Origin of the sequence: Phenylobacterium sp., assembly GCF_044358365.1 — a bacterium.
GTDB lineage: Bacteria > Pseudomonadota > Alphaproteobacteria > Caulobacterales > Caulobacteraceae > Phenylobacterium.
On the sequence record NZ_JBIKNZ010000009.1, the window covers coordinates 1 to 57,671 of the forward strand.

41 protein-coding genes and 1 tRNA gene (1 of these 42 running past the window's edge) are annotated in these 57,671 nt (G+C 63.0%); 26 read left to right on the forward strand and 16 right to left on the reverse strand.

Annotated elements, in window-relative coordinates; translation table 11 throughout:
* Window positions 1-393: 393 nt before the first annotated feature.
* The 6 genes from ACIQ3B_RS04275 (at window position 394) to tgt (ending at window position 5,640) form a co-directional block, all read left to right on the forward strand.
* On the forward strand, window positions 394-999 hold the full coding sequence (locus ACIQ3B_RS04275; protein ID WP_397400088.1) for a hypothetical protein: 606 nt from the start codon (window positions 394-396) through the stop codon (window positions 997-999).
* A 358-nt stretch (window positions 1,000-1,357) separates the two neighbouring features.
* Window positions 1,358-1,852, forward strand: a complete 495-nt coding sequence (gene coaD, locus ACIQ3B_RS04280; protein WP_397400089.1) for a pantetheine-phosphate adenylyltransferase — start codon at window positions 1,358-1,360, stop codon at window positions 1,850-1,852.
* 50 nt (window positions 1,853-1,902) lie between these two features.
* On the forward strand, window positions 1,903-2,790 hold the full coding sequence (locus ACIQ3B_RS04285; protein WP_397400090.1) for a peptidylprolyl isomerase: 888 nt from the start codon (window positions 1,903-1,905) through the stop codon (window positions 2,788-2,790).
* Window positions 2,787-3,251: a peptidylprolyl isomerase gene (locus ACIQ3B_RS04290; protein WP_397400091.1), complete on the forward strand. Its 465-nt coding sequence runs from the start codon at window positions 2,787-2,789 to the stop codon at window positions 3,249-3,251. Before ACIQ3B_RS04285 ends, ACIQ3B_RS04290 begins: the two co-directional genes overlap by 4 nt.
* A gap of 212 nt (window positions 3,252-3,463) precedes the next feature.
* Window positions 3,464-4,513, forward strand: a complete 1,050-nt coding sequence (gene queA, locus ACIQ3B_RS04295; RefSeq protein ID WP_397400092.1) for a tRNA preQ1(34) S-adenosylmethionine ribosyltransferase-isomerase QueA — start codon at window positions 3,464-3,466, stop codon at window positions 4,511-4,513.
* Window positions 4,513-5,640, forward strand: a complete 1,128-nt coding sequence (gene tgt / locus ACIQ3B_RS04300) for a tRNA guanosine(34) transglycosylase Tgt (protein WP_397400093.1) — start codon at window positions 4,513-4,515, stop codon at window positions 5,638-5,640. Before queA ends, tgt begins: the two co-directional genes overlap by 1 nt.
* On the opposite strand, the gene ACIQ3B_RS04305 is transcribed toward tgt, so the two are convergent.
* Window positions 5,555-6,250, reverse strand: coding sequence for a hypothetical protein (locus ACIQ3B_RS04305; protein ID WP_397400094.1), 696 nt, complete (start codon window positions 6,248-6,250; stop codon window positions 5,555-5,557). The two genes, tgt and ACIQ3B_RS04305, sit on opposite strands and share 86 nt — an antisense overlap.
* A gap of 130 nt (window positions 6,251-6,380) precedes the next feature.
* Here ACIQ3B_RS04305 and ACIQ3B_RS04310 point away from each other — a divergent pair.
* Window positions 6,381-6,455, forward strand: a tRNA-Lys gene (locus ACIQ3B_RS04310).
* Window positions 6,456-6,542: 87 nt separating this feature from the next.
* Here ACIQ3B_RS04310 and ACIQ3B_RS04315 read toward each other — a convergent pair.
* From ACIQ3B_RS04315 to ACIQ3B_RS04330, 4 genes are all read right to left on the reverse strand, one after another.
* Window positions 6,543-7,004, reverse strand: coding sequence for a hypothetical protein (locus tag ACIQ3B_RS04315; RefSeq protein ID WP_397400095.1), 462 nt, complete (start codon window positions 7,002-7,004; stop codon window positions 6,543-6,545).
* Between the two features lie 428 nt (window positions 7,005-7,432).
* On the reverse strand, window positions 7,433-10,591 hold the full coding sequence (locus ACIQ3B_RS04320; RefSeq protein ID WP_397400096.1) for a CHAT domain-containing protein: 3,159 nt from the start codon (window positions 10,589-10,591) through the stop codon (window positions 7,433-7,435).
* Window positions 10,592-10,602: 11 nt separating this feature from the next.
* The gene (locus ACIQ3B_RS04325; RefSeq protein WP_397400097.1) at window positions 10,603-14,427 is read right to left on the reverse strand and encodes a filamentous hemagglutinin N-terminal domain-containing protein; all 3,825 of its coding nucleotides are present in this window, start codon (window positions 14,425-14,427) and stop codon (window positions 10,603-10,605) included.
* Between the two features lie 17 nt (window positions 14,428-14,444).
* Window positions 14,445-15,929, reverse strand: coding sequence for a ShlB/FhaC/HecB family hemolysin secretion/activation protein (locus ACIQ3B_RS04330; RefSeq protein WP_397400098.1), 1,485 nt, complete (start codon window positions 15,927-15,929; stop codon window positions 14,445-14,447).
* Between the two features lie 464 nt (window positions 15,930-16,393).
* Here ACIQ3B_RS04330 and ACIQ3B_RS04335 point away from each other — a divergent pair, with 464 nt between their 5' ends.
* The 4 genes from ACIQ3B_RS04335 to ACIQ3B_RS04350 are packed head-to-tail and all read left to right on the forward strand — an operon-like array spanning window position 16,394 to window position 25,548.
* Window positions 16,394-17,782: a multiheme c-type cytochrome gene (locus ACIQ3B_RS04335; protein ID WP_397400099.1), complete on the forward strand. Its 1,389-nt coding sequence runs from the start codon at window positions 16,394-16,396 to the stop codon at window positions 17,780-17,782.
* Complete coding sequence (locus ACIQ3B_RS04340) at window positions 17,779-19,725, forward strand: heme-binding protein (RefSeq protein ID WP_397400100.1); 1,947 nt, start codon at window positions 17,779-17,781, stop codon at window positions 19,723-19,725. The genes ACIQ3B_RS04335 and ACIQ3B_RS04340 overlap by 4 nt, the downstream gene beginning before the upstream one ends.
* A gap of 2 nt (window positions 19,726-19,727) precedes the next feature.
* Complete coding sequence (locus tag ACIQ3B_RS04345; protein WP_397400101.1) at window positions 19,728-21,566, forward strand: hypothetical protein; 1,839 nt, start codon at window positions 19,728-19,730, stop codon at window positions 21,564-21,566.
* A gap of 4 nt (window positions 21,567-21,570) precedes the next feature.
* Window positions 21,571-25,548 (forward strand): hypothetical protein, encoded by a 3,978-nt coding sequence (locus tag ACIQ3B_RS04350; RefSeq protein WP_397400102.1) that lies wholly within the window; start codon window positions 21,571-21,573, stop codon window positions 25,546-25,548.
* A 37-nt stretch (window positions 25,549-25,585) separates the two neighbouring features.
* Here the strand turns inward: ACIQ3B_RS04350 and ACIQ3B_RS04355 are convergent, their stop codons facing one another.
* The 4 genes from ACIQ3B_RS04355 to ACIQ3B_RS04370 are packed head-to-tail and all read right to left on the reverse strand — an operon-like array spanning window position 25,586 to window position 31,440.
* Window positions 25,586-27,451, reverse strand: coding sequence for a CHASE2 domain-containing protein (locus ACIQ3B_RS04355; RefSeq protein ID WP_397400103.1), 1,866 nt, complete (start codon window positions 27,449-27,451; stop codon window positions 25,586-25,588).
* A gap of 3 nt (window positions 27,452-27,454) precedes the next feature.
* A complete protein-coding gene (locus ACIQ3B_RS04360) occupies window positions 27,455-28,288 on the reverse strand; it encodes a phosphodiesterase (RefSeq protein WP_397400104.1) in 834 nt (277 codons plus the stop codon).
* Window positions 28,289-28,337: 49 nt separating this feature from the next.
* Window positions 28,338-29,771: an aldehyde dehydrogenase family protein gene (locus ACIQ3B_RS04365; protein WP_397400105.1), complete on the reverse strand. Its 1,434-nt coding sequence runs from the start codon at window positions 29,769-29,771 to the stop codon at window positions 28,338-28,340.
* Between the two features lie 22 nt (window positions 29,772-29,793).
* On the reverse strand, window positions 29,794-31,440 hold the full coding sequence (locus tag ACIQ3B_RS04370) for an acetolactate synthase large subunit (RefSeq protein WP_397400106.1): 1,647 nt from the start codon (window positions 31,438-31,440) through the stop codon (window positions 29,794-29,796).
* 179 nt (window positions 31,441-31,619) lie between these two features.
* Here ACIQ3B_RS04370 and gdhA point away from each other — a divergent pair, with 179 nt between their 5' ends.
* Window positions 31,620-32,978: an NADP-specific glutamate dehydrogenase gene (gene gdhA, locus ACIQ3B_RS04375; RefSeq protein WP_397400107.1), complete on the forward strand. Its 1,359-nt coding sequence runs from the start codon at window positions 31,620-31,622 to the stop codon at window positions 32,976-32,978.
* A gap of 98 nt (window positions 32,979-33,076) precedes the next feature.
* Here gdhA and ACIQ3B_RS04380 read toward each other — a convergent pair whose 3' ends face one another.
* The 3 genes from ACIQ3B_RS04380 to ACIQ3B_RS04390 form a co-directional block, all read right to left on the reverse strand.
* Window positions 33,077-34,954 carry a cytochrome c3 family protein gene (locus ACIQ3B_RS04380; protein ID WP_397400108.1) on the reverse strand — a complete coding sequence of 626 codons (1,878 nt, stop codon included), beginning with the start codon at window positions 34,952-34,954 and terminating at the stop codon, window positions 33,077-33,079.
* A gap of 1 nt (window position 34,955) precedes the next feature.
* Complete coding sequence (locus tag ACIQ3B_RS04385) at window positions 34,956-35,681, reverse strand: hypothetical protein (RefSeq protein ID WP_397400109.1); 726 nt, start codon at window positions 35,679-35,681, stop codon at window positions 34,956-34,958.
* Window positions 35,682-35,831: 150 nt separating this feature from the next.
* Window positions 35,832-38,288: an NAD(P)-binding domain-containing protein gene (locus tag ACIQ3B_RS04390; RefSeq protein WP_397400110.1), complete on the reverse strand. Its 2,457-nt coding sequence runs from the start codon at window positions 38,286-38,288 to the stop codon at window positions 35,832-35,834.
* 140 nt (window positions 38,289-38,428) lie between these two features.
* On the opposite strand from ACIQ3B_RS04390, the gene ACIQ3B_RS04395 reads away from it, so the two are divergent.
* The 8 genes from ACIQ3B_RS04395 to ACIQ3B_RS04430 all read left to right on the forward strand — a co-directional run bounded on the left by ACIQ3B_RS04395 (window position 38,429) and on the right by ACIQ3B_RS04430 (window position 46,022).
* Window positions 38,429-40,399, forward strand: a complete 1,971-nt coding sequence (locus ACIQ3B_RS04395; RefSeq protein WP_397400111.1) for a heme lyase CcmF/NrfE family subunit — start codon at window positions 38,429-38,431, stop codon at window positions 40,397-40,399.
* Window positions 40,396-40,929 (forward strand): DsbE family thiol:disulfide interchange protein, encoded by a 534-nt coding sequence (locus ACIQ3B_RS04400; RefSeq protein WP_397400112.1) that lies wholly within the window; start codon window positions 40,396-40,398, stop codon window positions 40,927-40,929. Before ACIQ3B_RS04395 ends, ACIQ3B_RS04400 begins: the two co-directional genes overlap by 4 nt.
* Window positions 40,930-40,940: 11 nt before the next feature.
* A complete protein-coding gene (locus tag ACIQ3B_RS04405; RefSeq protein WP_397400142.1) occupies window positions 40,941-41,390 on the forward strand; it encodes a cytochrome c-type biogenesis protein in 450 nt (149 codons plus the stop codon).
* Complete coding sequence (ccmI, locus tag ACIQ3B_RS04410; RefSeq protein ID WP_397400113.1) at window positions 41,391-42,572, forward strand: c-type cytochrome biogenesis protein CcmI; 1,182 nt, start codon at window positions 41,391-41,393, stop codon at window positions 42,570-42,572.
* The gene (locus ACIQ3B_RS04415) at window positions 42,573-43,706 is read left to right on the forward strand and encodes an ATP-binding protein (RefSeq protein ID WP_397400114.1); all 1,134 of its coding nucleotides are present in this window, start codon (window positions 42,573-42,575) and stop codon (window positions 43,704-43,706) included.
* Between the two features lie 64 nt (window positions 43,707-43,770).
* Complete coding sequence (phoU, locus tag ACIQ3B_RS04420) at window positions 43,771-44,472, forward strand: phosphate signaling complex protein PhoU (RefSeq protein ID WP_397400115.1); 702 nt, start codon at window positions 43,771-43,773, stop codon at window positions 44,470-44,472.
* Window positions 44,469-45,158, forward strand: coding sequence for a phosphate regulon transcriptional regulator PhoB (phoB, locus tag ACIQ3B_RS04425; protein WP_397400116.1), 690 nt, complete (start codon window positions 44,469-44,471; stop codon window positions 45,156-45,158). Before phoU (ACIQ3B_RS04420) ends, phoB begins: the two co-directional genes overlap by 4 nt.
* A gap of 60 nt (window positions 45,159-45,218) precedes the next feature.
* A complete protein-coding gene (locus tag ACIQ3B_RS04430) occupies window positions 45,219-46,022 on the forward strand; it encodes a UDP-2,3-diacylglucosamine diphosphatase (protein WP_397400117.1) in 804 nt (267 codons plus the stop codon).
* A gap of 155 nt (window positions 46,023-46,177) precedes the next feature.
* Here ACIQ3B_RS04430 and ACIQ3B_RS04435 read toward each other — a convergent pair whose 3' ends face one another.
* Window positions 46,178-47,797, reverse strand: coding sequence for a porin (locus ACIQ3B_RS04435; protein ID WP_397400118.1), 1,620 nt, complete (start codon window positions 47,795-47,797; stop codon window positions 46,178-46,180).
* A gap of 280 nt (window positions 47,798-48,077) precedes the next feature.
* Here ACIQ3B_RS04435 and ACIQ3B_RS04440 point away from each other — a divergent pair, with 280 nt between their 5' ends.
* The 5 genes from ACIQ3B_RS04440 (at window position 48,078) to phoU (ACIQ3B_RS04460) (ending at window position 52,558) form a co-directional block, all read left to right on the forward strand.
* On the forward strand, window positions 48,078-49,124 hold the full coding sequence (locus tag ACIQ3B_RS04440; RefSeq protein WP_397400119.1) for a phosphate ABC transporter substrate-binding protein PstS family protein: 1,047 nt from the start codon (window positions 48,078-48,080) through the stop codon (window positions 49,122-49,124).
* 78 nt (window positions 49,125-49,202) lie between these two features.
* Window positions 49,203-50,120, forward strand: coding sequence for a phosphate ABC transporter permease subunit PstC (pstC, locus tag ACIQ3B_RS04445; protein WP_397400120.1), 918 nt, complete (start codon window positions 49,203-49,205; stop codon window positions 50,118-50,120).
* Window positions 50,120-51,052 carry a phosphate ABC transporter permease PstA gene (gene pstA, locus ACIQ3B_RS04450; RefSeq protein ID WP_397400121.1) on the forward strand — a complete coding sequence of 311 codons (933 nt, stop codon included), beginning with the start codon at window positions 50,120-50,122 and terminating at the stop codon, window positions 51,050-51,052. Before pstC ends, pstA begins: the two co-directional genes overlap by 1 nt.
* Window positions 51,053-51,054: 2 nt before the next feature.
* The gene (gene pstB / locus ACIQ3B_RS04455) at window positions 51,055-51,879 is read left to right on the forward strand and encodes a phosphate ABC transporter ATP-binding protein PstB (RefSeq protein WP_397400122.1); all 825 of its coding nucleotides are present in this window, start codon (window positions 51,055-51,057) and stop codon (window positions 51,877-51,879) included.
* Between the two features lie 10 nt (window positions 51,880-51,889).
* Complete coding sequence (gene phoU, locus ACIQ3B_RS04460; RefSeq protein WP_397400123.1) at window positions 51,890-52,558, forward strand: phosphate signaling complex protein PhoU; 669 nt, start codon at window positions 51,890-51,892, stop codon at window positions 52,556-52,558.
* A gap of 516 nt (window positions 52,559-53,074) precedes the next feature.
* Here phoU (ACIQ3B_RS04460) and ACIQ3B_RS04465 read toward each other — a convergent pair.
* The 3 genes from ACIQ3B_RS04465 to ACIQ3B_RS04475 are packed head-to-tail and all read right to left on the reverse strand — an operon-like array spanning window position 53,075 to window position 56,420.
* Window positions 53,075-54,058 carry a transglutaminase domain-containing protein gene (locus ACIQ3B_RS04465; RefSeq protein ID WP_397400124.1) on the reverse strand — a complete coding sequence of 328 codons (984 nt, stop codon included), beginning with the start codon at window positions 54,056-54,058 and terminating at the stop codon, window positions 53,075-53,077.
* A gap of 11 nt (window positions 54,059-54,069) precedes the next feature.
* Window positions 54,070-55,014 carry an alpha-E domain-containing protein gene (locus ACIQ3B_RS04470; RefSeq protein WP_397400125.1) on the reverse strand — a complete coding sequence of 315 codons (945 nt, stop codon included), beginning with the start codon at window positions 55,012-55,014 and terminating at the stop codon, window positions 54,070-54,072.
* The gene (locus ACIQ3B_RS04475) at window positions 55,011-56,420 is read right to left on the reverse strand and encodes a circularly permuted type 2 ATP-grasp protein (RefSeq protein ID WP_397400143.1); all 1,410 of its coding nucleotides are present in this window, start codon (window positions 56,418-56,420) and stop codon (window positions 55,011-55,013) included. Before ACIQ3B_RS04475 ends, ACIQ3B_RS04470 begins: the two co-directional genes overlap by 4 nt.
* Before the next feature lie 264 nt (window positions 56,421-56,684).
* Between ACIQ3B_RS04475 and ACIQ3B_RS04480 the strand changes: the two genes are divergently transcribed.
* A protein-coding gene (locus ACIQ3B_RS04480; RefSeq protein ID WP_397400126.1) for an autotransporter assembly complex family protein crosses the window boundary here: on the forward strand, window positions 56,685-57,671 show its 5' portion. Its footprint extends 789 nt past the window's final position; 987 of the gene's 1,776 nt are visible here — the first part of the coding sequence; it begins with the start codon at window positions 56,685-56,687; its stop codon lies off the right edge, out of view.

Here is a 57,671-nt window from a genome sequence, read left to right on the forward strand (position 1 = left end):
TCGCCTGACCGCGATCTTGCGGCACGGCCATCAAGGCTCCCCAGCCAGGCCATGACCCCGTAGACAACCATAGACCAAGGTCAGTCCAACAACGAACCTGAGGCAACCGTGAAACCAATTAGACAACGCTTTACTTAACCCCTAATCGAGACGCCGGGCCTCGGGTGCCTGGCGCGAGGGAGCGGCCGCGACCTGTTCGCGTCCCTCTGCGTGGGTTCGCGGTCAATGGACACAGGTCGCAGAACCGTCCCGCTGCCGGAAAAACACCCGGGCCCCCGAGCCTCACCGACGCCTTCTGCGCCCCTCTGCGTTTTCTGCGGTTCCGCTCCCTTTCGTAAGCCTGCCCAAATGCTACGTCCGATCCTGACGTACCTCCGTGTTCCACTGCGCAACATGACCGCGACCACCCCTGATCGAGGCGCCGACATGCTGGCCGAGCTGGCTGAGATGGATCTCAGCGCGGCGAAGCACGTCCACGCCCAGCTTCTGGCCGCCACCGAGGCTGCCGAGGTGGCCGATCTCAGCCGGTCCTACCAGCGCGCGTCGCGCTGCGTGCGCCAGACCCTCGCGCTGAAGGCGAAGCTGGCCCAGGACGCCGTCGTCCACCGGATCCGCAACATGCCGTCGCCCGCCACTGACTGGGCCGCTATGCAGCGGGACCTGATCCATTGCGACGAACTGGGCGAGCGCATCAGCGTGTTGCAGGACGCCGTTGGCCGGCTGCTCTACACCGAGGTTTCCGACGCCGGGACCCGTCGAGATCTGACAGAACGGCTCGATATCGAGCTCGACGACTGGATCGAGGAACCGGACTTCACCACCGCCGACGTGGATGCGCAGGTCCGCCGCGCCTGTCGCAGTCTGGGCCTGACCGAAGACCACGTCGCCGAATGGCGCACCTTGCCCCGTCCGCCGACTGACGCTGATCCCGACCTGGGGGATGACGACGTCAACGCCGGCCAACCCGCCGCCGCGCCGCCGGCAGCCGACACCGGCTGATCTCGCCATCCCACCCACACGTGTCATCCCGGTTTTCGTGGAACACGAAAGACCGGGACCCAACCCGCCGCCCGCGCCTGATCTGCCAGGTGCTGCCACGACTTCCACGCCTCACCCACCCTGCGCCGCCGCGTCTATGGGTCCCGGTCTTTCGCTTGCGCGAAAACCGGGATGACACCGCGTGGTTGGAGATCATCGGCCCCGCCTTTCGGCGTATTTCTGCGGTTTCTGCGGTTCAACCAGCGCCGGCCGCAGCGTTCCCAACCTTCGTATCCCGGCGAAACCGAACAATTCCGCTTGCCAGAACCGCCTTTGGCGGCGAAAGGCGTTTTGGAGCAAGTTGGGGGATCCAGGCCTTATGACGCGCGTCGGCTTCTATCCGGGAACGTTCGATCCGATCCACATCGGCCACACCGATATCATTGGCCGTGCCGTCAAGCTGGTGGACAAGCTGATCATCGGCGTGGCGATCAATGTCGGCAAGGGTCCGCTGTTCTCTCTGGATGAGCGGGTGGCCATGGTGGAGGAAACCATCGCGCCTCTGCGCGGCCGGGCCGAGATCGTGGTGCAGCCCTATGAGGGCCTGACCATGCACTTCGCGCGCAGCGTCGGCGCTTCGGTGCTCGTCCGGGGCCTGCGTCGGATCTCCGACTTCGAGTTCGAATTCCAGATGACCGCCATGAACCAGCAACTGGATCGCGAGATCGAGACCGTGTTCTTCATGGCCGATCCGCGCCACCTGGCGATCGCCTCGGTGCTGGTGAAGGAGATCGCTCAACTGGGCGGTGAGGTGGACAATTTCGTCAGCCCGTCGGTGAAGACCCGGTTGATGGCGAAGCTGGGCCGCGCCTGAGCCGATACGACACTGGCTTTGCGGCGCATCGCCCGCTACGAGAGGCGCCGATGAGAAAGACCCTGCTTCTGTTCGCCGCCGGTGCGTTCGCGTTGTCCGCTGGTGCGACCTTCGCCCAGGCGCGCAAGCCCGCCGCGCAGGCCCCGGCGGCCGCCGTGACCCCCGCGGTCCCGAAGCCCACGGCCGCCGACTGGCGTACGCCAAAGCCCGAAGACGTGCTGGTGATCGACACCAACAAGGGCCGCATCATCGTCGAGATGGTTCCGGAGGTCGCGCCGCTCTACACCGAGCGCATGCGCACCCTGGCGCTGCAGCACTTCTTCGACGGGCTGACGTTCTTCCGCGTCATCGACGACTTCATGGCCCAGACCGGCGACCCGGAAAATCGGGGCACGGGCAGTTCAAGCCTGCCGGACGTCAAGGCCGAGTTCATGTTCCGGCGGGGCCCCGAGACGCCCTTCGTGCTCGTCGTTGACCAGAGTGTGGCCGAGGTGGGATTCATCAAATCCCTGCCGGTAGTCACCCAGTCCATGATGCTGGCCCCCATGACCCGTGACGGCAAGATCGCCGGTTACGGCCTCTACTGCCCCGGCGTCGCCGGGGCCGCGCGGGGCAGCGAGGAAGATTCGGCCAACAGCCAGTTCTACCTGATGCGTGAAGCCTATCCGGCGCTGGAGCGCCGCTACACCGCCTGGGGCCGTGTGATTTCGGGCCAGTCTGTGGTCAAGGCCATCAAGACGGGCGAGCCGGTGGCCGATCCGCAGGATCGGATGGACCGCGTACGCCTGCTGACGGATATCCCTGAGAAAGAGCGACCCAAGGTTCGCGTGATCGATCCGGCCGGCCCCTGGTTCAAGGCGGAGATTGCCCGGACCCAGGCCGCTCGAAGCGCCGAATTCACGGCGTGTGATGTGACAATTCCTGTTGAGGTGAAATGATGGACGCTGAAAACACCCTGATCCTGGAGCTGGAGACCGGCGCCGTAACCATCGAACTGCGGCCCGATCTGGCGCCCAAGCACGTGGAGCGGATCAAGTCGCTGGCGCGCAAGGGCTTCTACGACGGTGTGGTCTTCCACCGCGTGATTCCCGGCTTCATGGCCCAGGGCGGCGACCCCACCGGCACCGGTTCAGGCGGCTCGAAGGAACCTGATCTGCCGGCCGAGTTCTCCAAGGAACCGCATGTGCGCGGCGTCTGCTCGATGGCCCGCACCGCCAATCCCAACTCGGCCAACAGCCAGTTCTTCATCTGCTTTGATGACGCCCGCTTCCTGGACAGCCAGTACACGGTCTGGGGTGTGGTCACCGACGGCATGGACCACGTCGACGCCCTGCCCAAGGGCGAGCCGCCGCGCAGCCCAGGCAAGATCATTTCGGCCAAGGTCGCTGCCGACGCCTAACGCACCGGCGCCAGGGTGACGATCAGGGGATAGTGGTCCGAGCCCAACCAGGGCCCGCGCTCCACCTTGACCGTCGCTCGGCCCGGACCGGCGCGGCCAGCGCAGCTCCGGTCGCGAGGCCAGTCACGGGGATCGAGCTCCCCTACCAGGCCAACTGCATTCGCTCCCGGCCTTGACGCGGTGCGTTCCGCATGTGCTTCACCTCGCATTCCATGAAACTAGCTGACTTTGATTTCCATCTTCCTGACGCGTTGATCGCATTGCGCCCGACCAGTCCGCGCGATTCCGCGCGGCTGCTTGTGGTGAACCCTGGCGCGCCGCTCGAGGATCTAAGGGTCCATGACCTGCCGGCGCTGTTGCGTGCCGGTGATGTGCTGGTGGTCAACGATACCCGTGTGATCCCGGCCCGGCTGAAGGGCGTGCGGATGCGGGGCGACAGCCGGATTGCGGTGGAGGCGACGCTGCATCGCCAGCTGGATGAGCAGACCTGGGCCGCTTTCATGCGCCCGGGCAAGAAGCTGGCTCCCCATGATCGCATCACCTTCGGCGCCGATCTGGCTGCGACTGTGCGGGAGAAGGGTGAGGGCGGTGAGATTGTGCTGGCCTTCGATCTGGCCGGCGGCGACCTCATGGCGGCCATCGCGGCCCATGGCATGATGCCTCTGCCGCCCTACATCGCCGCCAAGCGCGGCGAGGATGCCCGGGACCGGGCGGACTATCAGACGGTCTACGCTGCCGAAGAGGGCTCGGTCGCGGCGCCGACGGCGGGGCTCCATTTCACGCCGGAGCTTCTGGCAAGGCTGGCGGCGGCCGGCGTTGGTCTGGAGAAGCTCACCTTGCACGTGGGCGCCGGCACCTTTCTGCCGGTGAAGACGGAAGACCTGTCGATGCACAAGATGCATGCCGAATGGGGCGAGATCGATCCCGCAACCGCAGACAGGCTGAACGCGGCGCGAGCCGCAGGCGGTCGCATCATATGTGTCGGCACCACCTCGCTGCGCCTGATCGAGAGTGCGGCGGATCCGGACGGCGCGATCCGACCGTTCCGCGCGGAAACCGCCATCTTCATCACGCCGGGCTACCGTTTCCGTGCAGCAGAAGGGCTGATGACCAACTTCCACCTGCCGAAATCGACATTGTTCATGCTGGTCTCGGCGTTCGCCGGCCAGGCGACGATGCGGGCTGCCTATGATCACGCCATTGCCTCAGGGTATCGCTTTTATTCCTACGGCGACGCCAGCCTGTTGTGGCGCGCCGAGTGATGGCGGCGTTTCCGTTCCACATCGCCGCCACCGACGGTCGCGCCCGGACCGGCGTGCTGTCGACGCCGCGCGGCGACATCCGTACGCCGGCCTTCATGCCCGTGGGTACGGCAGGCACCGTCAAGGCGTTGACGGTGGAACAGGTGGTGGCCACCGGCGCCGATATCCTGCTGGGCAACACCTATCACCTGATGCTGCGCCCTACGGCGGAGCGGGTAAGTCGGCTGGGCGGCCTGCACCGCTTCATGCGTTGGGAGAAGCCGATCCTGACCGACTCCGGCGGCTTCCAGGTGATGTCGCTATCCAACATAGCCAAGGTGACCGAGGAGTCGGTGACCTTTCAGAGCCATCTGGACGGTAGTCGACATGTGCTGACGCCCGAACGCTCCATCAAGATCCAGGCCGATCTGCTGGGCGCAGACATCGTGATGCAACTGGACGAACTCGTGGCCCTTCCCGCTACAGATGATCGCGCCGCCGAGGCCATGCGGCGGTCGGCGCGATGGGGGGAGCGGTCGAAGGCGGCCTTCGGTCATCGCGACGCTCAGGCGCTGTTCGGCATCCAGCAGGGCGGCGTCGACGAGGCGCTGCGCAGCGAGTCGGCCCGGCGTCTCATCGAGACCGGTTACGATGGCTATGCCATCGGCGGCCTGGCCGTGGGCGAGGGGCACCAGGCCATGGTCGAGGTGCTGGATTTCGCCCCCGCCCAACTGCCGGCAGATCGGCCGCGTTACCTTATGGGGGTGGGCAAGCCGATCGATCTTGTCGAGGCGGTCTATCGAGGTGTCGACATGTTCGACTGCGTGTTGCCGACCCGGTCCGGTCGCCACGGTCAGGCCTGGACCTGGGATGGCGCGATCAACCTGAAGAACGCGCGGTTCGCCGAAGACGACAGTCCGCTTGACGCCTCCAGTGACGTTTCGGCCAGTCGAGATTACTCGAAGGCCTATCTGCACCACCTCGTGAAGTCCCAGGAGATCCTGGGCCAGGTGCTGCTGTCCTGGCACAATCTGGCGTTCTTCCAGGCGCTGATGTCGGAACTCAGGGCCGCGATTTCGGAGGGACGGCTGGAGGCTTTCCGTCGGGCGTTCTCGGCGCGTCATTTCGCGTCGGATACTTCGGCCTAGGCTCTGTCTTGGCCGTGACCGCAGGCGACCTTGTCACTGTGTGTGTCGGGGTGGCGGGCGCTGGGCAACCGCGAGCCTCGCCAAGGCCCTTGAGGTATGCGCGGCGCACTGATCCCGCCAGGATAGCGCTCTGCACCAGCTTGTCATGGCTGGCGGCGCCGGAGACACGTCGCACGACGCCACGGAACGGAATGGCGCCCCCCGCCAGATCACCGGCAACGCTCAGCGCCGTTTGCTTGCCGCGATCCGCAAGATCCACCTCGTCGGATGGGAACTGATCAAGGTCAGGCCCGAGCGCGGCCTCAAGCGGCCGAAGCAGACTGACCAATGTTGAGCATTTCCAGTTGCGCGGCGGCCGCTGGTAAGGGGCCTTGAGCGACTCCAGCAGGACCTCCGGAATCTCGACCTTCAAGACGTTCAGGTCGCGAAGCGGGGTGGCGGCGGCGCCCTGGACGCTGCCCTGCTTTACCTGATCCGATGTTCGGACTTGATCGCGCGGATCCGGCGGCGGTTGGGGCACGGTCCGGCCCGTACGGGTCTGCGCGGCCGCAGACGACACCAGCCCGGCGACAGCAAGGGACAACACGGCAAGGCGGAAGGGTGCATTCATGAGCTCACCAGAGGTCGACAATGCTCCAGGCAATGTACCCTGTAACGAATGTCGCTTCCACTTTCGGTCTCAGCCCTCTAGGTTCCGCGCCGCTTCATCCGGGCTGCCGTCAAAGGACGCCTTGAGTCGCGGGCCGGTAGCTCAGTGGTAGAGCATTCGACTTTTAATCGAATGGTCGTGAGTTCGAACCTCACCCGGCCTACCAATTTTTCGGCGGTGCTCTGGTTCCCAAAATGAAAGGAGCCGGTGCGAGAGTTCGACCGGCTCCAGAACAGGATCAATTTGTCAGGGGCTATTTCGGCGCGGCTTCGCTGGTGTTCGCGAGGTAGGCCTCAAGCGCCTGGCGCGCCACCGTCTTGCAGCCGCTGGTTTCAGCGACCCGGACAATGTCGTCCAGGGTTGTCAGGCTTTCGAGCGCGGGACAGATGCCGCCACGGCGGGCTCCGAAGGTCCGACCCTCGGGCGGAGGCTGGACCAGGGCGCGGAGCGTTTCGAAACGTGCTGCATCCGCCGAAGCCAGACGTGCGCCGGGCAGGGCCACGCCGCCGGCCGCGCCGCGCAGTGTGGTGACTTCGCCGGAGGCGCGCATCAAGGTTACAGTCTGGCCAGCGCCAAGCGCCAGTCGGGCGCCCGCGTCATAGGCTTGGCCGCGCTTGATCGCCGGATCCGAAGAGTTGACGACAATATAGTCGCTGGCCATCGCCACGCCGCCGAATGCAACGGAAAGGGCGACGCCGAGAAGTATCTTTCGCATCAATATTTCCCCGTAGTGCTGCTTTTCAAGTTCAGGAGCAGGTCGAGCGAATAACACACTGGAGCCCTGAACGGTATCTGAACAAGTAGTGTGTCGTCATGATATACGAGGCGGCCCAACGCCAAGACGCAGAACACCGAACTTGGCGAGCCAGACTAGTCCGCGCTCGACGAAGGGGCGACGATCAGCAGGAATTTCGGTCACCAAAGCCATCACTGAACGTGGCCCGTTGGTGAGGCGGGACACCAGGGCGGCAACCTCTCCGTCCGTTGGCAAGCGCGCGGCTTCGCTTCGGACGTCGGGTCTGTTCAGCCATGCCGTCAAGTTATCCTCCGGGAATGGCCGCGTTGAACGGCTCGGAGTTGAACTGTATCGCCGCGTTGGTCATGGCATCCCGGGGCAGACGCCGACACGGGGTCGGCTGTCAGTTAGTTGCTCGCCATTTTCGTAGTGGCGCTGGGCAGCGCTCCGGAGGCGTCGCCGACGATGGTGAAGGGCGCCCAGAAGTAGGGATGACTGAACTGTTCGCTCTGTTGCAGCGTCGATTGCGCCAGCAGCATTGCGTCGCCCTTGGTGGGGGCTTTAGCTGAGAACATCCCCGTCATGAGGCGGACCGTCGCAACCGAGTCCACGGACCAGTGGGAGACGATCAATGAACGCCCACCGGCATAGATAACAGCTCGGGTCAGGCCGCCCAGAGCCTCGCCGCCGCCTTGCATCCCTGTGGTCGTGGCGTCGCCGCCGGATCCGCCTGTGTCGCAGGCCGACAGCACCACGAGATCGGCATCCAGCTTCAAGTCGAGAATCTCGCTGGTGTCCAGCAGTCCGTCACTGTCGCCCAGACCCACTGAGGTCATCAGGGCCGGTTCGGGCAGGCAGGCCGAGGGCTGCGGAAGCAGGCCGTGGGTCGCGAAGTAGAGAACCTTGTAGTCCGACAGGTCGGTTCGTGCGCGGAGCCCGTCATCCGTAAAGGCCGTGCCTACAATGACCTGGTCGGCTGAAACGCCACCGATGCTGGCGCCGACGTTGCGGACTTCGTCGGCTGTGTCGGGAAGGGCCGGCATCTGTAGCAACGCCAGCCGCGTGTTCTCGCAGATACTGGAGACAGCTCTTCCGGTGGAAACAATGCTCACCGATCGCTTCACCACGGACGAGTAGGCCTGTTGATTGCTGCGAGCCGGCGTCGAGGGATCGGCAAACCCCAGAAAGCTGCGCGTGGCCTTACTTGGCGCGAAAGCCCGCGACTGCATGAAGCTGGCGGCCGATAGCACCAGCGCGCTTTCGACCTTGGCCCCCAACCACGCGACCTTGCGATAGTCGGGGTCATTGCCCTCGGGCGTCGCCGCCAGCAGAGGGGCCGGATCCTGCGTCACCAGCGTGGCCACCGGCAGGGAGATCAAACCGCCGTCCGGTTCATAGATCAGGTGCTTTGCGGCCATGACCTGCGAGGCCACCGGGCCCAGCAGTTTCTGGAACAGGTCATAAGATAGCGCGACGTCGAAGGGCGGCAGAGAGTCTTCTTGCTCAAACGGAGAGCGCAACCGAACGACCGCAGCTCCTGCGGTTCCGCGATTGAGGTCGATGGCATAGGGCGTCGCCATTGTCGGCGACACCAGCAAGCCGTAGCCACGATTGCTGAGCAACAGGATCTTTACGTAGACTTCGTCCCTGCGCAGCACCTTTTGCAGGTCAGCCAGTGAGGCGCTGGACGAGACCAACTGCGCGTACCGGGGATTGGCTGACAACAACTGGCTTTCAAGACCATCAGACTGTTCCTGAAGCAGTTTGAGCCGGGCTTCGAGATCGACCCGTTCCTGACCGGAGTAGGCGTTTGTAGCCTGTAGGTTTGCGGCCTGAGCTTCAGCGGCGCGCAGTTGCCGGCGGGTATCTTCCAGGGCGCGGACCAGTCCCGTGACGGCGCCATCGCCAGAGGCCACACGGGCGGCCAGCTTGGAAACGGTCTGTGCGGTGGCGTTCGAGACGACGCTCGACGCCGCGTTGAAGAACCGGCTGCGGTAATCGTTAGCCTTGGCGGGATCGGAGCTGATCAGCTTGATCAACAGATCGAAATAGGGCGCGGCGTCATCAGCAGACGCGCCCAGGGCGCCGCGCTGTTCCTGAAACAGCTTGAAAGCACGCTCATAGGTGACCAGCGCCGCATCCTCCTGGCCGGCGCTGACCTGCGCGCGTCCCAGGTCCAGCAGCAGGCCGCCTTCCGCAGCCGTGCCGGCATGACGCAGCCGAATGGTGCGGATCGCGCCTTGATAGCGAGTGACCGCCACTGCGGGTTGGCCAGAGTTCATGTCGAGTTCGGCAAGGTCCGCCTCGATCCGCGCCCGAAGCCAGACGTTGAGCGCCCCGTTTCCCTCCGCCGCCGAAAGCATCCGGCTTGCCCGTTCCAGGGCGGCTCGCGCACCGGCGATATCGCCCTGGGCCCCCAGCGAGGACCCGACCACTTCCAGCGCCTGGGCGTCCTGAACCACGAGGCGATCAGCCACGGTGACGGCGCTGCCGCCCATAACGTCGCGACCCGCTATTCGGGTGTTAAGGGCCGCAGACAGGTCCCCGCCAATCGTCACCTCGCCTGAGGTCGATTGCGTCACGGCGGGGCCACCGGCGCCAAGGCCGCGCGCCGCGCGTACCTGATCACCGGCCTGCAGGGCGGCCTGACCAGCCTGCACCGCCTCGGCGAACCGCCCGGCGTTGCGCAGGTGCAACGCGCGATAGGTTCTGGCCTGAGCGGAGAGGAGAGGGTTGTTGGCTAGCGATAGCTGAGCGTCCGCGTCGCGGAACAGGCGATCCGCCTCCAGGAAGCGGCTGTTGTTGGAGACATTCAGGGCGAGGTTCAGCAACGCCTCGGCCATCTCGACCGGCGGGGCGCGCCGCCGTTCTGCGTCCGTCAGCAGGGCCTGGAAGTCGGTCTCGGCCTTCTCGAAGCGCCATTCGTTGTTTTGTACATAAGCGCGGGTTCGCAGGCGAACGGGGTCTGTAGCGGCTGCGGCTTGCGCCCGGGCCAGACCACCTGTCGCGCCGCCGAAATCTGCGGCGATCTCGGCGCTGGCCGCCGACGTCTGGATATCCGAGGCCGCTGGCGGTTTCGCAGCTCCGGACACGACCTTCAAGCCGGCCTCAAGTACGTCGGCGATCTGGGCCTGGCCCTCGGCGGCGTACACTGCGCCACCCCTTCCGGAAACATAGGCAAGGTAGGGCGCCTTGGCCGAGGAGTTGCGGCAGGTTCTGCGATCAACGGCGCCAAGCCCCGAAATCGTGGCGGATTTCGAGCCTGAGTCACAGTTGGCTCGCGTCTTGAGCGCTGTTTCCCAGGCGCCGGCGTCGACGGCCTTTGGCAATGCATAAAGCCGACCCAGGCTACCTTCCCATCCGCGGCAACGGATACTCCAGGCGCGACGACCTGCGGCCTGCACGACAGGATCGTCATAGTCGCGCACAGCCTGGCAGACCGCGCCGCTGGCCGCGCTCTGTCCCAGCGGGATGAGGTCAGCGCGGGTCTGTGACTGACTGGCTGATCCAAAGGCGACGACCGTCGAAGCGACCGCCAGTCCGATACGAAAAGTTCTACCGATCATGTTCCGGCCGATCATTTCTTTTGCCTGCGCTGACGCCAGATTTCCTCACTGCCCGTCCCTGTCACCACGGGGTCGGTGACGATCTCATCTGGATCGACCGGCGCAACAGACAGCACAACAGCGGGTGCAATAAGATCCTCGGCCGACGCCACCGAGGCGACGCCTTCTTCCTCTGAAGTCTGCTCTCTTGCCGGTGGTCGCGACCTGCTTTTGCCAAGGAAGGCATTGTTGAGCACATCGCTTGCGCTCAGAACACCGCCGCCCTGGCCGCTGTCGCCGGAGATTCCGCCGCACAGGGATGCGCCCACGTCGCAACTGTTGAAACGGTAGTTGGCGCCGTCTGGCTTGGCGACCGGCGCGCCGTTGTTGTCGACGATGGTAAAGGTCAACGCCTTGTTCGCGGCGGTGCCCTTGTTTACCTTGCCGTCCTGGCTGCCAATGGCCCCCCAGAGTTCGACGAGCTTGGGTGGATCGATGATCAGCGCCGGGTCGAATTTGCCCGAAAGGAAGATCCCCACCGCCTGTACCGACCCGGTTGGCGAGGTGTTCTGCTGAACGACCTTGTTGTCCGCCGACACTTCGAGCTTTCCGGCTGAGACAAAGACTTTCGACGCTTCGTCGGCTGTTGGAGCGACGCCGAGGGGCTTGACCTTGGCGATGTCGATATCGCCGATGGCCGTGCCCTGGACCAGTGTGATGAACCGCTGGGATCCGAACAGGATGTCCTGCCGGGCGGCCAGCCGCACCTCATCGAACGCGCTGATTGCGGAGTAGTCTCCACCGGAAAAAGTGGCTGCTCCCAGTGATCCGCTGACGAGAATGGCGTTCGGTCGCCAGGTGAGATCCGTCGCGTCACCTATTCTGAGGATACCGGCGCTGGTGGTCGGGGTTACGGCGCCGGTGACCCGGACCGTATTGCTTGAGCCTACCAGGAACGCCACGTTGGGGGTGGAAGTCGTATTGACTGAGAGGGACTGCAGAGTCAGATCGCCCCGTGACGCGCCCGTGACCGAGCCGGCGAAGATCCGTAATGCTCCGGACACGCGCAACTGACCGAAGTCCGAGCTGTCCAGGGTCAGCGTTCCCGGCGTGTCGCCTGCCGCGCCGCCGACCCGGATGGCGCCCGACCGGGACTCGATCTGCGCGGTCGAAGCCACCAGCGCGCCGGTCAGGTCGAGGTCGCCGGCCACAATGCGGACGGAGCCGCCCGCCGAGGTGGCGGCGACGCTGGCCTTGCCAGCGACATCCAGGGTCAGGTTTCTGCCCGCGCTGAGCGGCGTTGTCGACGTGAAACTGCCCAGCGACGTTATTGAAAGATCACGCGTCACGGGCGCGATGCCGGATCCCAGCGACAACGTTGATCCCTGCACAATCAGGTCGCGACCGACCTTGTAGCTGGTGGTGCTGACGCCCCCGGTCAGCGCCTTCAGCGTCAGATCGTCGCTGGCCGAGACAGCGCCGGCCTGGATGCTCGAGCCGGTCAGGGTGATTGATCCCGCATCGGCTCGTACGTCCGCCACCCTGAGCACGCCGGCTGCGCTGACCGAGATGCTGCGGTTGGCGACCAGATTGGTCAACAGATTGAAATCGCCGACGGTGCTGCCGATAGCCAGGTCCCGGCCGGCGGTCACGGCATTTAGTCGGACGGTCGGCGCCTTGAGCGTGGCGTCCCTGACCGCGGTGACCCTGAGGGTGGCCGGGGTATCCCTGAGCACATCTACGATTGCGTCTCGCCCGGCCGTGACCGTGACGGCCGTGGCGCCCGTCACCCCGCCTGTACCAAGGCCAAGTTTGGCATCCAGGCTCGTGGATTGCACCACCACCACGCGCCCATTGCCATCTGTGTCGAGATTGCCGGCAAACGACACGCCGGTGGCGTCAAGCCCCACGCCGCTTAGGTTTCCGCTGGTCAAGGAGGCCGAGCCATTGGTCGCCAGCACATAGACGTCGTCGCCGGCATTGGCCGTACCGACGATGGAATCGCCACTGGTCGCGACGGCGTAGATGTCGCCCGTGGCCGTGGCTGTGCCGATCTTGAGGCTGGCTGACTGGGCGAAGATCCAGGGCGCCGTGATCGCGCCCACGTCAAGGGCGCCACCCCTGAGATTGGCGAACGCGCCGGCGGTGATGGCTTCAATCTTGGCCGAAGCCAGATCTACGCTGACGCCTTGGGCGGCTGTCAGGGTGATGGCGCCGGCGACATTAGCGGTTCCGTCCCCGAGGACGATCCCGCCGCCGGCCGTGACGGTGAGCTTTTGCGGCGCGGAGATCGAGTCAATGGCGACATCGGTCTTGCCGACAATCACCCCATCGCGCCCCACGCCGACACCTGCCAGTTCAACGGCGCCGTTTATCGAGCTGACCGAAAGGTTTCCCGTGGCGATCAGACTGTTGGCCATGATATCGGGGCCGGTGACCGCGATGTCCCGACTGGCGACGATCCGCCCCAATTCAATCGTGGCCGTCGCCTGAATCCGGGCGTCACGGCCCGCAGTAATCGTCGAGATGGCCGTCGGATCAAAGAGTGCCGACACCGACTCTCCGAGCTCTACAATGATCCCACCGGAGCCGTTGCCGTTGGGTCCAGGTCCAGGTCCAGGCCCGGGTCCAGGCCCGGGTCCAGGTCCAGGCCCGGGTCCAGGTCCAGGCCCGGGTCCAGGTCCCGGCCCAGGCCCATCGCCATCGCTTTGTATCGGGTTGCATTCTGGGTCTGCTTCACAGATTGCCTGCTTGTCAGCTTCTTCCTGCAACGAGAGCGGGTCTTTCAGTTCATCCAGCGGCCTTACCCAGGGCCTAGCAAACGTCTGGCCAACGTTGCTGACCAACAGATCGCGTGAGGCAGAGGCACGGTTGAGGTAGACGTCGGTATTCGCGACGCCGCTGATCGCGGGGCCCGGCGCGCGGCCCACGATGCTGCCACCGCCGGACAGGACGATATCGCCGCCGTCGGCCCGGACGGCCTGAGCCGTAATCATCCCATCGAGGTTGATGACCGCACTGCCAATGGAAGTCTTGCTGACCGCCGCGATAAAGACCGCATTGGCCCGCGTTTCAGCGCCCAGGTCCAGCGCCAGTCCGGTTTCGCCGCCACCGGCTGCATTGGGTACGATGAAGTCGACCAGATCAAAATCGCCGCCGGCCCCCGGCGCCAACCGGATGCTGAAGGACTTGGCCGCACCGTAGAGCACGCTGCCCTCGGTGGCCGTGACGGTCGCATTGGCCCGCGTGACAACGGTAGGGCCGGTGATCGCTACTATCCCGCCGTTGGCGCGGACCTTGGCGTTGGCCAGCACCCAAAGGCGCGATCCCGGAAAGGCGTCGTTGCCATCAAAGGCGAAGGTATTGTTGGCGGGGTCCAGGAATGTCGACGTATTGGCCGTGCCGATACCGAACAAAAGTCCGCCAGCGTCGATCTGGGCGCCTCGGCCAATGATGATGCTGTTCTGCGAGATGAACCATATGTTGCCGCCTGAAACGCCGCCTACGTTTCCCTGGATGATGCCTTCGATCTTCGAAGGCTGGAGGCTGATGATCTTGTTGAGAATGATGCCGTTGCGACTGGAGAAATTGTAGGCGACGGTCTCGTCGGACTTTACGTTGTAGCTGCTCCACGAAATCACGGTGCGCGGCGCGTTCAGTGTGATCTCGGTGCGCGCGACCGAATCCACGATCACGGGCAATCCGCCGCCGGGATTCACCTCGGAGAATCCCGCCACGGGCAACGCATTCGCCGCCGTCGCGGCGATACCCGCCAACACCCCGCAGAGCGCCGTCCGCGCCAGTAGCAAACCGCGACGACTGGCAGCGATGGCGTCGGCCTTTGCAAGTGGTGTCATTTGACGTTCCTCCGGCATCACAGCAGGCTAGCCGTAAGCTGGATCAAGACCCGATCCGTGGGCTTAACGCGACCGGCTTCGATGGCGTCGATCGGATGGGCGTAGGTAATCTCTAGATTTGCGCGGCTGAACACCCTGAAGACCACGCCGGCGCCGATCGACTTCAGCGTCCGGCTCTGCGGCAGACCCGACAGGCTGGTGTTATTGTTGAAGACGCGACCGGCGTCGAAGAAGGCATAGGGAGCGGCCAGCACTTTGGGGTGAAGCTGCAACGGGCCATAGCGGAGCTCAAAGGCTCCCGAGAACCCCTTGTCCGCCAGCAGCGCCGAGGGGGCGTAGCCGCGCCCTACGGTCAGGCCGCCGAGCGACATCTGTTCATAGGGAAGCAAGCTGCTGGACGTGTACTGAGCCTGCGCCCGCAGCGCGGCCGTCATGCGATCTGTCAGAGCGATGTCAACATCGCCCTGACCCTTGATGACCCAGGCTTCGGGGTTTCCCAGGGGCCGGGTGAGGTCGTTATCGCCGCGCTCACTGCCACCGAGCACCGAGATTCCCTTGCGCGCAATGATCCCGCCGCTCAATAGAGCAGGCCGCTGAACAAACTCCGTTCGGTAGTCGCCGTCGGCCCGCACGTAGAGCACCCTGAGTTGATCGTGCGTCGAAACGGCCCCGGGAATGTCGGTCTTCTGATCGACGAAATCGACACCGCCAGCGACATTCAGATTCCTGTTGCGCGACCGGACAAGCGGATAGGCGCCTTCCAGATTGGCGATGATCGACTTGCTGGTCAGGTCGAGCGCCTTGAGAAAGTCACCGGGACGGCTTTCGCCATAGACCAGTGTTCCACGGCCTATCAGGCCTTCGGCGCCAAAGCGGGCGGTGCTGGCCAGCTGCACAAGCCACTGTTCTTTGGAGTCCAGCGTATGGAATGCGGTCAGCGCGGTGCTTTCGCCAAGGCTGGTCTGGGCTGCCAGTTCACCCCTGATCAACCCGCCCCAGCGACCGACCTGTTTCGAGCCGGTATTCTGGATATTTGCGTAGATGTCGGGGTCATCCTTGATGACGGTCAGGTCGATATCGACTGCGCCGCGCTCGGCGCTGGTCGAAGGTCGAACGGCGGCGCGAACCCTCAGGCCCGGTACGTCTGACGCCAGCAATAGATACCGCTGGGCCCGGGCCATGTCGAAGGGCTTCATGCCCCGAAGCTTCTCGGCATAGCGCTCGATCGTGGCTTGGGAGGGTCCGACGTCGCCGCGGACCCGCACATTGACCACGTGGGCTTCGATCACCTCGAGGATCAGTGCACCGCCGGCAATCCGTTGTTCCGGGATCTCGATGCGCGCCAGGACGCCGCTGTTGAAAACGATCTGCGCCGCCCGATCCCGGATCGAGCAGATCACCGACACCTTTTGTGGCCGGCCCAGATACTCCGCATAGGCGCCGCGAAGGGTTTCGTCGTTGACTGCGGTCGAGCCCTTGAAGGTGACGGTGTTCAGCGTCACCTCGACGGTAGAGCTCTCCAGCGGGCAGGGACCAGGCGGCTCAGGTGCAAATACGCCTGCGTTTCGCCTTTGTGGCGGTCGTTTGACCCGTACATCGGGGCTCAACTCCGGCGCGCTGACGCCGATTCCGCTCACTGCGGAGCTGGGCTTGGGTGCGGCTTGGGCGAGTGTGACGCTTGGAAAGAGCAAGGCGCTGGTGGACAGGGCGCTCACCAACAGCCGCGTGCGACTCCCATCGCTCCTTAACGGATTGCGCCACCCCGACATAAGCCATTCCCCCAAACGCTTATCTAAAGCAGTGTAGTCCCAGCCGTTCTGATTGTTAAGCAGCGTTACAGACAAGACGTCGATCAGATCGACGCAGGATGCGGCGCGATGCAAAATTGAATCGATTGCGCCTTATTCGGATTACCGTAGATTTGTGGACGTCGGTAAGACTGATGACCTGACGCCGGGGAGGGCCAATGGGGGAAGCAGGAGCGTCGCGTGTCTTTGGCGCGTTGAGCGTCGCCTTCGCCATTCTGATTGCCGCAGCCGCAATTCCTTACGGTCGAGGCGCAACCGCCGCGCCTGAACCTGCGGCGGCTCGCAACACCCACGAGGGCGTTGCCTCCTGCGCGGGCTCCACCTGTCACAGCCGCCAGGTCGACTCGGGAATCAATGTTCGCCAGAACGAGTTGATCACCTGGCAGGACCCATCCAGCCAGGCGGGCGCCCACAGTCGTGCCTGGCGCGTACTGACGGAACCCCGGGCACAGGCAATCGCCCGAAAGATGGGCATCGGTCCGGCGCAGAACGCAAAGGAATGTCTCGGCTGTCATGCCGACCCGGTGGTCGAAGCACAGCGCGGGGCGCGTTTCCAGATTTCGGACGGCGTAGGATGCGAGAGTTGCCACGGCGGGTCCAGCAGTTGGCTGGCCAGTCATAGGTCGGTCAACGGTTCCCATGCCGCCAATGTTGCGGCTGGCATGAAGGCGCTCGAGAACCCCAAGGTTCGGGCTGGCGTCTGCCTTGACTGTCACTTCGGAGGCTCAAAACCCGGCCAGTTTGTAACCCACCAGATCATGGCGGCGGGGCATCCCAGGGTCGCTTACGAGCTCGACCTGTTTTCCAATCTTCAGCAACATTGGACGGTCGACGCTGACTATGTGAGGCGCAAGACCTACGCGGGGGGCGTAAAAACCTGGGCGGTTGGTCAGGCCATGGCGCTCGATAGGGCGCTGACACTCTACGCGCAGCCAGGACGCGGGCAGGGGGCTTTCCCCGAACTGTACTTCTTCGATTGCCACAGCTGTCACCGACAGATTTCGGACGATCCGAAAGCCCGTCCGGCATGGCAATCAAATCCGGGACGGCCGATTCCTGCGGGACAACCGCCATTCAACGACGAGAACATGATCATGTTGTCGGCGGCGGCGAAGGTAACGGCGCCAGGGCTTTCAGCGCGGCTCGAGGCTGACTCCAGGGCCTTCCACGCCGCTCTGGCTCGGGACAAGGGTGAATCGATCCGCGCAGCGGCGAAGCTGGCGGCCACGGCGCGCTCACTGTCGGACGCCTTTGCGGCCAGAAACTTCTCGCGTTCGGACACCCTGGCTATTCTGGATACCGTGCTCACGGGCGAACTCGCGCGGCGTTACACGGATTATACCGGCAGCGCCCAGGCGGTTATGGCGGCGGATACATTGCTCAATGCGCTGGTCAGTTCGGGCCAGGTGGATCGGGCGGTTGCTGCAAGGCTGCGCCCCAGTCTCGATCGCGCCTACGCTCAGGTCCGGGATCCCAACAGCTATCGTCCGGACGCTTTCCGCGAGTCCCTGACGCAGGTGGCTCAGGCGGCGAGGTCCTTGCGATGAAGCGGGCCGCGCTCTGGGCAATGGGCGCGGCGGCGCTGGCCCTGGCCTCTTGCGGCGGCGGCGGTGGCGGCTCGCCGCCGGCGGCGGTCACATCGACGAACCCCGTGACCTCGGCCGTAGCCTACACTCTGCCCGGCGCCCAGTCGCTGACGGCGGCTGAAGTTCAACAGGTGATTGCACAGGCCGTCGCGGAATCGCGCGCGCGCAACCTGCCGGCCGTGATTGCTGTGACTGACCGGGTCGGCAATGTGTTGGCCGTCTATTCGATGACCGGGGCCCGCGCCACGGCGACGCTCAGGGCCGGTCCTGGTGGCGCGAATCTTGACGCGCAGGGCGTGGTTGTTCCGGCGGCTGCCGGGGCGATCGCCAAAGCCATCACTGGCGCCTATCTCTCCTCTGGCGGCAATGCGTTCTCGACGCGAACGGCCAGTCAGATCGTGCAGGAGCATTTCCCGCCCAGTCCAACTGCTGTGGGCCTGGAAAGCGGTCCGCTTTTTGGTGTGCAGTTCTCGTCCTTGCCCTGTTCAGATGTCACCACCCGCGTGGCGACCGCGCCGATTGGCCCCCGGCGCTCGCCGCTGGGACTGGCGGCCGATGCAGGCGGGTTCCCGCTCTACAAGGGCGGCGTCCTTGTTGGCGGCGTCGGCGTCATGGCCGATGGCGACTACGGGTTCGACAGAAACATTCTGGATATCGAGGACGACGCCGAAGAAGCGATAGCCTTTGCGGCGGCGACGGGCTTTGACGCGCCCGTCGAGATCCGGGCCGATCGGGTGACGGTGGATGGGACTTCCCTTCGCTTCAGCGACGCCAGCGCTGGGACGCTGAAGTCCGCGCCGGGGAGCGCTCCCGCATTCGCCAGCCTTGGTGCGGCAGTCGGATCCTTTACTGCGGTGAACGGCTACTACGCTGGCGGCAGCGCACTGGCCGGACAGGCCTATGGGACCGAGGCTTCAGGCCTGCGCCTGGCGACGACTGCAGAGTTCTCGACGCCCGGAGCCATGGTCCTGACCAATGGTTCGGGACAGGCCCGCTTCCCAATTCGTGGCGGTACAGATAGCGCTGACGGACTCTCCGCGCTGACGGCCGCAGAAGTCCGGGCTGTCCTTGAGGAGGCCTTCACAATCATGAGCCGGGCGCGGGCCCAGATTCGACGTCCGCTGGACAGCCGCGCCCAGGTATCAATCACGGTGGTGGATAGCCGCGGTCAGATTCTGGGGATCGTGCGGTCCCCTGACGCCCCTGTGTTCGGTATCGATGTCTCCGCCCAGAAGGCCCGGTCGGCCTCGCTGTTCTCGGCGACCTTTGCTGCGACGGAGCTCGGCGCCGATCCCAGCGCGGATGTCCGCAGCTTCGTCCAGAAGACCCGCGACTTTTTTGCAGACCCGGCAGCCTTGACCGGAAAGACGGCCTTTGGCGCGCGGACCCTCGGCAATCTGGCCCGCCCCTATTATCCGGATGGCGAGGTTGGTCGCCCGAACGGGCCTCTTTCACGCCCGATAACCCAGTGGAGCCCGCTGTCTACAGGCCTGCAGTCAGCATTGATCATCGGCAACATCGGACAGCATCTCGGCTTCGTCACGGGCGCATCGGCCACCGATACGCCGGCCGTCTGTACCAGTCTTCCGCAGGTGGCTCCCGGCCAGAATCGACTGCAGAACGGCCTTCAGATTTTCCCGGGCGGCGTTCCCATCTATCGCGGAACCCGGCTCATCGGGGCTATCGGAGTGTCTGGGGACGGTATTGACCAGGACGACATGATCTCGTTCCTGGGAACTCACAATGCGGCGGCAAGGGTCGGCGGAATCAGCAATGCCGCGGCGAGCATTCGGGCGGATACGCTTGTCGTCGGTCCCTCGGCGCCGGCCCGACTTCGCTATGTAGGGTGCCCATTCGCGCCCTTCCTCGACACCACTGATCAGAACGCCTGCCAGGGGAAATAGGCATGCGAACGATCTCCCTCCTTGCGATGACGGCGCTCGCCAGCCTCGGGGGGCACGCCTATGCAGCCCCGCCGCCGGCGGCGCCGGAACTGACCTCGTCGCCGCGCGAGGCTGTCCCGACGGATGCAGCCGCGCCGGTGGATGACGACAAGCCGCTATCCGGGCGCCGGCGCCCTGGTCGTGTCGAGACATTTCCGGAGCCGATCGAACAGACCAACCCCGGCGCCGTGCGCGCACCGCCCCCTGAGGCCTTCCCGCACGACGAACTGCCCATCCCGGATCGCTGGCGACTGGCTGGCGCGCTGGGTGTGGTCAAGCCGCGCTGGTTCGATCCCTACAACCAGAATTTCCTGAAGGGCGACATTCCGTTCAAGGGATCGGAACACTGGTTCCTGGCAGTCAATGCGATCTCCGATACGGTCATCGAACCCCGCAGCTTCCCGATCCCGGTCAGCGTCCAGACCACCTCTCGCCCGGGGAGCCTGGATATCTTCGGTCGCGACTCCAGTCTGGTGTTGGCCCAGACATTCATCGCCGCTGTTTCGGTGATCAAGGGGTCAACGGCTTTCAAACCGCCGGAACTGGAATTCCGCGCGGCGCTGGCGTTCCAGGACAACTATGTCGATGTGCCCGAGAAGCGGGTTCTCTACGTCGAGCCCAGTCGCAAGACCCACCGGAACGACGCCTTCGTCGGCGTCCAGGAAGCCTTCGTCGACTATCACATTCGCGACGTGTCCCCTCGCTACGATTTCGACAGCATTCGGGTGGGCATTCAGCCGTTTTCCACCGAATTCAGGGGATTCCTGTTCCAGGACAATCAACTGGGCGTCCGCTTCTTCGGCAACCGGGACAACAACCGGTTTCAATACAATCTGGCGGCTTTCCGCCGGCTCGAGAAGGACACCAACTCTGGCCTGAACGACGTCACGCAGGACCTTCGCAAGGACTATGTTTTTGTCGCAAATGTCTATCGCCAGGATCTGCCATTCCCTGGCATGACCTCGCAGGTCATTGTCGCCCACAATCTGAACCGGGAACGCAATCAGATCCAGGTCGACAAGAACGGCTTCCCGGTGCGCCCAGCCCTGATCGGAAACCTGCGCGGCCGGAACTATGACGTGACCTATCTGGGCTACAATGCTGACGGTCGGATCGGCAGGATCAATCTGACGGCGTCGGCCTTTCTGGCCCTGGGGTCTGACCGGAACAGTATCTTCACTGACCGCAAGGCGAAGATTCGCAGCTACTTCGCCGCCGTCGAACCTTCGATGGATTTCAGCTGGATACGGGTTAGGCTATCCGGGCTCTATGCTTCGGGCGACAAGGATCCCTACGACAACAAGGAAACGGGTTTCGACGCCATCCAGGAAAACCCCCAGTTCGCCGGCTCCGACACGAGCTACTGGATAAGGCAAACCATTCCATTCGCAGGCGGCGGTCGCGTCATCGCCATCAACGGTCGAAACGGCGTGCTCAACAGTCTGAGGTCATCCAAGGACGAAGGGCAGTCGAATTTCAACAATCCGGGCACCGTGCTGCTGGGAGCAGGCGCTGACTTTGATTTGACCCCGCAACTGCGCGTGTCCACCAATCTCAATCATATCTCCTTTGCCTCGACCGCGATCGTCCAGGCTCTACGCCAGGAGGGCTCAATCCCCAGGGCGCTGGGGTGGGATGCCTCGGTGTCGACCATCTACAGGCCGTTGATGACCCAGAACCTGGTGTTCCGTGGATCGGTGGCGGCCTTTGATCCAGGCAAGGGTTTCAAGGATCTGTTTTCGAACAGTCCGGGTCACAAAAGATACTACTCCATCCTGCTGAACGCGGTTCTCAGCTTCTAGGGTCATGATGCGTAAACTCAGGGAAAAACTGCTGAAGCTTGGGGCCATTATCGCGATGGCTCTGCTCGCGCCCCTGTCGGTTCAGGCCGCGGGCGGCGAGAAGCCGGTTCCCCGCACCTATGTTGAGGCCCCACACGCCAAGCTCGGCATGACCGACGCGGAGGTCGATCAGGCAAGCCGCGGCTGCGTGTCCTGCCATACCGATTCAGACGCCAAGAGCATGCACGTTTCCCAGGCGGTAAAACTGGGCTGCGTATCCTGTCACGGCGGCGATGCCGGCGCCATGTTGCCGGCGGGTCTGACCAAAGGCTCGAGCCAGTACAACGTCGTACGCGACAAGGCGCACGTGCTGCCGCGCTACCCGAAGACCTGGCACTATCCCAGCTCCGCCAACCCTAAACAAAGCTATGCGCTGCTGAATCGCGAAGCGCCGGCATTTGTCCGCTTTGTGAATCCGTCTGACTATCGGGTCGCCCGCCAGGCCTGCGGCGCCTGCCACATGGAACTGATCGAGAAGGCCGAACGGTCGCTGATGGCGACGGGCGCCATGCTGTTCGGCGGCGCGTCCTACAACAACGGCATCTTGCCGTTCAAAAACTATGTCCTGGGGGAGGCGTACACCGTCCACGGAGAGCCTGCGCGGCTGCTTTCGCCGGGGTCCCCGCCTGGAACTGTGACCCCGGAACAGGCCAAGCGGGGCGCCTTGCCCACCCTCTATCCTCTGCCGACCTGGCAGGTGACACCGCCCGGCGACGTCTTTCGGGTGTTTGAACGTGGCGGCCGCAACATCAATACCCAGTTTGCCGAGGTGGGATTGCCCAACGCCAATGGCGCGATCCAGCGCCTGGAAGAGCCGGGGCGGCCCGACCTGAAACAATCGAACCGCGGCCCGGGTACCGGCCTCAGGGTCGCGATCCCACTTCTCAACATTCACAAGACCCGCCTGAACGACCCCTTCACCTGGTTCATGGGCACCAATGACCAGCCGGGCGATTACCGCTCATCGGGCTGCGCGTCATGTCACGTGGTCTACGCCAACAATCGTCAGCCGCACGCCAGCCTGACCTGGGCCAAGTTTGGCCGCGACGGCAAGTCGGCGACCGTTGATCCGACGATCGACAAGGAGGAGTCCGGTCACCCGATCCAGCACGCCTTTACGCGCTCGATCCCGACAGCTCAGTGCATGAACTGCCACATGCACCAGCCGAACATGTTCGTGAACACCTACCTCGGCTACACGATGTGGGACTACGAAGCCGATGCGCCCTTCATGTGGCCGGAGCGCCAGAAATACCCGACATCCGACGAGATAAGGAAGGTTCTGGAGCGCAATCCCGAGGGCGCCGCCCCACGTGGCCTGTGGGCCGACCTCGACTTCCTGCGTAATGTCTTCGATCTCAACGCCAAGCTGAAGGATACCCAGTTCGCGGACTATCACGGCCATGGCTGGAACTTCCGGGCGATCTTCAAGCGGGATCGTGAAGGCAATCTGCTGGACGCCGAGGGCAAGGTCATCGCCAATGATGATCCAGAGAAGTTCGTCCGCAAGGATGCTCCGAAGTTCACCCCGGTGGGTCAGAACGCGCCCGGCAAAGCCGTCCATATGATGGATATCCATGCCGAGAAGGGCATGCAGTGCGCCGACTGCCATTTCAGCCAGGATAGCCATGGCACCGGCTTGATCATGGGCGAGGTGGCCAATGCCGTTGAGATCCGTTGCAAGGACTGCCACGGATCTTCGTCAGCCTATCCGACCCTGAAGACCTCCGGCCCGGCGGCCGATCCCAAGGGAAATGATCTCAGCCTCCTGCGCAATCCCGATGGCCAGCGCCGCTTCGAGTGGCTGGAGCAGGATGGCCGCCGTGTGCTGATCCAGCGGTCGTTGCTGGATCCCAAGCTGGAGTGGCGGATTCATCTGGTGAAAGACTCGGTGGACCGCTCAAGCCCTGACTTCAATCCCAAGGCCGCCCGCGCCAAGTTGATGTCGAAGATCAGCCAGAACGGGAAGCCGTTTGCTTGGGGTGAGGGCGTGGCGCCTGGCGATCGAGCCCACAACGACGAAGAGATGGAGTGTTTCGCCTGCCATACGTCGTGGACGACGGCGTGCGCCGGATGCCACCTGCCGATCGAGGCCAACTGGAAAACCAAGACCCACAAGTACGAGGAAGAGGAAACCCGCAACTACGCGACCTACAATCCGCAGGTCGCCCGCGACGACATGTTCCAGTTGGGGCGTCATCAGACGACCAAGGGCTCAACCATCGCACCGGTTCGCTCCTCCTCGGCGCTTATCCTGAGCTCTACCAACGTCAACCGTGAGCGGATCTATTCGCAGCAGCCGCCGATCTCGGCCTCGGGCTTCTCGAGCCAGGCGTTTGCGCCGCACTTCCCGCACACGGTGCGCACCACCGAGACCAAGACCTGTTCGGACTGCCACGTCTCCGCAGCCAACGACAACAACGCGATCATGGCCCAGTTGCTGCTGCTGGGTACCAACTACGTGAACTTTGTCGGGCAGGACGCCTGGGTGGGCCTGGCAGGCGGAATCGAGGCTGTGCGTGTGTCAGAGTGGAGCGAGCCGCAAGCGGTGTTCGGATCCTATCTTCAGAAGTACGCCTACCCTGATTTCTACAAGCTCCACGTCGAACAGAATGGCCGCGAGCTCAAGTCCTGGGTGCGCGGCAAGCCTTTCGTGAAAGGCCTGAAGGGCGGCGAGGAAGACGCCATGGAGGAGATCGCCAACGTCGTTCACAAGACCCAGGACTCGGCCCGCTGCCTTCAATTGCGGGGTGAGTACATGTTTGTCGCCGAGGGGACCGGTGGATTCAGGGTCTATGACGTCGCCAGTATCGCCAACAAGGGCGTCTCCCAACGGATCATCAAGGCGCCGTTCTCGGCGCTGGGGCATGATACGCGCGTGGCCAGCAAGAACGCCACCTGCATGGCGCTACCCACCAATCAGAACATCGCCCCGCTTCGCAACGAGCATATGCAGACGTTGAAGGTGAAGGACGCTGTGACGGGGGGTGATGTCAGTCTTCTGCAGGCCAACCAGGAACAGACTTTCCTGCCGATCTATTCCTATGCCGTGATCACCGACTCCGAGGAAGGATTGATCCTCGTCAACGTCAATACGCTGGCTGATGGCGACCCGCGTAACAACATGCTGAAGCGAGCTGTCACCTGGAATGTCGGCGGCGTTCTCAAGGGCGCGCGCCACATCACGCTGGGCGGGACCTACGCCTATATCGCCGCCGACGCCGGCATGGTGGTGGTCGATCTGACCGATCCGCTGAAGCCACGGCACGTGACCACGGTCGCGCTGCCGGATGTGCGGGGCTCTGCCCTGCAGTTCCGGTATCTCTGGGTGACAACCGCCCGAGGCCTGGAAGTGCTGGATGTCACCAATATGGCCAAGCCGGTCCTGGTGGAGGGCGCGACAGTACCTCTGGTCGATGCCCGGCGGGTCTACGTAGCGCGGACCTACGCCTATGTGGCGGCCAAGAAGGACGGTCTGGTCATCGTCAACGTGACCAATCCCGAGCGGCCGCGCATCTATCAGAAGTTCGATGCTGACGGCCAGCTCAACGATGCAGAGGATGTAGTGGTCGGCTCGACCAACGCTTCTCTCTTCGCCTATGTCGCCGATGGTCGCAACGGCATGAAGGTTCTGCAACTGACGAGCCCCTCAAGCCAACCCAACTTCTATGGCTTCTCGCCGCAGCCGAAACCGGAGTTGATTGCCTGGGCCCGGACACCGACCCCGGCGTTGGCGATGTCGAAAGGGCTGGACCGTGATCGTGCGGTTGACGAGACCGGTGGTCAGATGGCGATCTTCGGGCGTCTGGGCTCACGGCCGTTTACCCGGCCAGAGATGGAGCGCTTCTTTATGGATCGCTGGGGCCGTCCGTATCGGGTCATGGATCAGGTGGATATGACGGCCTGGATGGGGCCGTCTCTGACGGCGCAGGCGATGCGCTAGAGACGGTCTGCCCGCGGGCGCTACGCCCGGGGTGTCCTCAACTCTTGTCGTCCGTCGGGGTCGTGTAGGCCGGGATGGGGAGCGGTACGCCCTTCAGGTCGATCTCGCCCACCGAGATCACAGGGATCTCGCGCTTGGCCAGTCGCAAGGTGTCGCCACTGAACAGGATGCGTGTGGAGAAGGTCTTGTTGGCGGCTTCGAGGCGGGCGGCGATCACCACAACCTCGCCATAGGCCGTGTAGTTGAAGCGCCGTTCGCCGCCGAAGTTTCCGACCAGGCCGATGCCTGAGGAGATGCCCATCCGCGTGTGGCCGAAATTTATGCCACGGGCGATCATCTTCTGCCGAATGGCCTGGGCATAGGTGTCGATCTCCCGGGCGCAGGCGATGGCGCGATCCGCATGGTCTTCCGACGGTACAGGCGCGCCGAAGATGGCGATGATGCCGTCGCCGGTCATCTTGTCGATCATCGCCTCATGCTTCCAGAGCAGGTCGATGATGCCATCGAAGTATTCGTTGATCACACCTTCGAAGGTTTCCAGATCGAGGCTTGCCACCAGGTTGGAGAAGTTCTCCAGATCGGAGATCATAACGGTGATTTCACGCTCCTCAGCACCGATCTTGACCTCCTCGCGACCGTCCACCATGCGATCTATGACCTGTGGTGCCAGATAGCGTTCCAGGGTTGAGGAATAGAACGCCCGCTGATTTTGCAAATCTGCCGCCGCCAGCCGGCTCAGGATGAAGAACCCGAACGCAAAGCTGATGGAGGGAGCCGTCATTGGCGCCATGATCGCGGCGCGATGGTAGAGTTCGAAGGCTGCGAAACCGCCGACTCCGAAGGCGACCAGCACGATGACAACGGACATCCACCACTTCTGGGTCGAGCGGCCCAGCAAGGATCCACCCAGCGCAGCCGCCAGCACGATGATGGCTGACCACAACACCCCGGGGCGCTTGACCTGGTCGCCCGCCAGCATCTGGGACAGGGCGTGGACATGGACTTCGACCCCCGGGGTGCCTTGCTGGTGGCCCGACAGGAAGCGCATGGGCGTGGCGTGCATATCCTCCTTCGGCGTGTCGGAATCGGCGGTGGCCGAGCGGGTCACGTTGCCGATGAAGACAATCTTGTCCTTCAGCAGGGCAGGGGGCAGAAACTCGACGAAGGCAGCCGAGTAGGACGGGCTGATGGCCCCGGCGTTCTCGGCGGAAACATTGGGGTCCGGCCGGCGATAACGAATGTCGAAGGGCTTGGTCGGCGGCTTCATGCCGGCGGCGACAATTCCGACTTCCGTGGCCAACGCGCGATACTGGCTGGGATTTGGGTCGTACCGCCGGATCACGTCGTCATAATCGACGTGCATCAAGGCGCGGGCGTCAGAGTACCGGAGTTTTGGCGCGACCGGATAATCGACGCCGGCCTTCATGTTGGGATCGGCGACGACGATGATCGGCGCTTTCACATTGGCCACGCGGCTTTCAAAATCCTTGAATTCTTCGTCCGAGGACCAGGTGTCCAGGAGATAGTCGACTGCGATCGCCTTGACGCCCTTGGAGTCAAGCGTGGCGATCAGGTTGCCCAGCCAGGCCTTGTCGATCGGCGCCAGACAGTGGCAATCCGACGCTTCGCTCATGGCCTTGGTCGCCTCACTGTCGATCTTGACGATCACGAATTCAGGCTGGGCGGCGGGCGCTCCCCCGGTCAGGCGCAAGTCGTAGGACAGATTTTCTACGTAGCGTATCGGCGTCGTCGTGTTCAGCAATAGCGCCGCTCCTGTCGCCAGGATCGCGACCACTGCCACGCTTATGGTATCCGCCAGGCCCTTGCCGCCTGCGGCCCGGAGACGTTGTAGCAGGCCGATCAGGCGACCCATGATCCCCTTCGACGTAACCGCAGTCGCCATGAATCACGCCAGCTTTCGGAAGGGGAAGTTGTAGGTCACGGCCGGGGTGTATTCGCCAGCCAGACAGACGTGTGTCGTCAGGTCGGGCCCATTCGACATCAGCAGGGCGAACGCCGGTGGTTCCTCGACAAGGATCTCGCGGCCATCCGGGACCTCCATGTCCACCTCCGTGAGGTCGAGGGTGAGCTGGATCGAGGTGGCAGGAGCGGCGGCGACCATGTGACCGGCAAAGAGACCACAGAAAGCGCGGTGGATGTGGCCACACATCAACACCTTCACCTGATTGCGGCCGGTCAATACCTCGGCCAGACGCAGAAGCCAGGGTGACTGAGGATTAGGGTCCATCCAGCGAATGCCGCTTGGGATCGGAGGATGGTGCAGGATCACCGCTGTGGGGCGCTCTGGCGCCTCATCAAGCGTCGCGCTCAGCCAGGCCGCGCGGGCTTCGTCATAGTCACCGTGGTTTTCGCCTTCGAGGGTGTCGCAGACGACCATCCGCATGCACCCGAAGTCCACGGCATACTGCACATATCCGTTGGGATCGGTCTGGGCGCCCGGGCCGCTGAAGACCTCAAGGAACGGCGCTCGCAGATCATGATTTCCCAGGGCGTAGTAGATCTGGATTTCGCTGTCGGCCATTAGCCGCTTCAGCTCAAGGTACTCTTCGACCTCACCGCGATCGACCAGATCGCCGCTGGCGATGATGGCGACAGGACGCGGACGCAGCCCATGGATGGTCTTCATGACCTGGCGCAACCGCTCTTCGTTCCGTCTCTGGTTGAGCGGATCCTTGTCGGTCGTGATGTGCAGATCGGTGATCTGAGCTATCGTTAACAACTAGCCGCCTCCCCGAGCAGCGCGCACTGTCCCCGCTAGATACGCGGGCTCAACGGCGACGGATGACGAGATTGCGAATTTCCGTCATGTCTTCCATGGCGAACCTGACCCCCTCTCGGCCAAGGCCCGAGTCCTTAACGCCGCCATAAGGCATGTTATCTACTCGATAGCTGGGCACGTCACCGATGACAACGCCGCCCACATCCAGGCGATCCCAGGCGTCCAGCATCTTGTAGAGGTCACGGGTGAAGACGCCGGTCTGCAGACCGAACTTCGAGTCGTTCACCTCGTTCAGAGCATCCTGGAAGTTGGTAAATCTGGACAGGATGGCGACCGGTCCAAAGGCCTCCTCCGCATAGAGCGCAGCACTTCTACCCACCCCTTCCAGAAGGGTGGCCTCGAGCATCGAGCCCTCGCGTTTGCCGCCCACCAGCAACCTGGCCCCGTCAGCCACTGCGGCCTGGATCCAACTGTCCAGACGGCTGGCCTCCTTTACGTCGATCATCGGTCCCACGAAGGTCTCTTCGTTATGGGGGTCGCCAGCGATCAGGGTCCTGGTCTTGGCCACAAGGCGGTCGCGAAGTTCGTCATAGATATCGGCGTGGATGATGATCCGCTGCACGCCGATGCAGGACTGACCGGACTGGTAGAAGGCGCCGAAAATGATCCGCTCGACGGCGTCGTCGAGATCCGTATCGGCGTCGACGATCACTGCGGCGTTGCCGCCCAGTTCCAGCACAACCTTCTTCTTGCCGGCCTTGGCCTTGAGGTCCCAGCCGACGCCCGGCGAGCCGGTGAAGGACAGGAGTTTCAGCCGTTCATCGGTGGTGAACAGATCGGCCCCATCGCGGGCGGCCGGCAGGATCGAAAAGGCGCCCTTGGGCAGGTCGGTTTCTGCGAGAACCTCGCCAATGATGATGGCGCCCAATGGCGTGCGTGACGCAGGTTTCATCACGAACGGGCAGCCCACTGCCAGGGCCGGCGCGATCTTGTGGGCGGCCAGGTTCAGCGGGAAATTGAAGGGAGAGATGAAGGAGCAGGGGCCGATCGGCACTCGCTTCCACATGCCCTGATACCCACGTGCGCGGGGCGAGATGTCCAGGGGCTGGACCTCGCCTGTCATCCGCACCGATTCCTCAGCCGCAATACGGAACGTATCGATCAGTCGCCCAACCTCGCCCCGGCTGTCGCGGATCGGCTTGCCAGCTTCAATGCACAGGGCATAGGCCAGTTCATCGAAACGTTCGGTGAAGCGATTCACGCAATGCTGGAGCACCGCCTGGCGCTCGTAGGAGGCCATCCTGGCCATTGGCTCGGCAGCTTCGACGGTGGCCGCTATGCCCGCATCGATGATCCTGGCGTCAGCCAGGGCCACGCGCGTGGCTACCTTACCGGTATATTTGTCCGTAACCTCCAGATCGAGGTTCGGGGTCAGGGCCTCGTTGGCCAGATAGAGCGGGTAGGCGTCCTTGAGCGCGGCCATGATAGGGTCCCTTGTCGCAAGCCTAGACCGCCGCACTCAGTTCTTTGATCTGCTTGTTGAGGATCAAATCGTTGTCAGAATAATCCACAGGGCAGTCAATCAGGTTAACGCCGGGCGTATTGAGGCACTTCTGGATCAGCTCCGGCAGTTCGGCCGCACTCGACACCCGGTAGCCATTGGCGCCGTAGGACTCCGCGTATTTCACGAAGTCCGGGTTGCCATAGGTCAGCCCCCAGTCCCTGAAACCCATGTTGGCCTGCTTCCAGCGGATCATGCCGTAGCTGTTGTCGTTCAGGATTAGGACGGTGATGTTGAGTTTCAGGCGAACGGCCGTCTCCATCTCCTGACTGTTCATCATGAACCCGCCGTCACCGCAGATCGCCATGACCTTGCGGTCTGGGTAAACCATCGAGGAGGCCATGGCCGATGGAAGGCCGGCGCCCATCGTGGCCAGGGCATTGTCCAGCAAAACGGTGTTGGCCATCCGCGCCGGATAGTTTCGCGCGAACCAGATTTTGTAGACGCCGTTGTCCAGACAGATGATGCCGTTGTCCGGCATTGCATCGCGAATCTTCTGCACCAGATACTGCGGGTAGATGGGGAAGCGCATGTCGCCCACCGACTTGGCGGAATGCTCCACCTCGGCGGCGCGCGCCTTGAACATGGCAGAGAAGTCCCAGCCCGCCTGAGGCAGAATGTCTTCCTTTATCTGCCAGATCGCGTTGCCGATATCGCCGATCACTTCGTACTGCGGGAAATAGACCGGATCGACCTCGGCCGATCGGAAATTGATGTGGATCACCTCCGTGCCGCCCGGCTGCATGAAGAACGGCGGCTTCTCGATCACATCGTGGCCGACATTGATGATCAGGTCAGCGGAGCCGATTGCCCGGTGGACGAAATCGCCAGCCGACAGTGCCGCGCAGCCCAGGAACTTGCCGCTGGTCTCGTCGACCACGCCTTTGCCCAGTTGGGTGGAAACGAACGGGATCCCGGTCTTCTCGATGAATTGGGTGAGCATCCGGCTGGTCATTGCGCGATTGGCGCCGGCGCCGATCACCAGAATGGGGGACTTCGCCTGTTCAATACGCTTGGCGGCGGCACGGATAGATTTTTCGTCGGCGACCGGGCGGCGAGCATTGCTCTTCACCATCGGCTTTTCGTCGGTTTGCTCGTCGGCGATGTCCTCGGGAAACTCGATATGCACCGCCCCTGGTTTTTCCTCCTGCGCCAGGCGGAAGGCCTCACGCACCTTCGAGGGGATGTTGTCGGCGGAGGCCAACTGGTGCGTGTACTTCGTGATCGGCTTCATCATGTCGACCACGTCGAGGATCTGGAACCGACCCTGTTTGGATTTCTTGATCGGCTTCTGGCCGGTCAACATCATCATTGGCATTCCGCCCAGCTGTGCGTAGGCGGCGGCTGTGACGAAGTTGGTGGCGCCCGGACCCAGGGTGGCCACGCAGACCCCGGCCTTGCCGGTGTGGCGACCATAGGTGGCGGCCATGAATCCGGCGCCTTGTTCGTGCCGCGTCAGGATGAGTTGAATTTTCGTAGATCTTGAAAGGCTGTCGAGAAAATCCAGGTTCTCTTCGCCAGGAACACCAAAGACGTGCAGCACGCCTTCCTCTTCCAAACATTGCACGAAAAGATCAGACGCCTTGGTCATGTGTATGCCCCCATCCGAACTTGTGATTTTTCACAAATTCCTGCGACTTGTGAAGTGTCTTAAAGCAGGCTTGGACATTCAGATATGGTTTGCGTTTAAGTCGCCATGGATTCCGTATTTAGCTCAGATCGGAACCAACAGGCGGCGTACGTGTGACGCCGGAAATCATGGGGGCCTTAATGGCGGTAAGTGATCACGTCGATCTGGCGACATTCATCGAAGGGGTGAAGCGTCGTAATCCCGGGCAGCCGGAGTTCGCCCAAGCGGTTCAGGAAGTCGCAGAAGACATTTACGATTACATCCAGGACAAGGAACAATACCACAAGTACCAGATCCTGCGCCGGATCGCTGAGCCGGATCGAGTAATCAGCTTCCGGGTGTGCTGGGAGGACGACAATGGAAATGTTCGTGTCCAACGCGGCTGGCGGGTCCAGAACAACAATTCCATCGGTCCCTACAAGGGCGGTATCCGCTTCCACCCGTCTGTGACTGAAAGTGTGCTGAAGTTCCTGGCCTTCGAGCAAACCTTCAAGAACGCCCTCACGGGCTTGCCCATGGGCGGCGGCAAGGGCGGCGCGAACTTCAATCCCAAGGGAAAGTCCGACAATGAAGTGATGCGCTTCTGCCAGTCGTTCATGAACGAGCTCTATCGCTACATCGGCGCCGACATTGATGTGCCAGCCGGCGACATCGGGGTCGGTGGTCGCGAGATCGGCTACATGTTTGGCCAGTACAAGCGCCTGACCAACGAGTTCACCGGCGTGCTGACGGGCAAGGGCCTGGAGTATGGCGGCAGCCTGATCCGGACGGAAGCCACCGGATACGGCGCAGTCTATTTCCTGCGCAACATGCTGGCGACCCAGAAGAATGGGATCGAAGGCAAGAAGGTCGTGATATCGGGATCGGGTAATGTGGCGACCCACGCTGCCGAAAAGATCAATCAACTGGGCGGCAAGGTTCTGACGCTGTCAGACTCCGAAGGGTATATCTTTGACCCGGCGGGCATCTCGGAAGAGAAGGTCAACTGGGTCAAGGATCTCAAGAACAAGCGGCGCGGCCGCATCTCCGAATATGCCAAGGAGTTCAAGGGCTCCGAGTTCGTATCGAGCAAGACCCCGTGGGGCGTGCCCTGTGATCTGGCTCTACCCTGCGCCACCCAGAACGAACTGACGGGTGACGATGCGCGCCTGCTCGTCCAGAATGGCTGTATTGCGGTTTCCGAGGGCGCCAACATGCCGACGACGCTGGAAGGGGTCCACGTGTTTAAGGACGCGCAGATCCTGTTCGCGCCCGGGAAGGCGGCCAATGCAGGCGGCGTGTCGGTCTCCGGCCTCGAGATGAGCCAGAACTCGGCGCGGATCTCCTGGAAGGAAGACGAGTTGCAGCGCCTTCTGGAAGATATCATGGCCGGCATCCACGCCTCATGCGTGGAGTACGGCGGTCGTCCGGGATCGAAGGTCACCGACTATGTCCGCGGCGCCAACATCGCGGGCTTCAAGAAGGTGGCTGACGCCATGCTGGCCTTCGGCGTTGTGTAGTCGCCGTAGCCGCGCCGTCGAATGAACATGCTCCGTCCCGGGTAACCGGGACGGCGTTTTTCTGTAAGCTGCCGGGACTTCCTGCAGGGCATCCGAGTTCAGTCGCCCGCACCTCTTCGGGCAATCGTCTGCGTCCACTTCAGCGTCTCAAGCGGCGGATGTCCGGCTGGCGGCGTCGATTTTCCAGGTGCATGGAAGCTGTGGCAGGTGGTGCAATCAGCGTCGTCGGCAGCCTTTGTCTGGGTCTCCGTCTTGCCGTGGCAGCTGGCGCACTTGGCGACATCGGGGATCAGCACATCAGCGCTACGCTCCGAAATGGTAGCCTTGTGACAGTCGACGCATTCATATCCGCCGGCCCTGGATGGCCCCGGACCGCCATGCTCCGGCACGCTGTGGTCAAAGGCTCCACGCGGCATATAGCGCTGGGTCAGCTTCACAGGCGCCATCTGCACCGTATCGCCGGCCCAGGTGATCGTGTGGCAATCGAAACACGCCCCGCCCTTGGAGAAAGTCGCACGCCATGCGCCGGCGCCGGTCGCGATGAACACAACCGGACGGATCGTGCCCGGGCGCTGTCGGTCCGTCCCTCCTGTGGCTGCTGGTGGTCGCCCGGCCAAGGTGTCCACGACCTTCTGCAACTCACCGTGCGGGAGGGACTTCAGCTGGCCGTTCGTGTCACGAGCGAAGGCGAGGGAATGGCAGCTTGCACAATCCTTCTCCATCTCGATCGGACGGAAACCTTTTCCGGAGGCGTCCGGAGCGTGACAGGAGGCGCACTGGAGCGCAGCGCCGTAACCATTCGCCTTGCCCAGCACGATGGCCTGACGCGCAACCCCGCCCAGAGGGTCTAGGTGCATCTTGTGCGGGAAAATCAGACCGTTCCGCTCCATGGGCAGGCCCTTGAGCTCAAGGCGCTGGAACGTCGGCTTGGGGCCGGCAGCCGAGGTCATGATCAAGGGTCTGAAGGTCGGATGGCGTCCCCAGTCAGGAGTATCGATCAGTTCGGTCTTGCCCAACCGCATCTTCAGCTGGCTGTGACAGCTCTCGCAGTCCTGCACGACGACCAGCGTTGGCTTGTCGGCAAGGGGCGCCTTGACGTTGGCGGCGGGCGTTACTTCCGGCTTGGTGTGTTCGATGTGGCAGCTCGCGCAGCGATCTGTCGGATGATTGACCGCACGCTGGATGAGGGCGCCGACCTTTGGGCCAATGGCATCGGGCAGGGGTGCGGCTCGCCGCAGTTTCTCGTGGGGTGAGTGCTCTGCGATCAGCAGCGGTTCAAAAGGACTGCCGCCCGAGCGTGAACGATCCAGGGTGGCCGCCTGCGTCACTGCATCTGGCCCGGCCTTGTGACAACTGAGGCACGCTTCGTCCTGAACCGCCACGAACGCCTTGACGTGGCACGATTTGCAGTCGGTCTCTAGAAAGGCATGGGCTTTGGATAGGGGGCCGGACGACCATTGCTGGTCTGGGTGAATCTTGACGTGGGACAACCAGCCAGACGCCGCCAGCGGCACAATCAGGCACAGCAGAACGATGCTGACTCCCAACACCCAGGCCATTTTCCGGCGACCAAACACCGTCGCCTTCAATGAGAAGATGCTTGGGCCCGGATGGTCTTCATGTTCCTCGCGCGTGACCGTGATCACCGCCGCGCCATCGTCGCCCGCTGCAAACGCCAGCCGGTACTCGCCAAATGCCGCCACGGGATCGCCGGACAGGTTGAACTCGACCCGCTTCGTCGGGCGCCCGTTCAGCGCAAAGCCCGCGTCAGCCACGCTTTCCAGGACAACGCGGCCGGAACCGGCAAACCGGAGTTTGGCGTGATGCAGGTCGACGGCCAGATCCGGCAGATGGATATCGCTCTCGGGCGCCCTACCGATCGAAATTTCCGGACCCGCCACGCGGCGCTCACGGATGATCGGTTCGCCGCCCGTAGCGCGCTGAGTGATCAGCTTGAGGTGAAATTCCTGGGCCATATCACCAATAAGCAAAGACGCTGACGATGTGCGCGATCAGCGCCGCCAGCAGGGCGAAAGTCGCCGGGATGTGAACGAACAGCCAGACTTCCAGAAGGGCCGTGATCCGCATCTGACGCCGCGCCAGAGCAAGCGCGTCCGCCTTTTGCTGCATCAGTTCCTCGATCTTGACCAGAACCTCGCCCGAAGCGCCGGTACGCGACAGGGTCCGGATCCGATCTAGGGACTGCTTGTTGGCGCAATCGCCATAGTTGCCGCTAAGGCGTTGCCAGAATGCACCGCCGATCTGTGTGTCCTCCACGGAATGGCGCACGATGGCTGCCCCGGCGCGGTCAAGGGGTTGGGCGGCTTCCTGAAGTTGCCCGTCCAGGCTCTCGATGGTGTCCAGCATTTGCCGTCGAGTGATTTCTCCCCGGTTGGCGCTCAGCCGCTCCGGCATCACCGTATAGGCCCAGATGCCGAAACCTCCCGATGCGATCACCAGCATCATGAGGGCATAGGCGAGCGTGTGAACGTTCCAACCGAACTGGAATCCGGTGTGCAACGTGGCCAGCACTGTAAGGGAGAGGCCCAGATAGACATGCGCAGAAACCCAGGCCTTGAGGGAATAGTAGCCATCGCTCACCGCGCGCTTGCGGACACCGAGGCAGGCTAGCCAGACGATCAGGCCCGCACTTACCGTTCCCAGAATGTATCCCAGCCAGCTTCCACCGCTGGGAGGTTCCATAAGGCCTTGGGCGGCCAAGACGTAGACACCGATCGCAGCTACGCAGAGTCCGGTAGCGACAAGCGCCCAGCGGAAGCCCTTGTGCCTAAGGAACCCTTCATGCGTCCGTTGGCGAACGCGTCCTGACTGTACCCCGGTTTGAGTCACGGCTTAGCCCGCGCTCCTTTCAATCCGCGCCACCGAGAGGAAAGCGTCGGGTGAGACCCGGATCGCCGCCCCCGTCGGGCAGGCGCGCACGCAAACAGGACCGCCAGATTTTCCAGAGCACATGTCGCACTTGATCGCGAGTTTCGGAGACTCGCTGCTTTGCTTGGCGGCAGCTTTTTTCCGCCAGGCGTAGTCAGGCTGGCCAGGCCCGGGACCCATGCCAAACAGCATCCACTTCAGCAGGCTGGGCTTTGGCGGCGGCGGCTTGTCCATCTGGATCACGCCATAGGGACAGGCGCGCTGACAGTTGCCACAGCCGATGCAGGCGTCGGAGATGAATACCTCGCCGTCCGGCCCGCGCCGGATCGCGTTGGGCGGACAATCGCTCATGCAGTGGGGGTGTTCGCAATGCCGGCACGACGTGGGGACATGGATATTTGCGAAGGTGGTTCCAGCTTCACGGTTCAGGCGGGATAGTCCGTCGTGGCTGTCAGCGCAGGCTTTCTCGCAGTTGTCGCAACCGACGCAGAGGCTCTCATCAATCAACAGCACGTCGGTGGCCTCGCCGATTCCCTGCTTGATGAGGAAATTGGCCACGGAGGAGTACATGTCGACGGCGCCGGCGAACTTGTCCTGCTGGCTCTCGACGAAGGCGTTGATCTCGCGCCGGGCCTTCATCTCGTCGCGCATGCGCTTGTCGAGTTCGGGCTTGCGCTTGAGGAGTTCGCGGAACGGCTCCGCCGGCAGTTTCACAACGGTCGACCGGATAGCGGCTTTGACGGTGGTCGAACGGGGCGACCGTTCGATCATCGCCATTTCGCCGGAATAGGATCCCGCGGGCACATAGGACATGAACATCGGCTTTCCACCGAGTGTCTTCTCCACGATCATCGAACCGGAGCGGATGATGAAGAGATCGTCCGACAGGTCGCCTTCGGTGATGATGGCCTCGCCAGGCTTCACATCCTTCACCTCGGCGCCAGCGAGTACGTCCTTGATATCGGCCGGCGTCAGGCCGGATTTGAAGATCTGCAACACCTGACGCTCGGTGGTGACGCGATTCACCGTCTCTCGCGCTTCGGGCACCTGTGACATCAGCTTGAGGGCCGCCATGCGCGGTACCTCAACGCAGATGCAGGCGTCCGCCGCCCTGATGGTCGCCCCGCGCCGCCGACCGGAAATCAGGCCGACCTCGCCGAAGATCGAGCTCTCGCCAATCGGTACCGTGACGTTGGGGTTGGAGGGATCCACCTCGACCTTCACCGAGCCGGAGGCGATGCCGAAAAGGGACGATCCCTGCTCATTCCGGATGAAGATTGGATCGCCCGCGCTGTAGGCCCGAACCTCGCTGTCCAGCAGGAACTCGCGCATCTGCAAGGGCGAAAGGCCGTTGAGTATCTCCACGTGGCTTCGCAGGAACTCCAGCCATTCGGCGACGCTTTTGTTTCCCGGCAGGCCTTTGAGCTTGTCTTTCAGCAGGGGCTCGTCGGCGGCTTCAAGGCTGGTGTTGCCGTTGATGTATTCTACGACATCATAGCCCTGGTTCATGCAGTGCTTGATCAGCGGATAGCCAGCCAGCGCGCCGATCACATAGACGCCGGGCTTGGTCGTGCTCTCGAACGTTGGAGTCAGGGTAGGGAAGGCCGTCCGGTCCGGGCTGGCAAACGCGACGCCGGCGGCCTCGACAAAAGCCCTCGGGGGAGCTGCGCCCATTCGCGCGATGATGCGGTCGCACTTGTAGCGGGTGGAGCCCTGCGGGGTCTCCACCGTAATCCAGCCGGGCTCAACCAGGGCGGTGTTGGATTCAGTCACTACGCCGATACGGCCTGCGTCGCGCGCGGTCAGCAAGCCGTCCACGTTGGGCTTCTTGGCCGTCGGGAAGTCCGCGCCGCGGTTCAGCAGGGTGACCGTGTTGTTCTGGCCGGCGTCAGCGATCAGGCCCATGGCGTTTTCGATACCGGCGTCACCGCCGCCGATTACGAAAATGTGCTCGTCGGTGTACTCGCCAGGATCGTCCAGCTGATACAGCACATGGGGCAGATTGCCGCCTTCGCAGCGCATCAGGTTCGGATTGCCCTGGGTGCCGACGGCCAGAATGATGTTCTCGGCCTGAACCGGATCACCCTTCTTCAGTTCAATCACAAAGGCGCCCTTGTCCCCGGTGATGGCCTTGACGTCGGCGTTGAACTTCACATTGACGCCTGCGGCGGCAACGTCCTGGTTCCATTGATCCAGGATTTTCTCGCGTTTGCCCGCATCGAAGTCGCAGTCTGAGCGGAGCACCAGCACTGACGGCGTCGCCATCACGTGCTTGCCTTTCTGATAGCGGTAGATCGTGTCGGAGAGGTGGTCGGTCTTTTCGATCAGGATATGCGAAAGGCCCAGGCTCGCGGCATGAGCAGCCGCGCTCAATCCCGCAGGACCGGACCCGATGATCGCGACCGTGTAGACTTCCGCCATAGCCCAACGCCCCCGCGCCGCGGCACCGGGCCGCGCCACCTCTTACTTTACGCCCCCGGCTACCTTTGGCAGTTCATCCATTTCAGATCATCATCGAACCCGCTACCACGCAAGTCAGGGATTAGAGGAGCACAAAGTCCATGGCGGCGGAAGTCGGTCAGTTCGCCTTGATTCTTGCTCTGCTTCTGGCGGTCGTTCAATCGCTGACACCGCTGTGGGGGGCACATCGGGGAGATCGCGTCCTGATGGCGGTTGGCCGGCAGGCCGCCATGCTGCAGGCCCTTTTTGTTACGTTGGCTTTTGGCTGCCTTGCCTACATCTTCGTCACCTGTGATTTCTCGGTGGCGTTGGCGGCGCAACACAGCAACACCGCCCAGCCGACTGCCTACCGGTTTGCCGCCACCTGGGGAAACCACGAAGGCTCCATGTTGTTATGGGTGCTGATCCTGGCCCTGTGCGGCGGCGTGCTTGCGGCGTTCGGCGGAACGCTGCGAGAGACGTTGCAGGCTCGTGTGCTGGGCATTCAAGGTCTGATCGCCGCCTCATTTCATGGGTTCCTGCTGTTTACGTCAAACCCGTTCCTGCGCCTCGACCCGGCGCCATCGGAGGGCATGGAGCTCAATCCGCTGCTGCAGGATCCGGGTCTCGTGCTGCATCCGCCTGTCCTCTACGCGGGTTACGTAGGATTTTCGGTAGCGTTCTGCTTTGCCGTGGCGGCTCTGATCGAAGGCCGGGTTGACGCCGCCTGGGCGCGTTGGGTGCGTCCCTGGGTGCTGGCGGCGTGGATCCCGCTCACTCTGGGGATAACGCTTGGTAGCGCCTGGGCCTACTATGAGCTTGGTTGGGGCGGCTGGTGGTTCTGGGACCCCGTGGAGAATGCTTCACTGATGCCCTGGCTGCTTGGGACCGCGCTATTGCACTCGGCGCTTGTCCTGGAACGCCGCGGCGCGTTGGTCAGTTGGACGGTTCTGCTGTGCATTCTGACTTTCTCTTTGAGCCTGGTGGGAACCTTCCTGGTCCGCTCGGGCATCCTCACCAGTGTCCATGCCTTTGCGGTCGATCCCGAGCGCGGGGTCTATGTTCTGGGGATCATCGCCCTGACTACGGGCCTTTCGCTGGCTCTTTATGCCTGGCGGGCGCCTGCAATTCGCTCGGGCGCTCTATTCCAGCCGCTTTCACGGGAGGGCGGGATCACCCTCAACAACCTGTTCCTGACGGCGCTTACGGCGACCGTTTTCCTGGGCACGTTCAGTCCGGTGTTCATCGAGATGCTGAACAACGACAAGATCTCGGTAGGCCCGCCCTATTACGCCCGCACGTTCGCGCCGCTGGCCTTCGTGCTCCTTCTGCTCGTCGTGTTCGGGCCAATGCTCAACTGGAAGCGCGATGACTGGCGGGCGACCCTTGCGAGGATCCGGGTTCCGGCAGCCTTCGCCGTGGCGGCTCTGCTCCTGGGTCTGATCACCAACGGCCTTGCCGGCGTCATTACAGCCGGGGGCCTGGGCCTGGCGGCATGGCTGCTTGCGGGATCGGTGCTGGTGCTGGCGCGGCGCTGGTGGGCGGGGCGTGCCTATCTGGGCCGGGCGATCCGGACCACGCCGCGCGCTCTGTATGGCCTGACACTCGCCCATGCCGGTCTGGGTCTTCTGGCGCTGGGGATCACAGGGGTGACTGCCTGGGAAAGCGACAAGGTGCTGAACATGCGTCTGGGCGACACGGTGGCGTTCGCGGGGCGCACCCTGACGCTCTCGACCTTTGAGACGGTGACCGGACCCAACTATGAAGCGCGCCAGGCCCGCTTCACGGTTACAGGGCAGGGCAAGCCCTACATGCTATCCAGCGAGAAGCGTTTCTATGGCTCCGCGCAGACCCAGACCACCGAAGCCGGAATTCGGGTTACGCCCCTGGGTAACCTCTACGTCTCCGTCGGCGAGGAGTCGCCGCAAGGGGTAGTGGTGCGGCTCTGGGATCATCCGTTGATTGTCTGGATCTGGATCGGCGGCTTTGTGATGGCTCTTGGGGGCGCGGTATCACTCAGTGACAGGCGCTTGCGGCTGGGCGCGGCGATCAAGGCTGCGCCGGCCGCCGCCCAGTCGGTGGCGGCAGTATGAGACGCCTCATCTTCATTCTGCCCGTGGTGCTGTTTGCAGCGGTGCTGGTTGGCTTTTTCGCCGGACTTGGTCGAGATCCATCGCTGTTGCCGTCGACGATGATCGGCAAGCCCGTGCCGGAATTCAGCCTGCCCGCCGTCCGGCCTGGTGATCAGGGCTTTGCGACAGCTGATCTGGGCGGCGAGCCCATGCTGATCAATTTCTATGCCTCGTGGTGTGCGGCATGCCGGATCGAACACCCTCTGTTGATGCGTTTGCGCGCCGAGGGCGTACTGCTGCAAGGCGTCGACTGGAAGGATCAGCCTCAGGCGGGCTATCAGTGGCTGCAGGATCGCGGCGACCCCTACGTGCGGATCGGCAGCGACGTCACCGGTCGTATGGGGATTGATATGGGTGTTTCCGCCGTGCCGGAGACCTTCGTGATCGATAAGCAGGGCCGTGTACGCTATCGGCATGTGGGCGCGGTGACGCCGCAGCTCTGGGATGAAACGCTTCGGCCGCTGATGGACAAGCTGAGGTCAGAGTCGTGAGGCGCTTGCTCGTGGTAACCTGCGCTGCCCTGGCGGTCGCCGGATCTGCCTGGGCAGTGAACCCGGACGAGCAGTTGGCCGACCCGGGACTTGAGGCTCGCGCCCATAGTCTTTCCAAGGATCTGCGGTGCGTGGTCTGTCAGAACCAGTCGATCGACGACTCCGACGCGGCTCTCGCCCGCGATCTGCGCATCATCCTGCGCGAGAGAATCTCGGCCGGGGATACCGATGAACAGGCAGTCGCCTACCTGGTGGCGCGATACGGCAGTTTCGTCCAGCTCCAGCCTCCCATGCGTTTCGATACGCTCGCGCTGTGGTTCGGGCCGCTTGCGGTCCTCCTCGCGGGCGGGCTGGGAGCGTTGATCTATATTCGCAGTAGAGCGCCGTCCCGTGCCGAGCCCCTAAGCGCGGACGAAGAGGCCGAGGTTGAAACCCTGCTCAAAACCGACAAGGCGGGCTGAATGCTCTGGATGATCCTTACACTGATGACGGTGCTGGCGGCGGTGGGCCTCGCCTTTCCGCTTATTCGTCGTCGAGACGCGGCGCACGCGGAGCGTGCCGACGCCGTTGGCGTGCTCAAGGCGCAAATGGCGGAACTTGAAGCCCAGGCGGCCTCCGGTGCGATGGTTGGACCGGAAGCCGAAGCTTTGAAGAGCGATCTGAAGAGACGGATTCTTGCTGAAGCCCGCAATCCCGAGGCCACGGCCAGGCCGCTTTCCGAACGAACACTCCTCATTCTGGCTGTCAGCATCGTCGCTGTCGTCACCCTGGCTGGCACAGGTCTTTACCTTGCGATCGGCAAACCGGACCTGAACGCGAAGCCTGGCGTGTCGGCTTCGAAAGACGCCGTAGAAGGTCACCCCCAGGGCGAAACCGGGGCCATGATCGCTCAACTTGAAGCGCAGATGCAGCAACGTCCGGACAATGCCGAGGGCTGGCGCATGCTGGGATGGTCCTATCTCCAGACAGGACGCAATGCTGAAGCTGCTGCTGCTTATGGTCGCGCGGTGGCGCTGGACCCCACCAACAACGAGTACATTTCGGCCCAGGGAGAATCGACGGTGCTGGCGGCGGATGGACAGCTGACTCCTGCCGCCGAGGCTCTGTTCCGTCGAGCCGTTGCCGTGGCGCCTGATGATCCCCGGGCTCGCTACTACCTGGGGGTGGCAAAGGACCAGCGTGGGGAGCACGCTGCGGCCATGAACGACTGGATCGCTCTGCTGAAATCGGCGCCCCCAGGTGCGCCCTGGGCCTCTGAGGTGCGGACGTTCGTCGAGAAAGTTGCGGCGGATCGCAAGATGGACATCGCCGGCCGACTTCCGCCACTCGAGTCGGCCGGTTCTGCAGGGCCGATCGCGCCCCGCGGTCCGACTTCGGATCAGATTGCGGCGGCGCAGAACATGAAACCTGGCGATCGCGACGCCATGGTGGCAGGGATGGTCGAGCGTCTCGCGGAGCGTCTGAAGCAAAATCCCCGGGATCGAGCGGGCTGGGAACAGCTTCTTCGGGCGCGGATGGTGCTGGGCCAGAACGACCGCGCGGCGGCGGACTATCGCGAGGCCCGCCGGGCATTCAACGGGTCGCCCTCCGACCAACAGGCGCTGCAGCAGACCGCAGCCCAACTTGGCCTGCCGGTCGGATAGATGCCGGACACCCTCATCAGAGCCGGAGCAGGGCTGGCGGCCCAGTTGATCCTGGAGTTACTTCCCGAGCCTGTCATCCTGGTTCGTGGGGGCGAAGGGGAAGCTCCGGAGATCACCTATGGCAACCAGGCCGCCCGGGAGGTTTTCCGGATCGAACTGGAGGGCGCACCCCTTGGCGCAGCGTTGCGCCGTCCGGAGGTGCTGGAGGCCATCGAAGAAGCCCTGGAGGCCTCGACGAACGCGGAAGTGACGTTTGAAACGATCGGCGTACAGCCGCGTTTCTGGCGAGCCTTTGCACGTACGCTTGAGGTTGAAGCCGGCGGCGACCGCCTGCTTGTGGTTGTTCTCAGGGACGAAACCGATGCGCGTCGGACCGAGCGCATGCGGGCAGATTTTCTGGCCAACGCCAGCCACGAGCTTCGCACGCCGCTGGCTTCGCTGGCCGGGTTTGTGGAGACCTTGCGAACCCACGCCAAGGAAGACCCGGAAGCCCGTGAGAAGTTCCTGGGCATCATGGCCCAGCAGACTACCCGCATGGCGCGCCTGGTGGACGATCTTCTTTCGCTCAGCCGGATCGAGCTCAACGAACATATCGCCCCGTCAGGCCGCGTGGACCTGTCAGGTGCGGTTCAGGATGTGATCGATGCAACCCGGCCGCTTACAGCCGAACGCGGCGTTATCATCGCCATAAATGTCGAAGGCGTGGCCAGACCCGTGATCGGCGACCGCGATCAGTTGGTCCAGGTGATCCAGAACCTCGTGGACAATGCCGTTCGCTACACGCCTCGCGGCGGTGCGGTGCGCGTTACGCTGGAAACCGCGGCCACCCTGGAGGCTGCGCGCGGGTCCAGCCGAACTGGCGCAGGGCTTTCGTTGCTGTCACCGGATGTCAACGAAGGCCAATCTTACGTGGTGCTTCGGGTGTCCGACGATGGGCCGGGCATACCGCGCCAGGTTCTGCCGCGATTATCAGAGCGCTTCTACCGTGTGGAAGGCCAGCGCAGCGGCGGCACCGGTCTTGGATTGGCGATCGCCAAGCACGTGATCAATCGCCACCGGGGCGGACTGACGGTGGAAAGCGCCGAAGGCGAAGGCAGCACCTTCAGCGTATATCTTCCCGTCGCGGCGCAATAGAACTGGCTTGTCGCAAAACTGTAGTCAGACTGCATTAGTTTGCGCGGTCAGGGGAGACCTTTCAGTGACGCGTTCACTAGCCGCACAATTGAGACAATTGACCGCCGAAGTCATCCGGATGGGCGGTCTGGCGGAAGCTCAGGTGGTGGATGCCGTAGACGCTGTGGTCCGTCGCGACGTCCCCCTGGCCCAGGCCCTGATCATTCGCGATCTGCGCCTCGATAGCCTCCAGAGTGAGGTGGAACGCCGGGCCCTCGCCCTGATCGGGAAGTATCATCCCGATGAAGGAGAACTTCGCCGCGCCATTTCGACCCTGAAGCTGGCCATGAACCTTGAGCGTTGCGGCGATCTGGCGCGCAATATCGCCAAACGCAGTCTCGTGCTTTCGGCGGGCGAGCCGCTGCTGCCGGTGACCGGCGCTATCGAGCGCATGGGGCGGCTTGTGGCTGGTCGTCTTCGTGAGGTGCTGGATGCCTATGCCGCCGGCGACGTTGAGCCTGCGCTGGATGTCTGGCGGCGCGATGGCGAGGTTGACGAACACTACGAGAGCCTCTTCCGCGAACTGCTGAACATGATGGCGGCCCACCCCGGCACTGTCGCTGCAGGAGCCCACCTGCTTTTTGTCGCCAAGAATCTCGAACGGATTGGCGACCACGCCACCAACATCGCCGAGATTCTGCATTTCCAGATGACAGGCGTTGAACTGGTCGGAGAGCGACCAAAAATCAGCCTGCCGACGCTTGAAGCGGAGACCACGCCATCGTGACCCCCTACATTCTGGTCGTTGAGGACGAGGACGCGCTGGCGACCCTCCTTGACTACAATCTCATGAAGGAAGGCTTCCGTATCGAGCGCGCCGCCGATGGCGAAGAGGCGCTGCTGAAGATTTCCGAGGAGGCGCCGGACCTTGTTGTTCTGGACTGGATGCTCCCGAAGGTCTCCGGCGTGGAAGTCTGCCGCCAGATCCGTGCCGGAACCGAAACGCGTCGCACGCCCGTGATCATGCTGACCGCCCGGAGCGAAGAAGCTGACAAGATCCGTGGTCTTGAGACTGGCGCAGACGACTATGTGGTCAAGCCCTTCGCCATGAGCGAACTGGTCGCCCGCATCCGCGCCCTGCTGCGGCGCACCCGGCCTGAACTGCTGGACGAGCGCCTCGAGTACGGTGACCTGCTTCTGGACCGCGCCCGGCACCGGGTAACCCGCAGTGGTCAGGACGTTCACCTTGGTCCCACGGAATATCGATTGCTCGACTTCCTGATGCAGCGGCCCGGGCGGGTATTCAGCCGCGAGCGCCTGCTGGATGCGGTTTGGGGCGCGAACACGTACGTTGAGCTCCGTACCGTCGACGTTCATGTTGGGCGACTGCGCAAGGCTCTGCGAAAGCCGAATTCTCCGGATCTGATCCGGACCGTGCGCTCGGCAGGATATGCCCTCGACGCGGACGTCTGAGCCGCGTCACAGGGGTGTCATCGACTCTGCCTACCCCCTGAGCTGGCTTGGGGGATTGATATGACGGACACCACTACGGCTGTTCGCTGCCGCGCTGCCTTCATATCGGATATTCACCTCGGCACCCGCGGGTGTCAGGCGGAACTGTTGCTGGAGTTCATCCGCGAGCTCGACTGCGAAACCCTCTATCTGGTCGGCGACATCGTTGACGGCTGGAAGCTGAGGTCCGGCTGGTTCTGGCCGCAGGGGCACAATGACGTGGTCCAGAAGATCCTGCGCCTGGCGCGAAAAGGCGTGCGGGTTGTCTACATCCCGGGCAACCACGATGATCGTATTCGCGATTTCTGCGGTGTGCATTTCGGCGGCGTGGTGGTGGCGCGCGACGCCATACATGAAACTGCCGATGGTCGTCGCTATCTCGTGACCCATGGCGATGAGTTCGATGGTGTTGTCCAGAATGCCAAATGGTTGGCGTTTCTGGGAGACTGGAGCTACCGGGCCCTGCTGGCGCTCAACACCCATTTCAACCGTGCGCGCAGAATGCTGGGGCTGGGCTACTGGAGCCTCTCGGCGTTCCTGAAGCATAGGGTCAAGGACGCCGTTGCGTTCATTGATCAGTTCGAGACGGCGATGGCGGACGAGGCGCGGCGCCGTGGGGTCCACGGTGTCATCTGTGGTCATATCCACAAGGCTGAGCGGCGCGACTTCGACGGGATAGACTACCTTAACGACGGAGACTGGGTGGAGAGTTGCACAGCCGTCGTTGAGGGTTTTGATGGCCGCCTCGAGATCGTTCACTGGCTCGACCTCCGGAAGTCACTCCAGACCGTGAGGCCTGCCGCCGCGAGCCCACTTGCAGCTTGATGCCAAACGGAAAAAAGGCCGCGACCGGGGGGAGGTCGCGGCCGATCCGACCTCGGGAAGATCGAATGGGAGGGGGAAGACCAAAGTCTTCTCCCAGAACCTAGCGCGGCTGGATGTCAAACGTATGACGGTGCCGGGAAGCGTGGATATCCACTTCAGAAGTTCAGCTGAGCGCGTGCAGTAACCGCGTCATAGGTTTGACCGATCTGTACGCCTGCCTGGCTCAGGCGATCAACATCGACGTTCTGATAGTTCAGCATCAGGCGCATGACCGGGTTCAGATACCAGTTTACCCCGAGTGACAGGATTTTCTGCTCGCCACCGCGCACTGCGCCGGGAACCGCGGCGCTGAAGAGCCGGCCCTCGCGATAGTTCAGGTCGGTAACCGAGTATCGTCCGGCCAGTTCGAAGGCGCCCAGGGTTCCAGCCTTGGGACTGAAGTTGGTCGTCGGCCTTGGCGCCCGATAGCGGGCGTCGGCGGCGACATAGGTGCGCGTTTCGCCGGTAAGGCTCCAGGCGGCCTGGACATACCAGCCAGAGAATTTCGGGTCGGGAAGCTGCTGTGCTGTCGTAAGGCGTCGATCCAGCTTGAGCTGGAAATACTCGGCCTCAATCAGCATTGGCCCCCTGGAAATCGCGCCTTCAAGCCCCAGAACGCTGATGTGCCTGGCGTCAATGCTGCCCGTATCGACCAGCCGGGTCGAGTCAATGCGCTGCTCTGGTCGATCCCTAAGCTGAGCGGGGTACCGGGGAGTAGTTGTAACCCCGGCGTCATTGGGCTGCACAACCCATTGGTAGTTGGCGCCAGCGTGGGCATGCCAACCATTCGCGAAGCTCTTCGAAAGCGCGAGTCGCCCGATCCACGCCGTCTGTTCGCCGAATGGCAAAGGCGTCGCCGCGCCGTTGCCGCCGATCCGGGATATGATGTTGCCCGTCAAGGCGGCAGAAGTCATCCAGCGTACGGAAGAAGGCTCGGTGGTCGACCCGAGCGCGCCATTGCTCGAAACCTGGAAAGCAATGCGGGAGTCTCCCGCAGCAACGTTTCTCGCCACCTCGGCTGACGAAGGCCGTTCCATGAGCGGGATCTCGCTGGTGGAGGCGGCTGCCGCCAGTCCGATGTTCGGTTGGAAGGCTCCCACCTTGATTCGGAGAGGATCAAACGCCGTGTAGGTAATGGCTGCGTCGTAGAGTCGACCTGGATCCTCACCGCCCGATCCCCCGAACTCGTAGAAAATCGAATAGTCGAAATCATCGAACAGCCTGCCCTCGAAGCCGATGCGAGCACGACGGAAATTGGTGCCCTCGCTGAGGTCACGCCCCACCACAGCCGGCTCCGGATTGTCGGACTGGAAGAACTTTGCGGCATCCAGCATCACAATCGAACGGATGCTGGCGGTGAAGCGGGCGTCGGCGCTTGCGAAGGTCGGTCGGCCGTTCGGGATTGTTGTGGTTACAGCCGTCGCGTCAGGTGGCATCTTCAGTGTGGCGATAGCCGTTGCCGTGCTGGCCTGGGCGTTTTTCATCTCGGCCAATTCGCGCGCCATCGTCTCCAGTTGGAGCTGAATGGCATTGAGTCTCTGTTCCGTTTGGGCGACTCCGCGCAGTTGCTCGAGTTGCACGCGCATGTCGTCCAGTTGCTGCTGCATCGCCTGCAGCTTGGGATCATCCAACTTGGCCTGGGCCGCCAGTGCTGTGTTGGAGGCGACGCAGAGAAGCAGACCTGCGAGGGAAAAGACAAGCGCGGCGCGCTTTACCGGCGGTCGGGTCAACAGCATGAGCCTCTCGTATAGTGAGCTCGTAGCCGACGACTGCAAGCGACGGCCTGTGATAGCAACATCTCTCCGGAGAAACGATGTCGGCGAGGCCATAGCGTACCGGCGCGGCGACTGTCATAAAAATGATATGAAACGGACGCGGAACTTTCTTGCATCTGACGTAGACGGCGCTTCACATCATGTCACGAAACGGTTGCGCGCCCGCCCTAGAGGTTGTTTGCGGGTCCAGCTGAACTTCCACAGTTCAATCCCGGAAAGCGGTGCGACGATGAAGATACGCATGATCTACGGTGTTGCCGGCATGGCTCTGGCGCTCGCCGCATGTACACCCAAGGCCGACGACAAGGCTGGGGCGCCCAAGGCTGACGCAGGTGGTGCGGTCCTTCTGATTGACGGTTCCAGCACGGTCTATCCGATATCGGAAGCCCTTGGAGAGGAGTTCCAGAAGGAGTCAGGAACCCGTGTCACCGTCGGCCTGTCGGGTACCGGAGGCGGGTTTAAGAAGCTCTGTCGCGGCGAGATTGACATCGCCGGAGCTTCTCGACCGATCAAGGCCGAAGAGGCCAAGTCCTGTGCAGATGCCGGCATCGAGTTTATCGAACTGCCGATCGCGCTGGACGCTTTGGCGGTGGTGGTAAACCCCGCCAACAAGTTCGTTGACTGCCTCAGCGTCGCAGAACTCAAGAAGCTCTGGGAACCAGCCGCGCAAACCAAGATCACCAGCTGGAAACAGGTGCGGGCATCCTTCCCCGATCAGCCGATCAAGCTGTTCGGCGCAGGGACCGACTCCGGCACTTTCGACTACTTCACCAAGGCGGTGAACGGGGAAGAGGGCGCCTCGCGGGGTGATTACACAGCGACCGAAGATGACAACGTCACGATCAGCGGTGTCTCGGGCGATGCCAACGCGATGGGTTATCTGGGTCTGGCCTACTACTCTGAGAACAAGACCAAGGTCCGCGCGGCGCCGATCCGCCAGAAGGATGGTAAGTGTGTTCTTCCGTCGGCTGAAACGGCGCGGGACGCGTCCTATCAGCCCCTGTCGCGCCCACTCTTTTACTACGTGAACAAGAAGTATGCCGCTGAGCGTCCGCATCTGAAGGCCTTCATGACCTATGCCTTCACCGCCCAGCACAGCGAGAAGCTGGTGGCTGAAGTGGGCTATGTGCCGCTGCCGGAGCAGGCCTACAGCCTGGCGCTGGCCAAGTTCACGGCCGGCCAGGCGGGCAGTTACTTCAATGGTGGTTCCAAGGTTGGCGTGACCATGGAAGAACTTCTTGCCGATGTGGCGGCCAAGCCGGTGGCCCCGGCCGCCGCCAAGCCCTAGAAGCAGGCGGAAGGCGGGGCGCATTCTGCGTCTCGCTGACCCCATGTCGTGAACGACGGGATGCCTCCGGAACCGAACTTGTCAGAATACCAGGCGTTGAAAGCCAGCGCCTTTCTGCGCCGCGGCCGGATTCTGGCTGCGGTTATGCAGGCCTTGCTGTTCGCCAGTGCAGCGCTCTCGGTCCTGATCACGGGAGCGATTGTCTGGGTCCTGGTGACCGAATCCCTGCCATTCTTCACCCAGGTGCCGATCTGGGATTTTCTGACCGATCTGCAGTGGACACCGGTGTTCACCGATGCGCACTACGGCATCCTGCCCCTTTTGTCGGCGACCTTCTGGGCGGCGGGTATCGCCATGCTGGTGGCGACGCCGCTGGGGCTGATCCTGTCGATCTATCTCAGTGAGTTTGCCCGGCCTTCGGTCCGCGAAGTGCTCAAGCCCATCCTCGAGATGTTGGCCGCCGTACCGACGGTGGTGTTTGGCTACTTCGCACTGCTGTTCCTGACCCCGCTGGCGAAACAGTTCATTCCGGGTCTGGAAGGTTTCAATCTGCTGATCCCGGGCATAGTGCTGGGCATCATGATCCTGCCTTATGTGGTCTCGATCAGCGAGGATGCGATGCGCGCAGTGCCAATGGCGTTGCGTGAAGCAGCTTTCGGTCTGGGCATGAGCCGGGTGCAGATGGCCTTCTCGGTGATCATTCCCGGCGCCTTCTCGGGCGTTACAGCGGCTTATCTGCTGGGCTTCTCCCGGGCCGTTGGCGAGACCATGGTGGTCGCTATCGCCGCGGGCCAGAATCCCAATCTCACCGGAGATCCGCGGGAGGGGGCTGCGACCATCACGGCCTATATCGTGCAAATGAGCCTGGGTGACCTGCCGCACGGTTCGCTGGTGTATTCGACGATCTTCGCCGTTGGCCTTGTTCTTTTTGTGATCACCCTGATCTTCAATCTGCTGGGCTTCTTCCTGCGCCGCCGCTTCCGGGAGGCTTACTGATGAGCGGTGAAGCTGATCTCGAGCATACGGCCACTCTGCGTCTTGTGCGGGCCAAACGCGTCCAGGACCTGGCATTTGGGATCATTGGCATCTTTGTGCTGATCGTGGTCATGGGGCTGTTGGTGACCTTGGTTGCCGACCTTTTGATCGACGGTGTTGGCCGGATCAGCCCGGAGTTTCTGACAAGCTTCCCGTCCCGGCGCGCCGCCGGCGCCGGCGTGTTGTCGGCCTGGATCGGAACTACCCTGGTCATGCTGGTGACCGCCGCAATTGCCGTGCCGTTGGGCGTTGGTGCAGGTCTCTATCTGGAAGAATATGCCGCGAAGAACATCCTGACCGACGCCATCGAAATCAATGTGAGCAACCTGGCTGGCGTGCCGTCGATCATCTACGGCCTGCTGGCGCTGGGCTTCTTTGTCTATGGCCTCAATCTGGGTCAGACGGTTCTGGTGGGCGGTATGGTGCTGGCCCTGCTGATCCTGCCGATTGTCATTGTCGCGACCCGCGAGGCGCTGCGGGCCGTGCCCTCTGGCTTGCGAGAGAGCGCCTATGGGGTCGGCGCCAATCGGTGGCAGGTCATGTGGAGCTATATCCTGCCCAGTGCGCGACCCGGCATCCTGACCGGAGCGATCGTGGGACTGTCCCGGGCGATCGGCGAGACTGCGCCCATCATCACCATCGGCGCCCTGACCTATATCGCCTTCCTGCCGCCGGCCCCTGTCAGCGCGACGCCGCCATGGATCAACTTTGACTGGTTGAATTCCCCATTTACGGTGATGCCGATCCAGATGTTTAACTGGATATCCCGGCCCCAGGCTGCGTTTCATGTCAACGCAGCTGCCACAGGCGTCCTGCTGCTCGCCATGACGCTGCTCATGAATGGGTTTGCGATCTACCTTAGATACCGGCTTCGTCGATTGGTCCGGACCTGACGATGAATGACCTCACCAACGCCAGGAGCCCTGCTGTGACGACCGCGTCGCCCCTCAGTCCCGAAGCCCCGGTTCGCGCCCAGGTGGCGGATCTCAGCTTCTGGTATGGCAAATTCCAGGCCCTGCACGGCGTCAGCATGCCGATCGAGGATCGTCGGGTGACGGCGATCATCGGGCCGTCGGGCTGCGGCAAGAGCACGCTGTTGCGGTGCTTCAATCGTATTCATGACCTCTATGCGGGCATCCGCTATGAGGGCGCTATCAATCTGATGCCGGACGGATTGAACCTGGTCAGCCGTACGGTTGATCCGATTCTGGTTCGACTGATGGTCGGAATGGTGTTCCAGAAGCCCAATCCGTTCCCCAAGAGCATCTATGAGAACGTTGCCTCGGGCCTCTACGTTCGGGGCATCCGGACCAGGAGCGAGGTCGAGGGTCGCGTTGAGAAGGCGCTGAAGCAGGCGGCCATCTGGGATGAGGTGAAGGATCGGCTGAAGAGCCCCGCCTACGAACTCTCCGGTGGACAGCAGCAAAGGCTCTGCATAGCGCGCGCCCTCGCGCCGGAGCCGAAGCTGCTGCTGCTCGACGAGCCGACGTCGGCGCTGGACCCGATCGCGACGGCCAAGATTGAGTCCCTGATCGACGATCTGGCCAAGGACGTCACCATCGTCATTGTCACCCACAATATGGGCCAGGCGGCCCGCATCTCGGATCAGACCGCCTTTATGCACCTGGGGAATCTGGTGGAGTTCGGCGAGACGGAGCAGATTTTCACCAATCCCAAGGCCGACCAGACACGGGACTATGTCACCGGACGCTACGGCTAGGAGATCTGCGATGGAGCATACTGTACGCGCAGTCGGACAAGACCTTGACAACCTGGCGCATGATGTGGCGGCGCTGGGTGATCTTGCGGTGGCCCAGGTGCGTTCGGCCGTCGACGTGTTTCTGCGGCACGATCTGAATGGCGCGAGCAAGGTCGTCCGGGGTGATGATGCGCTGGATCTTCAGGACGCCGAGATAGAGAAACGGGCAATCCGCTTCATCGCCTTGCGACAGCCCATGGCCGATGATCTTCGTCGCCCGATTGCCGCGATGAAGACGGCGATGCAACTGGAACGCTGCGGGGATCTTGCCAAGAACATCGCCAAACGGGTCGGTCGGATGGCGGCCGCTGCGGAGCCGACGCATGCTGCAGGGGTCGCCGCGTTGGGGCAACTGGTGGCGGATCGTCTGGCCGCGGTGATCAGCGCATTCCGCCAGGGTGATGCCCAGGGCGCCTACGATGTCTGGGTTAAGGACACCGAGATTGATGAGCGACACGAGGCGGTCCTGCAGGAGATCGTGGCCGGAATGACGTCTTCGCCGGCGTTTGTGGGCGACGGTACGCACCTGCTGTTCATCGCCAAAAATCTCGAACGCATTGGCGATCATGCCACCAACATCGCAGAGCTTGTCTATTATCAGATCACCGGCGGCGAATTGGCGGACCGTCCCAAGCTCTAGCCTTTTGCGCCTTGCCATTTCCGACTGCCGCTATCGATCATGATGGGGGCGTGCAGCGGGGAACTGTCGGTATGTCTGCATCCATTGTGAGACTGGCGGATCGCCGAGGCTTTCTGCGACACTCCGCGGCCCGATCTCCGATTTCCTGCAGGCTGGCGGACGCCTTGAGGTCATGGAATTCCACACGCCCGCTGAACTGGCGAACCTGCGCCAGAAAGTGATCATCAATTGCGCGGGGTATGGCGCCCGTGCGCTCTGGAAAGACGAGAGCATTGTCCCTATGCGGGGCCAGATAGCCTGGCTGATCCCGCAGCCTGAAGTACGATACGGGGTCTGTTATCGAGGAGTCAGCACCATCTCACGGCGCGACGGCATGGTGGTTCAGCGAACCGGAGCGGATGAATCCTACGGTTACAACGACGCAAATGAACTGCCGGATCGCGCAGATGCCGAAGCTGCGGCGGCCACGATTGCTGGTCTGTTTCCCCGGGGCTTGATGCCGGCGAGGCGCGGTCGCTACTGTTGCTGCTGCATCTCGTGTCGCCTCTGCTCCTCGTAGGCGGCGACATTGGGCTGAACACGACGCGTCGGGCCCGGGCCGCGCTTGGCCGCACGCATGAACTCGGGATCATTCACGGCCGCGCGCGCCTTGCGCACCGTAACGCCGACATCCAGATCGCTCGTGGTTGCACCCTTGAAGACGCCGCGAGATGGAGGCACGTCGGAGTAGTCCCGACCAATGGCGCAAGTGATGTGCCGCTCCCCGGCGATCGTGTTGTTCGTGGGGTCGAGGCCGATCCAGCGCAGGCTGGGCAGAAACACCTCGACCCAGGCATGTGTCGCGTCCGGATCTGAGCGATCACCGTGCTTGCGGTCCGTGAACAGATAGCCGGACACATAGCGTGCAGGCACCCCCCAGCTACGACAGATTGTGATCATCACGTGGGCGAAGTCCTGACAGACGCCCCGCCGGGTTTCCAGCACGTGGTCGATGGGACTGTCCGCCCGGGTGACACCGGCTTCATAGGCGAATGAATCGTAGATCGCCTTGTTGAGCGCCAACACCGCCCTCAATGGGTCCTGGCGACGAATGTCTTCGATGCCGTGATCGGAAATGAAGCGGCCCAGCGCCTCTGTCTCGCGTGCGAAGCCGTGGGGATGCAGAAAGTCGAAGCACTCGCCCCGCAGCGCCTCTGACCGCATTCGGTCCCACTCACCCGGGTCGAGGCCTTCGGGCAACCGAGGTGGCGCGTGACTCTCCACGGCCGCGCGGGCCGTGATCGTCAGGCGGTCATGGGGTTGCGGCACGTCGAAGTGGTGCACTGCGTTTCCGAAGCTGTCGACGTAGGAGAACAGCTGTGAGGCGGGGTCCAGATCGAGATCAAAACTGACCAGCCGTTGCCGGATACTCTTCTGCGGCTGCATCCACACCTCCATCACGCTCTCGCGGATGGGCACGGCATATTTGTACTGGGTGATGTGGCGAATCTCGAGGAGCACGTTTCTTCCTTCTAGGCGGGGAGGCGGTCTTCGAGGGGGTAGGCGACAAAGGCGTCATAGAGGCTGCGGTGGATGGCCGAGCATTCGTCAAGAACGGTCTTCAGGAACGGACTGGCGCCCTGGGCCTCCAGTTCGTCCATGTCGCCATATTGGAGCCTCGCCCGCAGCCGACCCGCCAGTCGATCCGGCCCGCTGCCCGCCATGCCGGAGTGGCGGACAATGGCGGCCAGGTGTGTTTCGATCTGTTGGGTGCAGAAGCGAATGGAGCGGGGGAAATCCTCGTCCAGGGTCAGGAACTGCAGGATGTAGCGAGGCTGCATCTCCGCGGTGTAGACCCGCAGATAGGGCTCCAGGGCGCAGCCCATCCGCAGCACACTGGTGAGCGCGAAATGGTCTGTTACGGGCTTGCGCTTGCGGCCCTCACCGAACACCACTTCCAGAAGAGATCCGATCAGTTGGGCGCGCTCTAGATAGACGCCTAGCAACAGGAAGCTCCAACCTTCGCCATGGCTCATCGTGGCGTCACCGGCGCCCTTGAAGAGATGGAGATCGGCGATGGTGTCGTGGAGGAAGAGCTGTGAACCACCTTCGAACGATCGGGTGGCGTCCGGGTCGTTCATACGCAGATAGATCAGGTTCAGCCGTTCCCAGGTCTCCGTGGTGATCTGGTCGCGCACCTGACGGGCATTTTCGCGGGCGTGGGCGATGGACGAATAGATGGAGCCCCGATCACTGCGGTCCAGAGCCAGAGCCAAGGCTGCATCATAGGGGCTCTTTGCGCGCGCCATCTCCGGGTCGCCAACGGCCGCCAGCGCGATCCGCGCCACCTGGGTGGCGGCCTCAGATCGATCCAGCGTCGCGTTCAGCATCACATCGGAGAGCCGGCACATATGCTCGGCGCGCTCCACATACCGACCGATCCAGTAGAGACTGTCGGCCACTCTCGCGAGCATCATCGCGCGGCTCCCTTGGTTTCAGCCAGAATCCAGGTGTCCTTGGAGCCCCCGCCCTGACTGGAGTTGACCACCAACGACCCTTTCTTCAGCGCCACGCGTGTCAGGGCGCCGGGTGTCACGGTGATCTTCTCGCCCGACAGGATGAACGGTCGCAGGTCCACGTGCCGCGGCTCGATGGCGTGATCGATCAGGCAGGGCGCTGTGGAAAGTTGAATCGTGGGCTGGGCGATATAGTTGGCGGGATCAGCGCGCAGAGCAGCGGCGAACTCTTCCTGCTGGGCCTTGGTGGAGTGGGGCCCAACCAGCATGCCGTAGCCGCCGGAGGCGCCCACGGCCTTGACCACCAGCTTGTCCAGATTGGCCAGCACATGGCTCAATTGCGCCGGTTCGCGGCAGAGGTAGGTCTCGATATTGGGCAGGATGGCGTCTTCGTTCAGGTAGTAGCGGATGATTTCCGGCACATAGGCGTAGACGGCCTTGTCGTCGGCCACCCCGGTCCCGGGTGCGTTGCAGATCACCACGTTGCCGGCGCGATAGGCGTTGAACAATCCTGCTGCGCCGAGTGAGGAATCCCGCCGAAAGGTGAGGGGATCTATGAAGTCGTCGTCGACCCGACGGTAGATCACATCAATCCGGCGCAAGCCGGTGGTCGTGCGCATGTAGACCATGTTTTCGTGCACCACGAGGTCACGGCCTTCGACCAGGGGCACGCCCATCAAGCGCGCCAGATAGGCGTGCTCGTAGTAGGCTGAATTGTAGACCCCCGGTGTCAGTACGGCGACCTGCGGGTTTGGACGCCAGTCGGCAGCCATGCTCTTCAATGTGGCCAGCAGAAGGTCGGGATAGCGGTCAATCGACCGGACGCCGGCTCCACGGAACGTGCCGGGAAACACCCGCTTGGAAGCCTCTCGATTGGCCAGCATGTACGAGACGCCGGAGGGGACGCGCAGATTGTCTTCCAGGACCGCAAACTCGCCGTTCGGCTGACGGATCAGGTCCGAGCCACAGACGTTGGCGTAAGCCTTGTGCGGGACATAGAGGTTCTGCATCTCGCGACGATAGGACGGCGCCTGAAGCACCAGTTCCCGCGGCACCACGCCGTCCATCAGGATCTGTTGTTCAGAATAGATGTCGGCCAGGAACATGTTCAGCGCCCGCAGACGCTGGATCAGCCCGGCCTCAATGCGCGCCCACTCATGGGCGGGGATGATACGCGGCAGGATGTCGGTCGGAATGATGCGCTCGGTCGAACTTTCCGCGCCATAGACCGTGAACGTGATGCCTTGCAGGAGGAAAAACCGTTCCTGTGTTTTCTGTCGTTCGGCCAACTCGTCGGGAGATAAGGTCGCCAGGCGCGCTTCCAGGGCGTGGTAATGCTTGCGGACCCTACCATCGGGAACCAGCATTTCGTCATAGGGCAAAGCGGGCGCCTTGGTACTGGTCGGCAGGTCGTCTCGTTTGGCGCTCACGACAGTTTCCACACCCCTCGCCGGAATGACCAGTTGAATCTGTAGGCCGCTTAAGAGCTTCCCGGAAGCGTAGCGTTGAAAATCTCTGGAACTTCGCCCTCCGTTCGAGCGCTGCTCAGGAATTGGGCGCCGCCAGATGGATGACAGAAGGGGGTGGCCCGGCTACACCGGTCCCCGGGGCTGCGACCAAGGGAATCTGGATTGGGTCGACTGCTATATGCTGTCGCCGCGTTAGCGGCTGCCTGTGCGCCCGTTCTTGCGGAGGCTGCAGAACCGCGCGCCACCGTGCAGGGTGAGGTGTCAGGCGAACTGAAGGCCAGGATCCAGAAAGTCATCGGCGCCACGGATCGCCCATTGGAGAATCGTTTCGAGGCCCGCCGCCGCGCCCGCGCCGCCGCAGAAGATGCGATCGCGGTCCTCCGATCCGAAGGCTACTACGGCTATCGGGTCGAGCCCGACGTGGGAGAGTCCGAACCACCGTTGCCAATCGTCGAGATATCGCCCGGCCCGCAGTTCCGATTGAAAACACCAACCCTCAGCTGGGTGGGCGCTTCGCCAGATGAAGACGCGATATCTGTGGCGACCAGGGCCTTGGAGCTTGTGCCCGGCGCGCCCGCTCGTGCGGTCGATATCCTGGGCGCCGAGGGGAGGGTTTTGGCCGCAATACAGAAACGCGGCTACGCCGACGCTGAGGCTGCACCGCGCGATGTGCTCGTCGACCATTCAGATACATCTGTACTGCCGACATATCGTGTCGCCTCGGGCGCTCTGGTTCGGCTTGGCGGGCTGGACATCCAGGCGTCAGGTCAGACACAAACTGGCTTTCTGCGGGGGCTCACGCCCTGGACGGCCGGCGCGGTATATAATCCGGACGATGTAGCAGAACTTGAGCGCCGCCTGCTCGACACGGGAGCCTATGACGCCGTCACGGTCGCGTTGTCACCGCCGGGCGCTGCATCCGGCGACGGATATCGCCCCGTCGTGCTGAGCCTGGCGGAACGAAAGCCTCGCTCAATCGAAGGCGGCGCCAGCTATTCAACCAGCGAGGGCGCGGGTGTGAACGTGCGCTGGACTCACTACAATCGCCTGGCGCGAGCCGACACTATCGCGCTGTTCGGGCAGGTTTCGGACCGCGACACGCGAGCTGGCGGCGATCTGTCCCTCCCACACTGGCGTCGGGCTCAACAG

What these genes read in the sequence shown, in the direction of transcription:
- phoU (WP_397400123.1), top strand. Translation starts at nt 51,890, where the DNA reads ATGGAGCATACTGTACGCGCAGTCGGACAAGACCTTGACAACCTGGCG.
- ACIQ3B_RS04395 (WP_397400111.1), top strand. Translation starts at nt 38,429, where the DNA reads ATGGCGGCGGAAGTCGGTCAGTTCGCCTTGATTCTTGCTCTGCTTCTG.
- coaD (WP_397400089.1), top strand. Translation starts at nt 1,358, where the DNA reads ATGACGCGCGTCGGCTTCTATCCGGGAACGTTCGATCCGATCCACATC.
- ACIQ3B_RS04385 (WP_397400109.1), bottom strand. Translation starts at nt 35,681, where the DNA reads ATGGAACCTCCCAGCGGTGGAAGCTGGCTGGGATACATTCTGGGAACG.
- pstB (WP_397400122.1), top strand. Translation starts at nt 51,055, where the DNA reads ATGAATGACCTCACCAACGCCAGGAGCCCTGCTGTGACGACCGCGTCG.
- ACIQ3B_RS04370 (WP_397400106.1), bottom strand. Translation starts at nt 31,440, where the DNA reads ATGACCAAGGCGTCTGATCTTTTCGTGCAATGTTTGGAAGAGGAAGGC.
- ACIQ3B_RS04350 (WP_397400102.1), top strand. Translation starts at nt 21,571, where the DNA reads ATGATGCGTAAACTCAGGGAAAAACTGCTGAAGCTTGGGGCCATTATC.
- ACIQ3B_RS04275 (WP_397400088.1), top strand. Translation starts at nt 394, where the DNA reads ATGACCGCGACCACCCCTGATCGAGGCGCCGACATGCTGGCCGAGCTG.
- ACIQ3B_RS04440 (WP_397400119.1), top strand. Translation starts at nt 48,078, where the DNA reads ATGATCTACGGTGTTGCCGGCATGGCTCTGGCGCTCGCCGCATGTACA.
- ACIQ3B_RS04390 (WP_397400110.1), bottom strand. Translation starts at nt 38,288, where the DNA reads ATGGCGGAAGTCTACACGGTCGCGATCATCGGGTCCGGTCCTGCGGGA.
- ACIQ3B_RS04475 (WP_397400143.1), bottom strand. Translation starts at nt 56,420, where the DNA reads ATGCTGGTTCCCGATGGTAGGGTCCGCAAGCATTACCACGCCCTGGAA.
- ACIQ3B_RS04345 (WP_397400101.1), top strand. Translation starts at nt 19,728, where the DNA reads ATGCGAACGATCTCCCTCCTTGCGATGACGGCGCTCGCCAGCCTCGGG.
- ccmI (WP_397400113.1), top strand. Translation starts at nt 41,391, where the DNA reads ATGCTCTGGATGATCCTTACACTGATGACGGTGCTGGCGGCGGTGGGC.
- ACIQ3B_RS04315 (WP_397400095.1), bottom strand. Translation starts at nt 7,004, where the DNA reads ATGCGAAAGATACTTCTCGGCGTCGCCCTTTCCGTTGCATTCGGCGGC.
- ACIQ3B_RS04430 (WP_397400117.1), top strand. Translation starts at nt 45,219, where the DNA reads ATGACGGACACCACTACGGCTGTTCGCTGCCGCGCTGCCTTCATATCG.
- ACIQ3B_RS04415 (WP_397400114.1), top strand. Translation starts at nt 42,573, where the DNA reads ATGCCGGACACCCTCATCAGAGCCGGAGCAGGGCTGGCGGCCCAGTTG.
- ACIQ3B_RS04325 (WP_397400097.1), bottom strand. Translation starts at nt 14,427, where the DNA reads ATGACACCACTTGCAAAGGCCGACGCCATCGCTGCCAGTCGTCGCGGT.
- ACIQ3B_RS04365 (WP_397400105.1), bottom strand. Translation starts at nt 29,771, where the DNA reads ATGGCCGCGCTCAAGGACGCCTACCCGCTCTATCTGGCCAACGAGGCC.
- pstA (WP_397400121.1), top strand. Translation starts at nt 50,120, where the DNA reads ATGAGCGGTGAAGCTGATCTCGAGCATACGGCCACTCTGCGTCTTGTG.
- ACIQ3B_RS04290 (WP_397400091.1), top strand. Translation starts at nt 2,787, where the DNA reads ATGATGGACGCTGAAAACACCCTGATCCTGGAGCTGGAGACCGGCGCC.
- queA (WP_397400092.1), top strand. Translation starts at nt 3,464, where the DNA reads ATGAAACTAGCTGACTTTGATTTCCATCTTCCTGACGCGTTGATCGCA.
- ACIQ3B_RS04335 (WP_397400099.1), top strand. Translation starts at nt 16,394, where the DNA reads ATGGGGGAAGCAGGAGCGTCGCGTGTCTTTGGCGCGTTGAGCGTCGCC.
- ACIQ3B_RS04355 (WP_397400103.1), bottom strand. Translation starts at nt 27,451, where the DNA reads ATGGCGACTGCGGTTACGTCGAAGGGGATCATGGGTCGCCTGATCGGC.
- ACIQ3B_RS04470 (WP_397400125.1), bottom strand. Translation starts at nt 55,014, where the DNA reads ATGATGCTCGCGAGAGTGGCCGACAGTCTCTACTGGATCGGTCGGTAT.
- ACIQ3B_RS04340 (WP_397400100.1), top strand. Translation starts at nt 17,779, where the DNA reads ATGAAGCGGGCCGCGCTCTGGGCAATGGGCGCGGCGGCGCTGGCCCTG.
- ACIQ3B_RS04400 (WP_397400112.1), top strand. Translation starts at nt 40,396, where the DNA reads ATGAGACGCCTCATCTTCATTCTGCCCGTGGTGCTGTTTGCAGCGGTG.
- gdhA (WP_397400107.1), top strand. Translation starts at nt 31,620, where the DNA reads ATGGCGGTAAGTGATCACGTCGATCTGGCGACATTCATCGAAGGGGTG.
- ACIQ3B_RS04320 (WP_397400096.1), bottom strand. Translation starts at nt 10,591, where the DNA reads ATGATCGGTAGAACTTTTCGTATCGGACTGGCGGTCGCTTCGACGGTC.
- ACIQ3B_RS04435 (WP_397400118.1), bottom strand. Translation starts at nt 47,797, where the DNA reads ATGCTGTTGACCCGACCGCCGGTAAAGCGCGCCGCGCTTGTCTTTTCC.
- ACIQ3B_RS04380 (WP_397400108.1), bottom strand. Translation starts at nt 34,954, where the DNA reads ATGGCCCAGGAATTTCACCTCAAGCTGATCACTCAGCGCGCTACGGGC.
- ACIQ3B_RS04305 (WP_397400094.1), bottom strand. Translation starts at nt 6,250, where the DNA reads ATGAATGCACCCTTCCGCCTTGCCGTGTTGTCCCTTGCTGTCGCCGGG.
- ACIQ3B_RS04285 (WP_397400090.1), top strand. Translation starts at nt 1,903, where the DNA reads ATGAGAAAGACCCTGCTTCTGTTCGCCGCCGGTGCGTTCGCGTTGTCC.
- tgt (WP_397400093.1), top strand. Translation starts at nt 4,513, where the DNA reads ATGGCGGCGTTTCCGTTCCACATCGCCGCCACCGACGGTCGCGCCCGG.